Genomic DNA, 42,286 nt, shown 5'->3' with positions numbered 1-42,286 from the left:
TGCGCGGGGGAGCAGGCGGCCTATCTGGACGCCGCGCTGATGCCCTGGGTCGCGCACTGGCAGGCCCTGGTGGACGGCGTGGACACCCTGGCGTTCCGCTTCTATCCGGCGGTCGCGGGGCTGCTGGTCGCGTTTCTTCACCTGGATCGGGACTACCTGCGGTCTTTCGAGGCAGGGGGGTAAGAAAGGTCTTAAATAAACCCGTCCCCTATTGATCGGCATCAACTCTCTATATAACCAAAAGCGATAAGTTAATGGCACAACGACATAATTCGCGGAGAAGTCTGTGCCTCACCCCCCACCCGAAGTCCCCCTTCCGGGCAAACGCGGTTTCCTGAAGAACCTGCTCGGCCTGAGCGCCGCGGCCACCATCATCCCCATCCGTGCCGAAGCCGGCACCGGCATCAACCAGCAACCTCCCCGTCGTCCCGGCATTCCCGGCAAGCGCTACGGCATGTTGGTCGACCTGCGCAAATGCATCGGCTGCCAGTCCTGTACGGTCAGCTGTTCGCTGGAAAACCTGCCGCCCGTCGGCCAGTTCCGCACCACCGTCCTGCAATACGAAGTCCAGCCCGACAACGGCAGCCCCTGCGCCATGGTGATGCTGCCGCGCCTGTGCAACCACTGCGACAACCCGCCCTGTGTGCCCGTCTGCCCGGTGCAGGCCACCTTCCAGCGCGAGGACGGCATCGTGCTGGTCGACAACGAGCGCTGCGTCGGCTGCGGCTATTGCGTGCAGGCCTGTCCGTACGACGCCCGTTTCATCAATCACGACACCCAGACCGCCGACAAGTGCACCTTCTGCGAGCACCGGCTCGAAGCCGGCCTGCTGCCGGCCTGTGTCGAAAGCTGCGTGGGCGGCGCGCGCATCATCGGCGACCTGAACGACCCCGACAGCGCGATCTCGCGGCTGATGGCCGAGCATCGCGCCGACATCAAGGTGCTCAAGCCCGAGATGAAGACCGATCCCCACGTCTATTACATCGGCCTGCCCGATGCCTTCGTGCACCACATCGACGGCCAGGCCGGCGTGCGCCTGGCCGGCGGCCATTGAGAAGGGGAGCCTCATGCAGATCACCGAATTGTTGACCCCGGTCTACGACGCCGCCTGGCTGCCCTGGGCGGTGCAGTATTTCTTTCTTATCGGCATCGCCGCCACCGCCGCGCTGACGGCCGCCGGCGCCGCCTTTGGCGAGGCGGGATCGCCGGCCCGCCGGTTGCTGCCGGCCGCCGTGACCGTGCTGCTGGTGTGCGCCATTGCCGCGCCGGTCTCGCTGCTGGCCGACCTGCACCAGCCGGGCCGCTTCTGGCACTTCTATACCCGGCTCACGCCGTGGTCGTGGATGTGGCTGGGGGCGCTGCTGCTGCCGGTCTTCACCGGGCTGGCCGTGCTGTTCTGCGCCGCCTGGTGGTGGGGGCGCATGGTCTGGGTGCGCCTGCTGGCGCTGGCGTTGGCGCTGTCGGCCGTGTCGATCCTGGTCTACACCGGGGCCGAGGTCATGGTGCTGCGCGCCCGTCCGCTGTGGCACACGCCGTTCCTGCCGCTGAACTTCGCGCTGACCGCCTGGCTGGGCGCGCTGGGGGCGATGTTCCTGGTGGGGCGCTGGCTGCCCGGCGGCATGGCGGCCTTGCCCGTCGAGCTGCTGCGCCGCCTCGGCGTGACGTCGGTGGTGATGATGGCCATCGGCGCGGGCGCCTGGATCCTGCTGGGACTGCTGGGCGTGGATGCCTCGTTCGACGCGGCGTTGCGGCTGTTCGGCGAGTTCCCCGTGTGGCGCGCCAGCCTGGCCGGCGCCGTGGCCACCGCGTTCTGCATGATCGCGCTGCTGCAGCGCGCGCCGCGCACCCTGGCGGCGCCGTTGCCGTCGGCCGCGCTGGCGCTGACCATGCTGGCGGCTGCGTGGATCTTCCGCTGGGTCGTGTTCATGAGCGTGCAGGGCGTGCCCAAGTACGGCGCCGGCCTGTACCTGTACGACATGCCCTGGGGCAGCGACGGTCTGCTCGGCATGATCGGCGTGCTGGGCCTGTGCGTCGCGCTGGTGGCCGCCGTGACCTATGCGCTGGAACTGTTCCCGGCCCGCACCCGCGGCCTGGCGGCCTGATGCCGCCGGCCCGACAAGAATTCGCATCGAGATGACCATGGACAAGCCTCACCAAGACGATATCCCCGCCCATGCCGACGGGCCCGATCAACCCGACAACGCCGCGCGCCGCAAGCTGATCGCGCGCGGCGGCGTGGTCGCCGGCGGCATGGCCGCCTTCGCGGCCGGCTACGGCGAGACCGTCGCCAAGGCCGTCAAGGGCCTGGCGCAGGGCACCGCCGGCGTGCCCACCGCGCATGCGGTGCGCGGCAATTCGCTGACGCCCGAATTCCGCATCGACCCGGTCACGGGCCTGCTGTCGACCCAGCCGGGCCAGACCGTCAGCCCCTCCAGCTGCCTGGGCTGCTGGACGCAGTGCGGCGTGCGGCTGCGCGTCGATACCAAGGCCAACCGCATCCTGCGGGTGGCCGGCAACCCGTATCACCCGCTGGCCACCACGCGCCCGGCCGCGATGGACGCGCCGGTGCGCGAGACCTACGCGCAACTGGGCGGCGACAACGGCCTGGAAGGCCGCGCCACGTCCTGTGCGCGCGGTTCGGCCATGCTGGAGCAGATGCACAGCCCGTACCGCGTGCTCCAGCCGCTCAAGCGCGTCGGCGGCCGCGGCGAAGGCAAGTGGCAGACGATTTCCTTCGAGCAGTTGGTGCAGGAGGTGTGCGAAGGCGGCGACCTGTTCGGCGAGGGCCACGTCGATGGCCTGCGCGCCATCTTCGACCGCGACACGCCGCTGGATCCGGCCAATCCGGAGTACGGCGCCAAGGTCAACCAGTTCCTGTTCACCGATGCCTCCAACGAAGGCCGCACGCCGCTCATCCAGCGCTTTGCCGGCCAGTCGTTCGGCACCGTCAATTTCAGCAACCATGGTTCCTATTGCGGGCAGAGCTTCCGCGTCGGCGCGGGCGCGGCGCTGGGCGACCTGAAGGGCATGCCGCACGGCAAGCCGGATTGGGACAACGCCCGCTTCGGCCTGTTCATCGGCGCGGCGCCGGCGCAGGCCGGCAACCCGTTCCAGCGCCAGGCGCGCCAGCTGGCCGAGGCCCGCACCCGGCCCGAGGAGGCCGGCTTCACCTATGTGGTGGTGTCGCCGATGCTGCCCGCGTCCTCCAGCCTGTCGGCCGGCTCGGGCAATGAATGGGTGCCGGTCAATCCGGCCAGCGACCTGGCGCTGGCGATGGGCCTGATCCGCTGGATCCTGGACCACGAGCGCTTCGACGCGCGCGCGCTGGCGCAGCCCGGCCCGGCGGCCATGAAGGCGGCGGGCGAGGCGGCATGGACCAACGCCACGCACCTGGTGATCGCCGAGCCCGGCCATCCGCGCCAGGGCAGTTTCCTGCGCGGCGCCGACCTGGGCTGGGCCAAGCCGGCCGATGCCGGTGAAAAGTGGGAAGACGTGTACGTGGTGCGCCTGGAGGACGGCACGCTGGCGCCGCATACCGGCGCCATGCCTGCCACGCTGTTCGTGGACGAGGCGGTGGCGGCGCCGGGCCTGGGGGTCGCGCCGGCCGCGCTGCGCGTGTGCAGCGCGCTGTCGCTGCTGCGCCAGGAGGCGCATCGCAAGTCGCTGGACGAATACGCCGCCCTGTGCGGCGTGCCGGCGGCCAAGATCGCCGAACTGGCCGAGCGCTTCACCAGCCACGGCAAGCGCGCGGTGGCGGATGCGCATGGCGGCACCATGAGCGGCGCGGGCTTCTACACCGCCTACGCCATCGCCATGCTCAACACGCTGGTGGGCAACCTCAACGTCGAGGGCGGCCTGGTGCTGGACGCCGGCCCGTTCCCGCCCTACGGCGCCGGGCCGCGCTACAACATCGCGGGCTTCGTCAACCGCGCCACGCCCAAGGGCGTGGCCCTGTCGCGCAACCGCTTTCCGTACGAGAAGTCGAGCGAGTTCAAGCGCAAGCAGGCCGCCGGCCAGCCGGTCTATCCGGCCGCCGCACCCTGGTATCCGGCCACGGGCGGCCTGAGCTCCGAGATGCTGGCGTCGGCGCTGGCGGGCTATCCGTATCGCGCCAAGGTCTGGTTCAACCACATGAGCAACCCGATCTACGGCATTGCCGGGTTCAGGAACGTGCTGCTGGACAAGCTGAAGGACCCGAAGATCCTGCCGCTGGCGGTGTCGATCAATCCGTTCATCAACGAGACCAACGCGCTGGCCGACTACATCGTTCCCGACACCGTCACCTACGAAAGCTGGGGCGTGTCGGCGCCGTGGGCCGACGTGGTGGCCAAGGCGTCGACGGTGCGCTGGCCGGCGGTCGAACCCCGCGTGGCGCGCACCGCCGACGGCGCCCCGGTGTGCCTGGAGTCGTTCCTGATCGCCTGCGCCAAGCGCATCGGCATGCCGGGCTTCGGCGCCAACGCCATCGCCGATGCGGACGGCAACCGCTATCCGCTGGACACGGCCGAGGATTTCTTCCTGCGCGGCATCGCCAACATCGCCTTCGGCGCCGGGCGGCCGGTGCCCGAGGCCAGCGACGACGATCTTGAGCTGACCGGCGTGGCGCGCTACCGCGATGCGCTGCAAGGCAAGCTCAAGCCCGAGGAGTGGCGCCGCGTGGCCATGGTGATGAGCCGCGGCGGACGTTTCGATCGCGTGCGCGACGCCTGGACCGATGCCGGCCAGACCCGCCAGGCCTGGGCCAAGCCCTTGCAGGTGTGGAGCGAGGAATTGGCCGGGTTCCGCCATGCCATGACGGGCGAGCGCTACAGCGGCTGCCCCACCTGGTATCCGGCGCGGCTGGCCGACGGACGCGACGTGCGCCAGCAGTATCCGCGGGCGGACTGGCCGTTCCTGTTGAGTTCGTTCAAGTCCAACCTGATGAGTTCGATGTCGATCGGCGTGGACCGGCTGCGCCAGGTGCATCCGCACAATCCGGTGTCGATCAATCGGCAGGACGGCGAGCGGCTGGGCCTGCGCAACGGCGATCGGGTGCGCATCGTCACGCCGGGCGGCGCGGTGACCGGCCTGGCGCTGCTGCGCGACGGCATCCAGCCGGGCGCGGTCGGCATCGAGCACGGCTATGGCCACACCGAACTGGGCGCGCGCGCCCACCTGGTCGATGGCAAGCCGATGCCGCACGATCCGGCGCTGGCGGCGGGCGTGAACCTGAACGACCTGGGCTTCGGCGACGCGACGCGCGGCGATCATGCCAACGTCTGGATCGACTGGGTCTCGGGCGCGGCGGTGCGGCAAGGGTTGCCGGCGCGCATCGAGCGGGCCTGAGGCCGCGCGGTGATGCCGGGACGACGCCGCCGCTGGCGGCGGCGAGCGGCCCCGGCGCGCTAGCGCAGCACGGTGTCGGCCACCAGTTCCAGCCCGCCGGCCGGCACGTCGGTTGCCACCGGCGTGCCGCCCAGGTCGCCGGGCTGCGGCATCGCCGTGCCCGAGCGGCTGACGCGGATCTCGACGCGCACGCGGCCGGCGCTGGACAGCAGCGCCTGCGGCGACATGGCATTGCTGTCGTCGAGCGTGAAGGCGCGCGGCAGATCGGCGGCGCGCAGCCGCAACACGGCCAGTGGCATGCGCGACCCCGAGGCGGGGCGCGCCAGGATGAAGACGGTGTCGGTCGCTTGCACCTGGGCCATCAAGGCGGGCGCGATGCGCGCCTGGCCGCTGACGCTGCCCGGGGCGGCGGCCAGGCTCGCGGGCGGCTTGACGGCGGACGTTTGAGGAGGCGAGGACTGCGCGGCTGCCATTGCCGCTGCCTGGGTTTGGGCTGGCATCTGGCCGGGCATCCGGCCTGGCGTCGCAGGCGGCGCGCCGCTTGCCGATGCGACCGCGCGCGCCTGCGCGATATTGGATTCGATCTGGCGCGCGGCTTCGGAGTCCGGCGGCAGCAGCGCCTGCAGGCGTTGCCAGTATTCCAGCGCCTGGGCGGCGTCGCCACGGCGCAGGGCCATCATGCCGGCCAGCGCCAGGGCCTTGGGCTGGTCCGGATTGGCGGCCAGCGCCTGCGCCACCGCCGCGATCGAGGCGGCGTCCGGCGCGCCCTGGTTGGCCGATAGCAGCGCGTCCGCCAGGTCGGCCAGCACCTGCGGCTGCGCCGGGACCAGCCGCAGCACTTCGCGATAGGCGGCGGCCGCGTCGCCGTAGCGGCCCAGCGTTTCGTAGGAGCGCGCCAGCGTGTACCAGCCGTCGGCGTCGTCGGGCGTGGCGCGCAGGCGCTGGGCCAGCGCGTTGATGGCCAGCGCCATGGTGTCGCCGTCGTCGCCGGCATGGGGTTCGGCGGTGACGGCCGTGGCGGCGCTGGCGGCGGCGCGCGGGTTGCCCAGGTGGTTGTAGAGCAGGGCCGCCGCCAGCGGCAGCGCCAGGCTCAGCAGGCAGGCGGCGGCGATGCCGGCGCGTTGGCCGCCGACCGCCGCGCGGCCGGGGTGGCGTTGGGCCAGGTCCTGCAGCAGGTCGCGTTGCAGTTCCTCGTCGGCGCGCATGGCCGCCTCGGCGCTCAGGGCGCCGTCGCGCTGGTCGCGCCGCAATTGTTCGCGCTGCGCCAGATAGAAGGCGCGCAGGCCGCTGTCGGCCGCGTCGTCGCGCGTCGGTGGCGGGCGCCGCAACAGCGGCGGCACCAGGCACAGCAGGGTGGCCAGCAGCAAGCCCAGCACGGCAAGCCAGAGCGGCGTCATGATCCGGTATCCAGGTAGCGGGCCGCGCGGGCGCGTTCATCGGCGGTCAGCGGCGCGCGGCTGCGGGGCCGTCGCGCCACGGTGCGCCACAGCACCGCGAAGCCCAGCGCCAGCAGCGCGAACGGGCCGAGCCACAGCAGCCAGGTGATCGGCTTGAAGGGCGGCTCGTAGCGCACGAAATCGCCGTAGCGGTCTTCGAAGAAACGCATGATCTGGGCGTCGCTGCGGCCTTCGGCCAGCTGGCTGCGGATCAGGTTGCGCATGTCGTGCGCCAGCGGCGCGTTGGATTCGGCCAGCGACTGGTTCTGGCACACCAGGCAGCGCAGGCCGTGCGCCAGTCGTTCGGCGCGTTGCTCCAGCGCGGGTGGCAGCGGGGGAAACGGCGACTGGGCCTGGACCGGCGCGGCCAGCCACGCCGCCAGCCACAGCGCCAGCAAGGGCGCGGCCAACCAGCGCAACGGGCGGCGGCCAGGGCGTCCCGCGGCCCGGCCGCCGGTCTTGCCGGGAGATCGAGGCGGGCGCCAGGCGCCAGCGCGAGGGGTTGGCCGCTGCCTCATTGCAGCGCCTCGATCATCGGTTGCAACCGCGTGCGCCAGATCTCCGGCGTGATCAGGCCCAGTTGCCGGTAGCGGATACGGCCGGCGCCATCGATGACGAAGGTCTCGGGCACGCCGTACACACCGTATTCGATGCCGACGCGGCCGTCGACGTCGCTGGCGGAGGCCTGGTACGGATTGCCATGGCGTGCCAGCCAGGCACGCGCGTCTTCCGGCTTGTCCTTGTAGTTCAGGCCGTACAGCGGCACGCCGTGGCGCTGCGCAACTTCCCGCAGCACCGGCAATTCCTCGCGGCACGGCGCGCACCACGAGGCCCACACGTTCAGCAGCCAGACCTTGCCGCGCATCGATTGCACCTCCAGCCGCTCGCCCGGCGCCTGCAGCAGCGGCAGGCCGATGGCGGGAGCGGGCTTGTCGATCATGGCCGAGGGCACGGCGCGCGGATCGCGCGACAGGCCCATGGCCAGGAAGACGGCCATGGCCAGGAAGACGGCGAGCGGCACCAGGTAGCGCAGCATGTCAGTAGCCCTCGCGCGAGGCGGCCGGCATGGCGCCGGCGCGGGGATGGGGCGCGCGCACCGTTTCCTGGCGGTAGCGCCTGTCGCCCGCCGCCAGCAGGCCGCCGAGCGCCATCAGCAGGCAGCCCGACCAGATCCACGCCATGAACGGCTTGACCTGGATGCGCACCGTCCAGGCCGTGGCGCCGGCCGGTTCGCCCAGCGCCACGAACAGGTCGCGGGAGAAACCGCTGTCGATCGCGGCCTGGCTCAGCGGCATGTCCTGCACCGTGTAGTGGCGCTTTTCCGGGTACAGCGTGGTCACGGGCTGGCCGTCGGCGCGGGTGACGCGGAACTCGGCGCGCTGCGCGCTGTAGTTGGGGCCGCTGGCGGGCGCCAGCGCGGTGAAGGTGAAGCGGTAGCCGCCAGCCTCCTGCTCGGCGCCCAGCTCCAGCCGCAGTTCCTGCTTGACCTCGTAGCCGTTGGCCAGGGTGGCGCCGGCGATGAAGACGCCGATGCCGGCGTGGGCCAGCAGCATGCCGTACCAGGCGCGCGGCTGGCGCGCCAGCCGCCGCGGCCAGTGGCCGTCGCCGTCGGTCAGGCGCTGCCAGGCGTGCGCCGCCGCGCTGGCGACCGACCAGGCCGCCAGCCACAGGCCCAGGACCACCAGCGGCGAGCCCAGCCGCGCCGGGCCGGGCATGGCCAGCGGCAGCAGCACCGCCGTGGCCACGCTGACCGCGAACGCGATGCCCAGGCGCCGGCCCAGCTCGGGCACCTTGGCCTGCTTCCAGCGCGCCACCGGGCCGACGCCCATCAGGAAGATGGCCGGCGTCATCAGCGGCACGAACACGGCCTCGAAGTAGGGCGGGCCGATCGAGATCTTGCCCCAGTCCAGCACGTCCAGCACCACTGGATACAGCGTGCCCAGCAGCACCGAGGCGGCCGCCACGGTCAGCACCACGTTGTTGGCCAGCAGCAGCGATTCGCGCGACAGCAGGGCGAAACCGCCGCCCAGGCCGACCTTGGGCGCGCGCCAGGCGTACAGCGCGAGCGAGCCGCCGACCACCAGGGTCATGAAACCCAGGATGTACAGGCCGCGGCCCGGATCGACCGCGAAGGCGTGCACCGAGGTCAGCACGCCGGAGCGCACCAGGAAGGTACCCAGCAGGCTGAGCGAGAACGCGCAGATGGCCAGCAGCACCGTCCAGCTGCGGAAGGCGCCGCGCCGCTCGGTGACGATGAGCGAATGGATCAGCGCGGTGCCCGCCAGCCACGGCATGAAGGAGGCGTTCTCGACCGGGTCCCAGAACCACCAGCCGCCCCAGCCCAGCACGTAGTAGGCCCAGGCGCTGCCGAGCAGGATGCCGATGGTCAGGAAGGTCCAGGCCGCCAGCGTCCACGGCCGCACCCAGCGCGCCCACAGGGCGTCCAGCTCGCCCGACAGCAGCGCCGCGATGGCGAAGGCGAACGCCACCGAGAAGCCGACATAGCCCATGTACAGCATGGGCGGGTGCACGATCATGCCCGGGTCCTGCAGCAGCGGGTTGAGATCACGGCCGGCCATGGCCGGCGGCATCAGGCGTTCGAAGGGATTGGACAGGAACAGCAGGAACAGCAGGAAGCCGGCGCTGATCCAGCCCATCACCGCCAGCACCCGGGCGACGAAGGCCGGCGGCAGGCGCGCGCTGCGCAGCGCCACCGCCAGGGTCCAGGCGCTGAGCAGGTACAGCCACAGCAGCAGCGAGCCTTCGTGGCCGCCCCAGACAGCAGCGAAGCGGTAGGCGGCGGGCAGGTCGGCGTGCGAGTTGGCCGCCACGTACAGCACCGAATAGTCGTTTTGCAGGAACGACCAGGCCAGGCAGCCCATGGCCACGGTGGCCAGGCCGAACTGCGCCACGGCCGCCGGCCGCGCCACCGCCATGCCCGGCCGCCAGGCCGTGGCGGCGCCGACCAGCGGCAGCGTGCCTTGCACCAGCGCCGCCAGCAGCGCCAGGATCAGGCTGAAAAGGCCGATCTCCGGGATCATCGCGCGTCCGCCCGCGCCGTGTTGCTGGTGGCGCCAGCGGCGGCCCGCTTGAGCGCGTCGGCGGCCTCGGGCGGCATGTAGTTCTCGTCGTGTTTGGCCAGCACCTCCGATGCATGGAGCACGCCGTCGGCGTCGAGCTTGCCGGCGGCCACCACGCCCTTGCCCTCGCGGAACAGGTCGGGCAGCAGGCCCTGGTAGGTGACGGGAACCGCGTGCGCGGTGTCGGTGACGATGAAGCGCAGCCGCAGGCCATCGCGTTGAACCGAGCCTTCCTGCACCAGTCCGCCGACGCGGAAACTGCCGCTGGCGGGCGCCTCGCGCGCCGCCACCTGGGTTGGCGTGAAGAAGAACACCAGGTTCGATTGCAGCGCATTGAGCACCAGCGCGACGGCCGCGGCCAGCAGGCCCAGGCCGCCCAGCAGCGCCAGCACGCGGCGCCGGCGCGGGCTCATCGGCCGTCCCCGGCGCGCAGGCGGGCGGCGCGGCGGCGCGCCCGCGCCCGGCGCCACAGCGTGCCGGCTTCCCAGGCAATCAGGGCGAGTGTGACGCCGTAGGCGCCCAGCAGGTAGGGGCCATGGCCCTGCAACGAGAACAGCGCGTCCCAGCTCATCGGCGCTCCCGGGGCGGTTCGGCCGAGGCCGGCTCGCGTTCGGCGATGATGCCGCGCACCCGCGCCAGCGACGCGGCCGCGCTGTACAGCCAGAACGCCGCCACCATCAGCAGCATGGCCGCCAGCATGACGCGGGCCATGCTGGGGGCGGTGGTCAGGTTGATCGAGGCGCCCTGGTGCAGCGTGCTCCACCAGCGCACCGAGAAATAGATGATGGGCACGTTGACCACGCCGGCCAGCAGCAGGATGGCGCCGCCGCGGTCGCCGCGGCGCGGATCGTCGCTGGCCGCCTGCAGCGCCATGAAGCCCAGGTACAGGAACAGCAGGATCAGTTCCGAGGTCAGGCGCGCGTCCCACACCCACCAGGCGCCCCAGGTCGGCTTGCCCCACAGCGCGCCGGTCCACAGCGTCAGGAACGTGAACAGGGCACCGGTGGGCGCCAGCGCCCGCATCATCATGAACGACAGCCGCGTCTGCAGGATCAGGCCGAGCGCGGCGTACAGCGCCATCACCAGGTACAGGAACATCGACATCCAGGCCGCCGCCACGTGGATGAAGAGGATGCGGTAGACCTCGCCCTGCTGGCTGTCGACCGGGGCCTTGACCAGGCCCACGTAGAGGCCGGCGGCGGCGAACAGCGCCGCGGCCAGCCCCAGCCACGGGATCAGCCTGCCGGCCAGAGGATAGAAGCGCTGCGGCGCGGCGTAGCGCAGCCAGCCGGGACGCGCGGGCGGGGTCGGCAGCAGGGTGAGATGCGGGGGCGAATGCATGATGGCCGGTCCTCAGTCCAACGCCACGCGCAGCGCGGCCGAGGCGCTCCACGGGCACAGCAGCAGCGCCAGGCACAGGCCGGCGCCCAGCAACGACAATTGCGGACCGGCGCCCAGGCCGGCGTGGACGGCCGCCACCGCGCCGCTGCCGAAAATCAGCACCGGCACGTACAGCGGCAGCACCAGCAGCGGCAGCAGCGCGCCGCCGCGCAGGCCCAGCGTCAGCGCCGCGCCCAGCCCGCCGACCAGCGCCAGCGTCGGCGTGCCCAGCAGCAGCGACAACGCCAGCACGCCGATGGCGCCCGGCGTCAGGCCGAACTGCAGCGCCAGCACCGGGCTGGCCAGGATCAGCGGCAGGCAGCTGCTGAACCAGTGCGCGGCCAGCTTGGTGGCCACCAGCACGGGCAGGGGGTGCGGCGACACCAGCAGCTGCTCCAGCGCGCCGTTGTCGTAGTCCTGGGCGAAGGGGCGTTGCAGCGTCAGCAGGATGCCGAGCAGGGCGCAGACCCACAGCACGCCCGGGCCGATGGCCGCCAGCAGCGCCGGGTCGGGGCCGATGGCCAGCGGGAACAGCGAACCCGCCACCACGAAGAACAGCGTCGCGCCCAGCGTTTCCGCCGGCCGCCTCCAGGCCAGCCGCAGTTCACGGCGCGCCAACTGCCACAGCGTTGCCAGCATCGGCGTAGTCGTCCATGTCCAGGGTTTGCGTGTCGGCCAAGGCCAGGTCCGGGGGGCGGTGCGAGGCCACCACGGCCAGGCCGCCGCCGGCCAGGTGCGCGGCCAGCGCCTGGTCCAGCAGCGCGAGGCTGGCGGCGTCCAGCCCCGCGTCGGGCTCGTCCAGCAGCCACAGCGGCTTGCGCGCCAGCACCGTGGCGGCCAGCGCCAGCCGTCGGCCCTGGCCTTGCGACAGGCGCGCCGCCGGCTGGTCGGCGCAGGCCTGCAGGCGCCAGGCGCGCAGCGCCGGGCCGGCGTCGACCGCGGGCGCGCCGGCGATCGCCAGCGCATAGCGCAGGTTGTCGGCCGCGCTCAGTTCGCCGCACAGCCCGTTGCCGTGCGACAGGAACGCCATCTGCGCATAGTAGGCGGCCGGATCGCGGCGGATGTCGCGGCCGCGCCATTGCACGCCGCCCGCCAGCGGCCGCAGCAGGCCGGCCAGCATGCGCAACAGGCTGGTCTTGCCGCTGCCGTTGGCGCCGCGCACCCGCAGCAGCTGGCCGGGAGCCAGCGCCAGGTCGATGGGGGCCGCCGCGCCGCGCCGGCCGACCAGGCCGAACGCGCGCAGGCCGGCGTCCGCCGCGGCGTTGGCGCTGTCCGTCCCGGCGCCGGCCAGGGCGGCGAAGGGTGGATCAGCGGGCCGCATGCGGGCTTTCCGTTCCGTTCAGGCCGGGCACCGACGACAGTTCGCCGGGCGGAATGTTGGGCAACTTGTGGGCGATGCCCTTGTGGCAGTCGATGCAGGTCTTGCTCTTGTCGGCCAGGTAGGTCGAATGCATGTTCTGGGCGCGCACGCTCTGGCGCGTGAAATCCATGTAGTCGTAGTTGTGGCAGTTGCGGCATTCCAGCGAATCGTTGGCCTTGAAGCGGGCCCATTCGTGCCTGGCCAGCTCCAGCCGCTTGTCGACGAATTTCTCGCGCGTGTCGATGGTGCCGAAGATCTTGCCCCAGACCTCCTTGGACGCTTGCATCTTGCGGGCGATCTTGTCGGTCCAGTTGTGCGGCACGTGGCAGTCGGAACACAGGGCGCGCACGCCCGAGCGGTTGGTGAAGTGGATGGTGCCCTTGAGTTCGGCGTAGACGTTGTCGCGCATCTCGTGGCAGCCGGTGCAGAACTTCTCGGTGTTGGTGAATTCCATGGCGGTGTTGAAGGCGCCCCAGAACAGGATGCCGCCGATGAAGCCGCCCACCGTCAGGAAACCCAGGCTGAAGTGCACGCTGGGCCGGCGGATGATGTTCCAGTAGCGCTTGATGAGTTTGACCATGGCGGTTCCCCGTGCCTTACTTCTTGTCGGACGCCGGGGCGGTCAGGCGCTTGAGGATCACGTCGATGTCCTGGTAGGTGTTGGACACCAGCGGTTTGGCCTCGGCCTGCGGCACGTGGCACTGCACGCAGAAGTAGCGCCGCGGCGACACCTCGGCCAGCACGTTGCTGTCGCGATCCATGTAGTGGGTCACGCTCAGCGGCGGCGCCTGGGTCTCCTCGGTGTTGACGCGGGCGTGGCAGGCCAGGCAGCGGTTGAAGTTCTTGTCGATCTGGTAGCCGTCGATGCTGTGCGGGATGGTGGGCGGTTGCATCGAATAGGTGCGCATCCGCTTGATGTCCTTGTTCTCGATCGGGCTGATCAGCGGCGGGTCGGTCTCGTCGGCGATGGGCGTGGGGCCGCGCATCGGGTCCTGTACCTCGAACGGCGGCGCGGCCCAGGCCGCGATGCTACAGGCTGCGCACAATACGAAAGCGAGGGCGCGTCGATTCATGGCTGTCTCCGGTGCGTCAGACCTTGACGATCTTGACCGCGCACTTCTTGAAGTCGGTCTGGAACGAGATCGGGTCGGTGGCGTCCAGCGTGACCTTGTTGATCAGCTGGCCGGCATCGAACCACGGCACGAACACCAGGCCGCGCGGCGGCTTGTCGCGCCCGCGCGTTTCCAGCCGGGTGCGCATCTTGCCGCGCCGCGAGATGATCTCGACCTCGACCCCGCGCCGCAGGCCCATGGCCTGCGCGTCGTCCGGGTGCATGAAACAGACCGCGTTGGGAAAGGCCCGGTACAGCTCGGGCACCCGCCGCGTCATCGAGCCGGAGTGCCAGTGTTCCAGCACCCGTCCGGTCGACAGCCAGAACGGATATTCCTTGTCCGGCGATTCGGGGGGCGGCTCGTAGGGCAGGGCATAGATGATGGCGCGGCCGTCCGGGTTGCCGTAGAACTCGAAGCCGGCGCCCGGCTTGACGTACGGATCGCTGCCCTCGCGGTAGCGCCACAGCGTTTCCTTGCCCTTGACCACCGGCCAGCGCAATCCGCGCACCTCGTGGTAGGTGTCGAAGGGCGCCAGGTCGTGGCCGTGGCCGCGGCCGAATTCGGCATATTCCTCGAACAGCCCCTTCTGCGCATAGAAGCCGAAGGCATCGGCCTCCTGGTTGGCGTAGTCCTTGTCGCGCTCGGTGTTGGGATAGCGGTTGACCTTGCCGTTGGCGAACAGCACGTCGAACAGGGTCTTGTCGCGGTATTCGGGTTTCTTGGCCAGCAGGTCGGCCGGCCAGACTTCCTCGACCTTGAAGCGCTTGGAAAACTCCATCAGCTGCCACAGGTCGGAACGCGCCTGGCCCGGCGCGTTGACCAACTGGTGCCAGAACTGCGTGCGGCGCTCGGCGTTGCCGTAGGCGCCTTCCTTCTCCACCCACATGGCGGCCGGCAGGATCAGGTCGGCCGAGATGGTGGTGACGGTCGGGTAGGCGTCGGACACGACAATGAAGTTGTCCGGATTGCGGTAGCCCGGCAGCCCCTCGTTCATCAGGTTGGCGGCCGCCTGCATGTTGTTGTTGACCATCACCCAGTAGGCGTTGATCTTGCCGTCTTTCAGCATGCGGTTCTGCAGCACCGCGTGCGCCCCGACCTTCTCCGGGATGGTGCCGGCCGGCAACTGCCAGATTTCCTCGGCGTGGGCGCGGTGCTTGGGATTGGTCACCACCAGGTCGGCCGGCAGCCGATGCGAGAACGTGCCAACCTCGCGCGCCGTGCCACAGGCCGAGGGCTGGCCGGTCAGCGAGAACGGGCTGTTGCCCGGCGTCGAGATCTTGCCGGTCAGCAGGTGGATGTTGTAGACCATGTTGTTGGCCCACACCCCGCGCGTGTGCTGGTTAAAGCCCATGGTCCAGAACGACGTCACCCGCAGCTTGGGGTCGGCGTACATTTCGGCCAGGTCCTGCAGCGACTTCTTCGGCACGCCCGTCAGCTTGGCGGTGTAGTCCAGGTCGTAGCGCGACACGAACTTGGCGAACTCGTCGAACGTCATCGGCTTGGAGCCGCCCGCGTCGTTGGCGTTCTTGGCCGCCTTCTGCAGCGGATGGTCGGGCCGCAGCCCGTAGCCGATATCGGTATTGCCCTCGCGGAACACCGTGTGCTTGTCGACGAACTCGCGGTTCACGCGCTTGGTCTGGATGATGTGGTTGGCGATGTAGTTCAGGATCGCCAGGTCGGTCTGCGGCGTGAAGGTCAGCGTCAGGTCGGCCAGCTCGTAGGAGCGGTGCTCGAAGGTCGACAGCACCGCCACCTTGGTCTTGGGCGCCGACAGCCGCCGGTCGGTGACGCGGGTCCACAGGATCGGATGCATCTCCGCCATGTTCGAGCCCCACAGGACGAACACGTCGGCGTTCTCGATATCGTCATAACAGCCCATCGGCTCGTCGGCGCCGAAGGTCCGCATGAACCCCACCGCCGCCGACGCCATGCAGTGGCGCGCGTTCGGGTCCAGGTTGTTGGAGCGGAACCCCGCCTTCATCAGCTTGAGCGCGGCATAGCCTTCCCACACCGTCCACTGGCCCGAGCCGAACATGCCGACGCCCTCCGGCCCCTTGTCCTTGAGCACGCGCTTGAACTGCTCGGCCATCACGTCGAAGGCCTGGTCCCACGACACCGGCGCGAACTCGCCATCCTTGGCGTACTTGCCGTCCTTCATGCGCAGCAGCGGCTGCGTCAGCCGGTCGTTGCCGTACATGATCTTGGACAGGAAATAGCCCTTGACGCAGTTCAGCCCCTTGTTGACCTCGGCATTGAAGTCGCCATGCGTGGCCACCACCTGGTTGTCCTTGACCGCGACGTTCACGCCGCAACCGGTCCCGCAGAACCTACAGGGCGCCTTGGACCACTTGAGCTTGGCCGCCTCCGACTCGGTCACGATGTTCTGCGTGTAGCCCACCACCGGAATCCCCGCCACCGTGGCGGCCGCGGCGGCGGCGGACTGCTTGATGAAATCCCTACGGGCCATTGCCATCGTCGATCTCCTCGTTCATCGCGGCCAGCGTGTCGGCGTGCTGGTACACCAGCGCCGACGCCAGCACGCCATCCAGTCGCTGGATCTGCGAGATCCGCGCCATCATGTCGTCAGTGGAGGGGGCTTCCAGCGTCACCACCAGCTTGCCCGTCTCGGACGCGCCATGGATCTCGGCGCCCGCGATCGCGAGCACCGCAAGGCGCACCTCGTCCAGCCGCCGCGGCGTGGCATGCACGACCAGGCTGGCGATATGCAATTCGGGGGAAGCCGGCGCGGCGGCCGGGGAAGGATGCGCGGACATGGGGTCGGTTCCGTCGGTACGCATCAGCTGCCCGGCGGACCGGCAAACAACTGATAGAACCAAACCATGAAACCGTAGCCCGCGACGATGATCACCGTAAGAACGGGGGCCATGACCGCCGTCAGGAACAGAAAACTTCGCAGTTCCTGCGGCTTAGTGTAGCCATCAGACTCGTTTGACACACACCACCTCACCAGACAGTCGGGGTATTGCGTTTAACGTGCGGATGTCGAAGTTTTTAGCAGATGCGTTTCAGACGCGTCAATGTTGCACCACAGCGCAATAATTCGCGGTGGCATTATGTGCTGATATATATAACGAGAGGAACAGCGCACTCCCCACTCATCCCCACTCAATAAGCGACTGAACGCGAACCCAGCCCCCGGGACCCGCGACCGCGAACGGATCGCGTATGTCCATGCAGGCCGCGCAGGGCGGCCCAAGCAAGATGTCCATGGCCAGCAATCAAATACAGGCCGTATCAATCAACCGCTAACCAATCGCCCCATAGATCCGCCGCGCCTCGGCGGCATCCGCCACCGGCCGCCCCAAAGCAATCGCCCCTTCCACCGCCTGCCGCACCAACTCGCCATTTCCCGAAGCCACCGAACCATCCCGCAGCTTCAGATTATTCTCGAACCCCACTCGCATATGCCCCCCGAACGCCGCTGCCGTCGTCACGCAGGCATTCTCCTGCGCCCCGAACGCGCACACCGCCCACGGCAGCGAATGATCGTAGGCCGCCAGGAACGGCAGCAGGTCATAGGCCGACGACGTCTGTCCCACGCTGTAGCGCCCCAGCACGAACAGCACCGACCACGCGCCCGGCGGCACCAGCCCCCGCGCGCGCAGCGACAGCCAGCGCCGCACATCGCCCTCGTCGTACAGAATGATCTGCGTCATGATGCGCCGCTCTGCCACCCAGGCCAGGAACGCCGCCAGCTCGTCTTCCGGAATCTCCGGCACGGCGATCTCGCGCAGGCCGATCGACACCGCTTCCGGCTGCAGCTCGCGCACCAGGGCCATCTGCTCGGCCGCCTTGTACACGCCGGCCGCCTCGCTCGTCACCTGCACCAGCAGCTCGTCGCCGACCGCGCGGCGCACCGCCGCCAGCGCATCGCGGTAGGCCTGCGCGTCCAGCAGATGGCTGCCGTCCGGCTTGCGCACGTGCATGTGCATCATTGCCGCGCCCGCGTCCAGGCAGGCGCGGGCTTCCTGGGCCAGGGCCTCGGCCGTCAGCGGCACCGCCGGATGGTCGGCGGCCTTCTTGTAGGCGCCGTTGGGCGCCACCGTCACGATGACGGGCGACTCGGCCAGGGCGGGGCGGGGGAACTGGACGGCGCTCACGGCTGGATCTCCGGCAGTTCCGGCGCGATCAGGTCCAGGCCCGCGCGCAGCAGCCGGTCATAGCGCGCGCGCTCGGCGGCGATGGTCTCCGGCGTCCAGGCATAGAAACCTTCGCCCGCCTTCATGCCGTGGCGGCCGTCGGCGGCGCGCTCGGTCAGGCAGCGCGCCGGATGGTCGTCATTGCAGAACGTCGGGTACATGGTCGCGCCCGCCGCCGCGTGCACGTCGATGCCGGCGTGGTCGCGCTGCATCACCGGCCCGGCCGCCAGGAAGCGGAAACCGAAACCGAAGCGCACCGCCGCGTCCACGTCCTCGGGCGAGGCGATGCCGCGGTCGATCAGGTTGAAGGCCTCGCGCGACAGCGCGTGCTGCAGGCGGTTGGCCAGGAAACCCGGCAGGTCCTGCCGCACCTTCACCGGCACGCTGCCGCAGCGGCGCATGAAGGCGATCAGCGCGTCGGCGCGGGCCTCGTCGCTGGTCTCGGCCATCACCACCTCGACCAGCGGCACCAGGTGCGCCGGCATGAAGAAGTGCAGGCCCAGCATGCGCTCGCGCGTGGCCAGCCCCTGGCCGATGGCGCTGATCGGGAAACTGGAACTGTTGCTCGCCAGGATGGCGTCGGGCCGCGCGCGGCGCACCAGCTCGGCGAACAGCGCCTGCTTGATGTCCAGCCGTTCCGGCACGCATTCGATCACCAGATCGACGCTGGCCCAGTCCACCTGGTCCAGGCTGGCGGCCGTGGCCAGTTGCGCCACCTGGGCCTCGCGGCCGATGGTCTTGAGATTGTCGGCCACCCGCGCCGGCAATGCGGCCGCGCGCGCCGCGTCCGGCTCGATCACCGTCGTGCGGCAGGCGGCGCGCGTCAGCACCACCGCCACGTCGGCGCCCATGGTGCCGCCGCCCACCACCACCGCATGCGCCGCGCCCGGATTGGGCAGGGCCTTCGCGTCCGTCTGCATGGTTTGCTCCTTGTTCTGAACCCGCTGTTGCATCTCTCGTCTGTGCCCGCGCTTGTGTCGGCGCGCATGACTGTATTGGGCGCCGAGTGTAGAGAAGCTTGTTTGATTGATGAATCAGATTTTTTGGATAGAATGATCGACAATTCGGATCAATGAGCCAGGCGCAGGACGGCATGCAAATCAATCTTTCGATGCGCGACATCGACACCACCCTGGTGCTGGGCCGCACCCTCAACTTCCGCCAGGCGGCGGCGCAGTTGCACCTGTCGCAGTCGGCCCTGTCCACGCAGATCCAGCGCATCGAGGAGGCGCTGGGCGTGCGGCTGTTCGACCGCACCACCCGCACCGTGCGGCTGACGGCGGCGGGCGAGGTCTTCATGCAGCAGGCCGCCGCCCTGCAGGTAGCCTTCCGCGACGCCATTGCCGCGGTCAGCGGCATCGCCAGCGCCGAGCACGGCCAGGTGTCGGTGGCGGCGCTGCCGTCGCTGGCCGCGCGCCTGTTGCCGCGGGTGTTGATGGCCTACCGCCAGGCGCATCCGCAGGTGGCGCTGAAGGTGCGCGACACGCTGTCGGGGCCGGCCTTCGACCTGGTGCGCGCCGGCGACGTGGACTTCGCGCTGACCGCCGCCGATCCGCAGCACGCCGACCTGCATTACCAGCCGCTGATGTCCGACAGCTTCCTGCTGCTGATCCCCGAGGCGCATCCGCTGGCGCGATCCACGGGGCCGCTGCGCTGGGCCGACACGGCCGGCGCGGCGCACGTGTCGATGGTGCATCCGAGCAGCGTGCGCCAGTACACCGAATGGGCCTTCCTGCAGAACCGCATCCGCTTCACGCCGGCCTTCGAGGCCGAACACCTGACCACCATCGTGGCGATGGTGGAGTGCGGTTTCGGGGTGGCGGCATTGCCGGAAATCGCGGCCGGCGCGGTGGCGCAGAACGGCATCGTGCAGCGGCCGCTGACCGGCCCCGTGGCCGAACGCTCGATCGGGTTGGTGACGGCGCGCAACCGCAGCCTGCCGCCGGCGGCCGCGGCGCTGGTGGCGATGCTGCGGCAGTATCTGGCTGAACAGGCGCGGTGAGGTCGCGGCGGGTATGGTGTCAGGCGCCGCGGCGCGCCTGTTCCGACGCCAGGTAGGCGTCGCGCGAGGGCAGCAGGTGCTCGCGGCACAGCGTCATCAGCGCGGCGCGGTCGCCGTCGCGCAGGGCGTGGATCATGGCCCAGTGTTCCTGGCGGGCGCGTTCGCGGTAATTGGCGGCCGCCAGCGAACCGAAGCGGATCGGATGGGTGCGGCGCGCGTATTCCTCGATGGCCTGGCCCAGCACCGCGTTGTCCAGCAGCCCGAACAACTCGCGGTGAAAGCGCTGGTTGCTGCGGAACACGCGGCGCGCGTCGCCATCGGCCACGGCGGCGTCGTGCTCGCGCTGCACCGCCGTCAACGCCGCCAGCCGCGCGGGCGGCACCGGCAGCGGCATCAGGCTGGCGGCGTGCACCTCCAGCACCTCACGCAGCGCGTACAGCTCCATCACCTCGCGCGCCGAGAAGGCCCGCACCACCGCGCCGACGTTGCGCTTGCGCTCAACCACGCCCAGCAGTTCCAACTCCACCAGCACCTGGCGCACCGCGTGGCGCTTCATGTCGAAGCGCGCCATCAACTCGTCCTCGGTCAGCCGCTCGCGCGGATGCAGCCGGCCGAAGACGATGTCTTCCTCGATCGCGGCGACCGCCGCCGCCAGGGCGTCGGGCGCTTGCGGTTCGAGGGCGGCGGGGGTGATGGCATTCATGGGCGTGGCGGGAAGGTTATTGCTTGGGCACGGTGTCGCGGGTGGCGCTGGCGCGCAGGAAGTCGAAGTCGACCCCCTGGTCGGCCTGCGTCACGGTCTGCAGGAACAGCTTGCGGTAGCCGCGCTCGGCGGCGGGGCGCTCGACCGGGCCGGCGGCCATGCGGCGCGCCAGCTCGGCATCCTCGACCAGCAGGGCGATTTCGCGCCGCGCCACCGACAGGCGGATCCGGTCGCCATTTTGCACGTAGGCGAGCGGGCCGCCAATCGCGGCCTCGGGCGTGACGTGCAGCACGATGGTGCCGGCCGCCGTGCCGCTCATGCGGCCGTCGGAAATGCGCACCATGTCCTTGACGCCGGCGCGCGCCAGCTTCTTGGGGATCGGCATGTAGCCGGCCTCGGGCATGCCGGGCGCGCCGGTGGGGCCGATGCGCTTGAGCACCAGCACGTCGTCGGCGGTCACGTCCAGCGCCTCGTCGTCGATGCGGCGGGCCATGTCCTCGGCGTCCTCGAACACCACCGCGCGGCCTTCGTGCTCCATCAGCTCGGGATTGGCGGCCGACTGCTTGATGATGGCGCCGCCGGGCGCCAGGTTGCCGCGCAGCACGGCCAGGCCGCCCACCGGATAGATGGGCGCGGCGACGCTGCGGATCACGTCCTGCTTGAACGGCGCGGGGGCGTCGTCCAGTTCCTCGCCCAGGGTGCGGCCCGAGACGGTCAGCGCGTCCAGGTGCAGCAGCGGGCGCAGTTCGCGCAGCAGCGCCAGCATGCCGCCGGCGTGGTGGAAGTCTTCCATGTAGTGCTGGCCGGAGGGCTTGAGGTCCACCAGCACGGGCGTCTCGCGGCTCATGCGGTCGAGCCCGGCCAGGTCGATATTGATGCCCAGGCGGCCGGCGATGGCGGTCAGGTGCACGATGCCGTTGGTCGAGCCGCCGATGGCCAGCAGCACGCGCAGCGCGTTCTCGATGGACTTGCCGGTGATGATGCGGTCGGGCGTCAGGCGCGCGGCCGCCATGGCGACGGCGGTGGCGCCGGTGCGCTCGGCCACGCGCACGCGGTCGGCGGTGACGGCCGGGGCGGACGCGCCGCCGGACACCATCATGCCCATCGCCTCGGTCAGGCAGGCCATGGTGCTGGCGGTGCCCATCACCGAACAGGTGCCGACGCTGGCGACCAGCTGGTTGTTGACGTCGGCGATCTCGGGCGCGTCGATCTCCTCGGCGCGGTAGCGGCCCCAGTAGCGGCGGCAGTCGGTGCAGGCGCCGACGCGTTCGCCGCGGTGCGAGCCGGTCAGCATCGAGCCGGTCACCAGCTGGATCGCGGGCACGCCGGCGGACGAGGCGCCCATCAACTGCGCCGGCACCGTCTTGTCGCAACCGCCGATCAGCACCACCGCGTCCATCGGCTGCGCGCGGATCATTTCCTCGGTGTCCATCGACATCAGGTTGCGCAGGTACATGCTGGTGGGCTGCGAGAAGCTCTCGTGCACCGAGATGGTGGGGAAGTCCATCGGCAGGCCGCCGGCCAGCATCACGCCGCGCTTGACCGCCTCGATCAGTTGCGGCGCGTTGCCGTGGCAGGGGTTGTAGCTGCTGCCGGTGTTGACGATGCCGATGATGGGACGCGCCAGCGCGTCGTCGGACAGGCCGGCGCCCTTGATGAAGGCCTTGCGCAGGAACAGCGAAAAGCCGGTGTCGCCGTAGTTGGTGAGCCCGCGCGCCACGCCGGTGCTGCGCGCGCCGTCGCTGTCGAAGGGGCCCTGGGCGGGCTTGCCGCCCTTGGTGTCGTCCGTCATTTTGCTTCCCGATAATATTATTGATAATCCAGGGCGAAGATCATATACAGCCTGGGAAATGCCCGGCAAGCGCTTTTGCGATAAATATTTATTGATCTCCAAATAAGATCAGTCGATAGAAAAATTCTGATTCATCAATCAAGATTGGCCTCCTACACTGGCGCGGTTGACGAGCCGGGCGTCCGTTCCATTCCTATACCCATCCCGGCAGGAGACCTACATGTCAGACCTGCGTCTGCGGCCCCGCCGCGCCTTGCTGCTTTCCCTGTTGGCCTTGTGTTCCGGCGTGGCGACGCCGGCCCTGGCCGCCGACGCCTATCCCGACAAGCCCATCCGCCTGATCGTGCCGTACCCGCCCGGGGGCGCCACCGACGTGATCGGCCGCGTGCTGGCGCAGGAACTGACCGGCGCGCTGGGCCAGTCGGTGATCGTCGAAAACCGCGCCGGCGCCGCCGGCAACATCGGCGCCGACCAGGTTGCCAAGGCCCAGCCCGACGGCTACACGCTGCTGATGGGCGCGCTCACCAGCCATTCGATCAACGCGGCGCTGTACCGCGGCCGCGTCACCTACGACGTGGAAAAGAGCTTCGCGCCGGTGTCCATCGTCGGCACCGTGCCGCTGGTGTTCGTGGTCAACCCCTCGGTGCAGGCCAATGACCTGAAGCAGTTGATCGCGCTGGCCAAGTCGCGCCCGGGCTACGTCACCATGGCGTCGGCCGGCAACGGTTCGCCGCAGCACCTGGCCGGCGAGATGTTCAAACGCACCGCGGGCGTGGACATCCTGCACGTGCCGTACAAGGGCAGCGGCCCGGCCATGACCGACCTGATGGGCGGCCAGGTGCTCAGCATGATCGAGACCGTGCCGGCCTCGCAGGCCAGCATCAAGGCCGGCAAGCTGCGCGCGCTGGCGGTGACTTCGGCGCAACGCGTCGAGGCGCTGCCGGACGTGCCGACCGCGGCCGAAGCCGGCCTGCCGGGCTTCGAGGTCAGCTCCATGTTCGGCATCGTCGCGCCGGCCGGCACGCCGGCGCCGGTGATCGACCGCCTGAACGGCGAGCTCAAGAAGATCCTGGCCAAGCCAGCGGTCAAGGCTTCGCTGCTGAACCAGGGCGCCATTGCCGAATGGACCAGCCCGGCCGACGCCGGCGCGCGCGTGTCGGCCGAGGTGGCGCGCTGGACCAAGGTGATCGACGAGGCCGGGGTCAAGCCCGAATAAGGCCTTGCGGGCGGGGGACGCGGCGGCACCGGCGCGTCCCTCGCGTTGCTTCATTTGCGCCACATGCGGGAAATGGTCACAAATTTCCGGCGTTATTGTTTGCATGGTGGATGCCGGGTTGCGCAACGGTCGTGAAGTTGGCTTTCCTCCCGTGAATCGTCCATAGCGCCAAGGGCGATGATGACGCTACAGTTGCCTGGGACGGTGAAATAATCCGCAATACAGCCCAAACGCTGTTCGCACGGGTGGTTGACCCCGAACTGGCTAGGCCGTATGTTTCTCGCAGGCCTTCCTAGGACGGCGGGGGACACCAATGACTGAGACTCAGGACGAAAAATCGATCCTGTACCTGCATTTCGGTACGCCGAGCCCCTATTGGAGGCTGGCGGCGGACAGCGACGCGATCGAACTATCCGCGGTCAAGGGCGCCACCAACATCGCGATGGCGCTCAAGCCCGAGCAGGCGCAGGCCATCCGCGCCCTGACCGGCATCACCGCCAGCCTGCGCATCGACATCGTCCTGTACGGCGATCCGATACAGCTGCGGCTGGTCGGCCGCAAGATCAATCCCAACGAATGGGCCGGCACGGCCTCGGCGCACAGCGACACCGACTCGGTGGCGCGCGACCTGGTCGAAGGCCTGTCGTTCGCCGAGACGGTGGTGTCCGAGGCCAACTCGGTCATCGTCATCGTCGACCAGCACGGGCGCGTGCAGCGCTTCAACAAGGTCAGCGAGGAATACACCGGCAAGCGCGAGCAGGACATCGTCGGGCGCAGCGTGTTCGACATGTTCATGACGCGCGAGGAGGCCGCCGCCTCGCGCCGCAACATCGCCGAGTTCTACAAGCGCGGGCAGTCCTATGAGGTCGAGCGCCTGATCAACACGGTCAAGGGCCCGCGCCTGTTCCTGTTCCGCAACAAGTTCGTCACCAGCGGCAGCGGCGAAAAGCGCGTCTACCTGATCTGCTCGGGCACCGACATCACCGAGGAACGCCAGGCGCAGGAGCGCTTGCGGGTGCTGGCCAACACCGACGTGCTGACCAACCTGCCCAACCGACACGCCATCACCACGCGCCTGAAGACGGCGCTGGCCGAAGGCGAGGGCGCGCGCGGCGGCGTGCTGTTCCTGGACCTGGACAACTTCAAGCGCATCAACGACCACTACGGCCACGGCTTCGGCGACCGCCTGCTCAAGTCGGTGTCGGTGGCCATTTCCAGCTGCCTGGCGCCCGGCCAGACGCTGGCGCGGCTGGGCGGCGACGAATTCCTGGTGCTGCAGGAACACGCCGAGGCGTGGCAGCTGGAGGCCACCGCCGGCCGCATCATCGAACGCCTGCGCGAGCCGTTCCGCCAGGAATTGATCGAGGTCTACACCAGCTGCTCCATCGGCATCGCCATGTATCCCGAGCATGGCGACGACCTGGACAGCGTGGTGCGCAGCGCCGATATCGCCATGTACGTGGCCAAGGAGGCCGGGCGCCACACCTATCGGGTTTTCCAGCCCGAAATGGACCGCCGCAACGCCGACTACGTCTGGCTCGACACCAACCTGCGCAAGGCCCTGGCCGAAGGCCACCTGATGCTGTACTACCAGCCCAAGCTGGCCGGGCGCGGCGGCGAGGTCGACGGGGTCGAGGCGCTGCTGCGCTGGCGCTCGCCCGAACGCGGCATGATCTGCCCCAGCGTCTTCATTCCCTACGCGGAAGAGTCCGGCCTGATCTCGCAGCTGGGCGTGTGGGTGATGCGCGAGGCCGCGCGCCAGGCCGCGGCATGGAAGCGCGACGGGCTGGACCTGCGTGTCGCGATCAACATGTCGGCGCGGCAGCTGGACGACAAGGGCGTGGTCAGTGAATTCATGCGGGCGGTCGGCGACGCCGGCCTGGCCCCCTGCCTGCTGGACATCGAGCTGACCGAGAGCTGCCTGATCGAGGACGAAGTCGCGGCGATCGAGCTGATGAAGCAGTTCCGCCAGCTGGGCGCGCGCGTCCACCTGGACGACTTCGGCACCGGCTATTCGTCGCTGTCGCAGCTGGCCCGCATTCCGCTGGACGCGATCAAGCTGGACGCCAGCTTCGTGCGCGGCGTCAACGAGAACCCGGTGTCGCAGGCGCTGGCGCGGGCCATCGTGGCGGTGGCCCGCACGCTCGAACTCCAGGTGATCGCCGAGGGCGTCGAGACCCAGGAGGAAACCGCCTTCCTGGACACGCTGGGGGTGGACGCCAAGCAGGGCTACCTGTACGCCAAGCCCATGCCGGCGGCCGAGCTGACCACCTGGCTGGCGCAGCGGCGCCGGCTGCATCTGATCGCCTGACGCGGCCGGCGCGCGCCGGCCTCAATGCATGGTCGCGTCGATCAGGCCATCGGGACCCGCGGGCGAGCGCCGGTTCTGCGCCATCACCAGCCGTTCCATGTAGGCGCGGTCCTTCGGATCGATCGAGAAGGCGGCGTCGACCCAGTCCTCGGTGATATCCATCAGTTCCGAGCGCGTCAGCTGCAGCACCCGCTGGCGCGCCCGCAGCATGGCGCGCATGCCGTTCAGCTTGGGCCGCATCACGTCGATGAAGGTGCGGGTGGCCTTGTAGGCGTCGCCCGGCTCGAACAGCACGTCCACCAGGCCGCGCGCCTGGAACCATTCGGCGGTGTGCGATTCGCCGCTGCCGATCAATTCCTCGGCCAGCTTCATGCCCGAGCGCCGCGCCACCAGCGAATAGCCGCCCATGCCCGGGAACAGGTTGAAGGCCATTTCGGGAAAGCCCATGCGGGCGTTGTTCTGCGCCAGCACGAAGTGGTGCGCCAGCGCCGCCTCGAAGCCACCGCCCAGCGCCGTGCCTTCGATCATGGCCAGCGACACCGCGCCGGTGTCGAAGCCGCGGGTGGCCGCATGCACGCAATCGACGCAGGCGCGGGCGTAGGCGCGCAGCGCCTCGCGGCGGCCGGTGCGGATGGCTTCGGCGAAGAAGTTGAGGTCGCCGCCGACGTTGTAGATCTGCGGCACCAGCGAGCCCGTGACCCAGAAGTCGATGGGCAGGCCGGAGTCCTTGGCGGCGCGCGCCAGGGTCATGATTTCGTCGATCAGTTCATGGTTAAAGCAGGGGCGCGGCTGGGCGCGCAGCATCATCCACATGACACGTCGTCCTTCCTCATAGAACGCGGAGACTTGCTTCAAATTGCCTGCGGCGGTAAAGGGATGGCAGTCCGGATGAATGAGTTGATTCATTTGCTTTCGTCCAATCGATCAAGGTGAGTCGGAGTACTGCCGGGCCAGCCTAATACAGGTGTCGCCCCGTCCCTCTCATGCAAACCTCGTCCGGCCGGCTAGAGTTTTCCGTAGTGCAAACATCGGAGTGATTGTTTGGAAAACATTGCGTCCGGGGCCGCGATGTCATGCGGCTGGATGACCCGAGACTCGTCGGCATGGATGAGGACCGTCGCAGATTCGCGAGCGTTGCAAGGCGCGCGCACGACGCCGTCGGCTCATGCGAATGGAGGGCAGGGGATGGCGTGGCGCGACCGGCGAGGTGCTGGCGCGCGGGTGTCGTTGCGACACCGCAACAGCCAAAGCAAGGGTTTTGTAAATGATAAGATTCTCATTTACAAATAAGTTTCATTATCGATATTATCGCGGCTCGATGAATCTTACAGATAGCTTGCGATGCCCGTTTTTCCTGTACCGCGCCGCCTCACGCTTGGGGCCGCGCTGGCCTTGATGGTCCCCGTTGCCACGCTCCACGCCGAACCCGCGCAGCTTCCCGCCATCAGTGTCGAAGGCGCCAACGCCGACGATCCGCGGGTGCCCGAAGTCACCACCGCCACCCGCACCCAGACCGCCGCGCGCTACGTGCCGCAGGCCATCGACAGCGTCAAGGTCGAGAACCTGCGGAACTACGGCATCAATACGCTGGGCGAAGCCTTGTCCGGCATCCCCAACGTCAGCAACGCCTCCGACACCCGTTTCGATTCGCTGCGCATCCGCGGCTTCGACGCCAGCAACGATTTCTACCTGGACGGCATCCGCGACGACAGCCAGTACGTGCGCGACCTGCACAACATCGAGCGGATCGAGGTGCTCAAGGGCCCGGCGGCGGTGCTGTATGGCCGCGGCAGCCAGGGCGGCATCGTCAACCGCGTCAGCAAGGCGCCGCAGCCCGGGCGCGAATCGACGCTCGAGGCCGTGGCCGGCAGCTGGGACCTGCGCAGCTTCTACGGCGACCTGAGCGCCGACCCCGGCCAGGACGTCAGCGTGCGCCTGAACATCGGCCAGGAAGACAGCAACAGCTTCCGCCACAAGATCGGCGGCACCCGCCAACTGGTGGCGCCGTCGCTGAACTGGCGCATCACGCCCGACCTGGACTGGCTGGTGCAGTACGAGTACAGCCGCTACGACCGCACCCCGGACCGCGGCATCCCCAGCGTCAACGGCCGGCCGGCCGACGTCGGCCGCTCGACCGTCTACGGCGACCCCGACCGCGACTACATCGACGACCGCGCGCAATCGTTCCGCTCGCGGCTGGCCTACAGCGTGGCGCCGGGCTGGCAACTGCGCTACACGCTGGGCGTGTTCGCGCTGGACAGCAAGTTCGACAATACCTACCTGACCGGCTACAGCGCCGCCACCGGCAAGGTCAGCCGCACCCGCTGGCAACAGGACCTGACCACGCGCAGCATCAACAACAACCTTGAAGCCGAGGGCCTGTTCCACACGGGAAGCGTCGAGCATCGGGTTTTGTTCGGCGTGGACGTGGCGAACCAGGACCGCACGCCCGATCTCTACACCACGCTGGCGCGGGGACCGGGCGCGCAACCGGTGCCGGCGCTGGACCTGTACGACCCGGACCTGTCGCGGCAGCACGACGGCGCCATGACGCTCAGCAGTTCGGCCCGCCACAAGACCCGCAGCCAGGGCTACTACGTGCAGGACCAGATCAAGCTGGACGACGCCTGGCAGGTGTTGCTGGGCCTGCGCATGGACCGCTTCAGCGTCGATTCGACCAATCGCATGCTCGACCTCTCGGCCCGCCGCGACAGCCGTGGCGTGAGCCCGCGCGCCGGGGTGGTGTGGACGCCGCTGCGCGACCATTCCTTCTACGCCTCGTACAGCAAGACCTTCTCGCCCGTGGGCGGCAGCCTGATCGGCATCACGCCGAACGCGCGCGGCAACACCAACGACGTCGACCCCGAACACACGCGCCAATACGAAGTGGGCGTCAAGAGCGATTGGCTCGACGGGCAGTTGAGCACCACGCTGGCGCTGTACCAGTTGGAACTCTACAACCGTCGCACCACCGACCCGGTCGATCCGACCCTCGTGCTGCTGACCGGCAAGCAGCGCTCGCGCGGCATCGAGCTGACGGCCGCCGGACGGCTCGCGGGCAACTGGTACCTGCGCGGCGGCATCGGCCTGCAGAACGCCGCCATCGTTCAGGACAACAACGGCCTGGCCGGCAACCGCGTCAGCAACGTGGCGCGGCGCAACGGCAGCGTGTTCCTGACCTACAAGCCGGCCGAGGGCCTGTACGGCGAAACCGGCCTGACCTTCGTCGGCCAGCGCTACGCCGACAACGCCAACACCGCGGTATTGCCCGGCTACGCCACCTGGGACGCGCTGGTCGGCTACCGCGCCGGCCAGTGGGACTGGCGCCTGGCGGTGCGCAACATCACCGACAAGACCTACTACGCCTCGGCCACCAGCGCCGGCCAGATCCGCGTGGGCGAGCCGCGCACGGTGATCGCCACGGCGCAGTATCGGTTCTGACGGGTAGCCAACATCCCGGCAGGACGGACGGGCGCTTTGGCGCCCGTTTTTTGTTGCGAGAAGGCATGAGTGGGGGAGGAAAAGATCACGCACCGTCCAGCAGGAACCAGGGGAGTGTCCTATCTTGTTGGCGAACTGACTGCACTGACTTGACTGGAATTCGTCTATGGACGAATATCGTATGTACCGAATCGAACACTACCTCACTCCTGGAAAACTCAAGGATTCCTATGCCACCTGGCTACGCGGCCTGCGTGGCATGCGCGACAAGGTGGCGGTCATCCGCCGTGTGGCGCGTCTGGCATCGGGGAATTTCGGCGATCACCGGTTCTGCCGCGAGGGCGTGTGGGAATTGCGTATCGATACGGGGCCGGGCCTGCGCGTCTACTACGCGGTATCCGGTGAACGGCTGGTGTTGTTGCTGGCCGGAGGCAGCAAGCACACGCAGGATGCCGACATCCACCGCGCGGTGGAATATTGGCATGACTGGCAACGGAGAACGGATGATGAGAAGCAAGCCCCATGATGAAGCAATGGTCGAGGTCTATCGCAGCGACCCCGCCCTTGCGCTGGAGACGATCAACAGCATCCTGGCCGATGGCGACCAGGGCGAACTGCTGGTGGTGCTGCGCCAGATGACGCAGGCGTTCGGCGGCATGCAGGCCGTGGCGGAGCAGGCGCGGCTGAATCCGACGCAGCTCTACCGCACGCTGTCGCCCAAGGGCAACCCATCGCTGGCCAGCCTGCTGGCGATTCTCAAGGCGATGGGCTTGCGGCTGGCCGTGATGCCGCTGGCCAACGCGGCGGCCCCGGTCCGGATGGGCTGAGGCCGCGTCCGGCGCGTTTATTGCGGTTCGATCTTCGCGTCGATCGCGCGCTGGGTCCAGATCTGGCGTTGCGATTGCGCGAAGGCGCGGTGTTCGGCCAGCGTGTTGGGCGCGACCTGCATGCCCAGCGTCTCGAACTTGGCGATGCTGTCGGGCTCGCTCAGGATGCGCGTGATTTCGCGGTTCAGGCGCTCGACCACCGGAGCCGGCGTGTCCTTGGGCGCGGCCACGCCCACCCACACCACCAGGTCGAAATTCCGGTAGCCCAGTTCCGCCAGCGTCGGCACGTCGGGGAAGTCCTTGGAACGCGCCTGGCCGGTGAAGGCGATGCCCTTGAGCTTGCCGCTGTGCATGAACGAGGTCACCACCGACAGGTCGGCGAACAGGTAATCGACGTGGCCGCCCAATAGGTCGGTGACGGCGGGCGGCTGGCTCTTGTAGGGCACGGCGTTGGCGGCGGCGCCGGCGACGCTGTTGAAGGTGGCCCCGGCGATCTGGCTGGTGGGCGAGCCGTAGGCATAGTTCAGCGGCTTGGCGCGGGTGGCCTGCACCAGCTGCGACACCGAGCCGTAGGGGGAATCGGCGCGCACCACCAGCATCATGGGAATGGTGGCGATGCGGATGACGTGGATGAAGTCGCCGGTAGGGTCGTAGGGCAGCTTGCGGAACAGGGCGGGCGTGGCCGAGTGCGTCGAGCTGCTGGTCAGGATCAGGGTGTAGCCGTCGGGCGCGGCGCGCGCGGCGGTGGACGAACCGATGGTGCCGGACGCGCCGGGCTTGTTCTCGATCACGATCGGCACGCCCAGGCGCGGGCCGAGCTTTTCCGTGAGGATGCGGGCGCTGGTGTCGGTGGCGCTGCCGGGCGAGAACGGCACCACGATGGTGATGGGCTTGCCGGGATAGGCGTCGTCGGCCTGGACGGCGCTGGCTGCTGTGCCCAGGGCCAGGGCGCAGCAGGCGGCGAACCGGCGCATGCGGCTGCGTTGCGGGGATCGGGTCATGAGAGTCTCCTGTGTTCTTCTGCGGCCGCGATGGCGTGCAACGGCCGCGATTTCCGTCATGATGCGGCCGCGCGGCTTATCGCAACAAGGGACTAATTTTCATAGACCTATTCCGTATCCGGATAAGTGCCGCGCCGTGCGCATCGGCCCGGCGCCCGCCGCCTTACGCCCGGCGCCGCCTCACGGTTCGGCGGCGTCCTCGTCGTAGCGGGTCGGGTCGGGCGCGGCCTCGCGCGCGCGCAGCGTTTTTTCCAGGTCCGCCAGGAAGGCGTCCGCCGCCAATGACAGGCGCGCGCTGTGGCGCTGGATCAGCCACAGCGCATGGCCGCGCTGGCCGGCGCCGCCGATGGGCGCGGTGACCAGGCCCAGCTGGCGCGCGAAGGCGCAGACGTAGCCGGGCACCACCGTGATGCCCAGGCCGGCCCGCGCCAGGTTCAGCACCGAGGTCAGCATGCCGGCCTCGATGCCGGACTGGAATTGCAGGTCGAGTTCGCCGCTGATGCGGTCGACGGCGCGCCGCACGCTGTAGACGTTGCGCAGCGTGATGTGCTCGTGCGCGGCCAGGTCGGCCCAGCGCAGCTGTTTGCGGCGCGCCAGCGGATGGCCGGGCGCGTAGGCGGCATGCATGGTGTCGCGGTAGATTACGCGCGCGGCCAGCTCGTCGCCGTCGATGTCGGTGGAGACGATGCCGAAGTCGGCGCGCCCGTGGCGCACGTGCTCGATGGTCTCGTCGGTGTTCAGTTCGAAGAGGTCCAGCTTCACGCCCGGATGGCGGCGGTGGTAGCGCGCGATCACCCCGCCCAGCAGGCCGACCATCATCATCGGCGAGCAAGCCACGCCGACCACGCCGCGCTCCAGCGAGCGCAGGCCGGACATGCTGCGTTCGGCGGCGCGCACCGTGCCCAGGATTTCCTGGGCATAGGCGTAGAAGTCGGCCGCGCCCTCGCAGGGCGTGACGCTGCGGGTCGAGCGCTCGAACAGCGGCTGGCCGACTTCGGCCTCGAGTTCGGCGCACAGCTTGCTGACGGCCGATTGCGTGACGAAGGCGGCGCGGGCGGCGGCGGTGAAGCTGCGCAACTCGTAGAGCGCGCAGAACACGCGCAACTGCTTCAGGGTGATGTTCATGGTCGCGACGGAATGGGGGCGGGCGCCCCGGGTGGTCCCGGGACGCGCAAGCACGCGCCCGCCGCGTCCCGGGGAATCAATCCGGATCGAGCATATCGCGATCCGCGTCCTGGCGCGGCGCCAGGCGGCGGATCGACCCGGGCGTGCGCGAGAAGCGCACCGGGATCGCGGTGGCCGTGAGCGTGCCTTCGGTGGGATGCTCGACCCGCTGGAAAAAGCCGGTGGCGGCCAGGTGCGGGTCGTCGAACAGTGCCTCGGGCGGGTTGACGCGCGAGTGCGGGATGTCGGCGTCGGCCAGCAGCGCCAGCCAGTCTTCGGTGCTGCGCAACGCGACGATGTCCGCCAGGTCGCGGTAGAGCGCGTCGAAGTTGCCGGCGCGCGTCCGGGCGCTGGCGTAGCGTGGATCGGCGGCCAGGTCGGCGCGTTCGGCCAGGGTGAAGAAGCGCCGCCATTGGGCATCGGTATACGGCAGCAGCGCCAGGAAGCCGTCGCGGGTGCGGTAGGGCCGGCGCTCGGGTGACAGCACGCGGCTGTAGCCCATGCCGCCGCGCGGCGGTTCGAAGGTGCGCCCGCCCAGGTGCTCGATCAACGTGAAGGACACCAGCGTCTCGAACATGGGCACCTCGATCGCCTGGCCCAGGCCGGATTTCTCGCGCTCGTACAGCGCCATCGGGATGGCGTAGGCCAGCGTCAGCCCGGCCACCTTGTCGGCCATGATGGTGTTGATGTAGGCCGGCGCGCCGTTGTTGCGGCCCTGCAGGTCGGCCAGGCCGCTCATGGCCTGGATGATGTCGTCGAAGGCCGGCTGGGCGGCGTAGGGGCCGTCCTGGCCGAAGCCCACCGCCGAGCAATAGACCAGGCGCGGGTTGCGCGCGCGCAGGCTGGCGGCGTCCAGGCCGATCCGCGCCAGCGCGCGCGGGCGCACGTTGGAGATGAAGACGTCGGCATCGTCGACCAGCCGCAGCAGGCGGCGCAGGTCGTCCGGGTCCTTGGCGTTCAGGGTGACGCTGCGTTTGTTGCGGTTCAGGTTCAGGTAGACGGCGCCCATGCCGGGCGAGGCGGCCGGCGCCGAGGCGCGGAACACGTCGCCCTCGGGCGCTTCGATCTTGATGATCTCGGCGCCCATGTCGCCCAGGATCTGGGTGGCGTAGGGGCCCATGCCGACCGAGGTCATGTCGATCACGCGCACGCCGGCCAGTGGGCCGGCGGCCGGGACAGCCGCCGTCATTGCGCCTCCCGCGCGCGCTTGCGGGCCAGGAACGGCGCCATGTGCCGGCGCGGCTCGTCGGTGGCGAAGGCCGCGCCGAAGGCGTCGACGCTGCGGTCCAGGCCGGCCTCGACCGTGGACGTTTCCCAATAGCGCAGCAGCGCCTTCTGTGAGCGCACGGCCAGCGGTCCGCTGGCCGCGATGGGCGCGACGGTGCGCTCGACCAGCGCGTCCAGCTCGCCGGCCTCGCACAGGAATTGCAGGAAGCCCCAGCGCAGCGCCTGCTCGGCATCGACCGTGGCGCCGGTCAGCAGCAGCCAGTTGGTGGCCCCCGGGCCGATCAGGGACGGCAGCAGCACGGCGTGGATCACCGACGGAATGCCGACCTGCACCTCCGGCATGCCGAAGACGCCGTCGCGCGAACCCAGGCGGATGTCGCAGGCCGCCGCCAGTTCCATGCCGGCGCCCAGGCAGAAGCCGGGCAGGCGGGCGATGGTCGGCACCGGCACCGCGCGCACCGCTTCGCATAGGTCGCGCAGGCGGGTGATGAAGGCGCGGCCGCCGTCCGGATCGAGTTCGGCCATCTCATAGATGTTGGCGCCGCCGACGAAGGCCTTGTCGCCGCTGCCGCGCAGCACCAGCGCGCGGGCGTCGGCCTGCGCGGCGATCCAGCGCACGGCTTCGGTCAGGCCCAGCGTGACCGGCGAGGCCAGGATGTTCAGGCTCTTGGCGTCGTCGATCCGCAGCGTGTAGACGCCGCGCGCGTCGCGCTCGATGTGGCTGTGGGGGAAGGCGGGAATCGGGGCGCTCATGGCGGGCTTGTCTCCGTGAAGTCGGGGGATGCCACTCATGCTAGGCCCCGCGGTTGATCACGACAAACAAGTAATTTTCATGGAATGAGTCCCGGTTGGAATAAATCTGCCCATGAACGGGACGGCCCGCGCGAGCGCCACGACGTCGACGCCGGCCACGCGCCTAGCGGTCCGCGACCGTGGTCAAGAGCGGCGAGTCGTACATCGCGGCGGGCGAGATGATGGGCTCGTCCCAGGGAATGTCCTTGCCGTAGCGCTCGCGCATCTTGGCCTGGACGGCGGGCGGACTCAGGTCGAAGCTTTTCAAGGGTTGCAGCGCGCCGATCCGCACGCCCAGCGCGCGCTGGTAGATCTTCCAGACCAGTTCGGAGCAGTAGATCCGTTCGTCCGACCAGCCGAACACCAGGTCGTAGGGTTTGCCGACATAGTCCGTGCCCACGCGAGCCAGCTGTTCGCGCGCCTCGGGCGTGAGCCGCGCCGTGTCGCGCAGGCGCTTGACGACATAGGCGCCGCGTTCGCCTTGCGCCGCCCAGGCGGACAGCGGCGTGTAGCTGACCGTGGCGGCGGCTTCCAGCACGTAGGGCGCGCCCTGGCGCATCACGATCATGCCCATGTGGCTGTAGGGCGAGCGGGTGGCCTGCTGGATGGCCAGGCTCTGCGCGGAACGGGATTGCTGGAAGACCAGGTCGCCGGTCTGCACCGGCGGCGTGGCCCAGGCGGCGGGCGAGACCAGCGGGGCCAGGCATAGCGCCGCGGCCGCCACGGCGCTGGCCCGCAGGCCGGCCGCGCGGCGCCGGGCGCTTTCTGGATGAGGAGCGCGGATTGCGCGGGGCGTTGTCATCGGGTCCATTGCGTCGATTCCTGGCATGGGCGCAACAGTAGCATCCGCGCCGGATCGGCGCGTCACGCGATGCCGCCGTTGGCGCGCAACACCTGGCCGTTGATCCAGCCGCCGTCGGCGCCGGCCAGGAACGACACAATGCCGGCGATGTCCTCGGGTTCGCCCAGGCGTTCCAGCGGCGGCATCTTGGCGTAGTGCTCGATCAGTTCCGCGCTCTTGCCCTGCTTGAACAGGTCGGTGGCGACCGGGCCCGGCGCCACGGCGTTGACCGTGATGCGGCGGCCGCGCAGTTCCTTGGCGAACACGCGGGTAAAGCCTTCCACGGCCGCCTTGCTGGCGATATAGAGGCCGTAGGTGGGCAGGTTCAGCGCCAGCGTGGTGCTGGAGACGTTGACGATGCTGCCGCCGTCGGCCAGCCGTGTGCCGGCCTCGCGCAGGGTGTTGAAGGTGCCGCGGGTGTTGATGTCGAAGGTCTGGTCGTAGACCTCGTCGGTAGCCTCGGCCAGCGCCTGCAGCTTCAGCACGCCGGCGCTGTTGACCAGCACGTCGATGCGTCCCAGGCCGGCCTCGACCTGGTCGAACATGGCGCGCACCTCGGCGGCTTTGGACACGTCGGCGCGCACCGCCAGCGCCCGGCCGCCCGCGGCGCGGATCTCGCCGGCCAGGGCGTCGGCTTCGGCCGCGCTGGCGGCGTAGTTGATGGCGACGGCGAAACCGTCGGCGGCCAGGCGGCGCGCGATCGCGGCGCCGATGCCGCGCGAGGCGCCGGTGACCAGGGCAACGCGTTGGGAGGCTTGGGAATTCATGGTGACTCCTGGGTGGAATGTAGGACGAATCATGCGGTGGAACGAATCATGGACTATTCCAAACCAAAGATAATTACGCCAGTTTTGCTAACATAATTTCATCTGTATTAATAATAGAGCCCGCGCATGGACCGTTTCCAGGAAATGCAGGTGTTCGTCCGCATCGCCGAGCGGCGCAGTTTCTCCAAGGCGGCCGAGGATCTGCGGATTCCGCGGGCCACCGTCACCAATCTGATCAAGCGCATGGAAAAGCGCCTGGGCGCGCGCCTGCTGGAACGCACCACGCGCCAGGTGCGGCTGACCCATGACGGCGAGGCCTATTACCGGCGCTGCGTGCGCCTGCTGGCCGACCTGGAGGAAGCGGACGGTGCCTTCCTGAACACCGCGCCCAAGGGCCTGTTGCGGGTCAACATGCAGGGCACCCTGGCGCGGGTGTTCGTGATGCCGGCGTTGCCGGGCTTCCTGGAGCGTTATCCCGACCTGGTGCTGCACCTGGGCGAAGACGACCGTCTGGTGGACCTGGTGCGCGAGGGCGTGGACTGCGTGCTGCGCGCCGGCACGCTGCAGGACTCATCGCTGGTGGGGCGCCAGATCGCCCTGATGCCGCAGGTCACCGTCGCCAGTCCGGCCTACCTGGCGCGCTACGGCGAACCGGCCACGCTGGATGATCTGGAAGGGCACCGGGCGGTGGACTATGTGTCCTCGTCCAGCGGCCGCAGCCTGCCGCTGGATTTCACGGTGGACGGGCGCAACGTGCTGGTGCGGCCGGGCTCGGTCATCAGCGTCAGCGGCGCCGAGCTCTACGCCAGCGCGGCGCTGGCCGGGCTGGGGTTGGTCCAGGTGCCTCGCTACCGCGTGGCCGAGGACCTGGCCGCCGGCCGGCTCAAGCTGGTGCTGCCCGGCGCGCCGCCGGCGCCGATGCCGGTGTCGGTGCTGTATCCGCAGAACCGCCAGGTGTCGGCGCGGGTACGGGTGTTCAGCCAGTGGCTGGCCGGCATCTTTGGCCGCGCCTTCGGCCAGGACGATCAGACGATGCCGGTCAGGTAGTACACCGCGATCACCAGGAACACCGACAGCGTCGAGATCAGGGTGATGGCGAAGATGTCGCCGTAGGACTGGCGGTGCGTCAGGCCGGTGACGGCCAGCAGCGTGATGACGGCGCCGTTGTGCGGCAGCGTGTCCATGCCGCCCGAGGCCATGGCGGCGATGCGGTGCAGCACCTCCATGGGGATGCCGGCCGCCTGGGCGCTGTCGATGAAGGTCTGCGCCATGGCCGCCAGGGCGATGCTCATGCCGCCCGAGGCCGAACCGGTGATGCCGGCCAGCGAGGTCACCGCCACCGCCTCGCCCACCAGCGGGTCGGGAATCGCCTTGAGCGCGCTGGCCACCATCAGGAAGCCGGGCAGCGCCGCGATCACGCCGCCAAAGCCATATTCCGCCGCCGTATTCATCGACGCCAGCAGCGCGCCCGAGACCGCGCTCTTGCTGCCTTCGGCGAAATGCGCCTTGATGTGCGAGAACGAGAACAGCAGGATGGTGGCGATGCCGGCGATCAGCGCGCCCATCACCGCCCACAGCGCCACCTGGTCATGCGCGTTGACCGGCAGGGGCTGCGGCAGGCCGGGCAGTTCGACCTGCGAGCCGGCCGGGTACCAGCCGGGAATCCAGCGCGTCAGCAGGAAGTTGGCCACGCCCACCACCACCAGCGGCAGCAGCGCGACCAGCGGGTGATGCTCGCGTCCGCCGGCGGGCGTGTCCGGTTCGTTGCGCAGTTCGGTGCCGTAGCCTTCGCCCGCCAGCGCGGCGCGCTTGCGGCGCCATTCCAGGTAGGCCACCCCGACGGTCAGCGTGAAGGCCGCGCCGATCAGCCCCAGCCAGGGCGCGGCCCAGGTGGTGGTCTCGAAGAAGGTGGTGGGGATGATGTTCTGGATCTGCGGCGTGCCGGGCAGCGCCGTCATGGTGAAGGTGAACGCGCCCAGCGCGATCGCGCCCGGCATCAGCCGCTTGGGAATGCCGCCCTGGCGGAACATCTCGGCCGCGAACGGGTAGACCGCGAATACCACCACGAACAGCGACACGCCGCCGTAGGTCAGCACCGCGCACACCAGCACGATCGCGATGATGGCGCGCTCGGCGCCGATCAGCCGCAGCACCGCCTGCACGATGGCGCGCGAGAAGCCGGACAGCTCGATCAGCTTGCCGAACACCGCGCCCAGCAGGAACACCGGGAAATAGAGCTTGGCGAAGCCCGCCATGCGCTCCATGAAAATGCCCGAGAACACCGGCGCCAGCGCCGACGGGTCGGTCAGCAGCACCGCGCCCATGGCCGCGATGGGCGCGCAAAGGATGACGCTGTAGCCTCGATACGCCGCCAGCATCAGGAATGCCAGCGCCGCCACCACGATAAACAATCCGGTCATTCGTTACTCCAGGAATGAAGGGTCAAGGGGTGTGGGGCTACACCTTAACCGATCGTTCCCGGCGGCTGTTTGACAGGGCGGGATGCCGGCCCGTTGTCGGACCGGACCCCATGCGCGCGTCAGTAGGTGGCGCGCAGCGTCAGCATCACGTTGCGCGGTTCGCCGTAGATGCCGTAGAAGTTGGACGGCACGCGGGCGTAGTAGTGGCGATCGAAGACGTTGTTCAGCGTCAGCGAGGCGTCCAGGTTGCGGTTCACCTTGTAGCCGACCTGCGCGTCGACCACCGCGTAGCCGCCTTGCCACGAAACGTTGTTGCGGCTGGTGCGGCTCTGCGCGCGCACGCCGCCGCCCACGCGCCAGCCCGGCAGCACATCGGGCGTGAAGCGATAGGTAGTCCAGACCTTGAACAGGTGCTTGGGCGTTTCCGGGTTGACGATCTGGCCTTCCTGCGTCGGGTCGGACAGGTAGCGGGTCTGCAGGTAGGTGTAGCCGGCGTACAGGTCCCAGTTGGGCAGCAGGCGGCCGCTGATCTCGGCCTCGACGCCCTGGCTCTGGGCCTCGCCCTGCGCCAGGTAGCGGCCCGGGTTGGCGTCGTCGGCCACCGCGCGGTCCTTGTCGCGGATGCGGAACAGCGCCAGCGAGGCATTGGCCGCGCCGTCCAGGAACTGGCCCTTCAGGCCGATCTCGTACTGCTTGCCGGTGCGCGGCTTGAGCGGCTTGCCGTCGGCCGTCATCTGCCAGGCTTCCGAGAAGGCGTAGATGTCCGAATAGCTGGCGTAGGCCGACAGCCACGAATTCAACTGCGCTACCGCGCCGTAGTAGGGCACGAACTTGCGCACCTCGGGATCGCGCTGGGTGTCGCCCGCCACCGGCAGGATGGCCTGGGTAGCGTTGCGGTACCAGCTCTGGCGTCCGCCCACGATCAGCGTCAGCGGGTCGGCCACGTTCAAGCTCAGCTGGCCGTAGATGCCCATCTGGCTGGACTTGGAGTCGTCGCCCGAGGTGTAGGGCAGGTCCGGATCGGGCACGTCGATGTCGTGGATCGACACGTTGCTGATGTTCATGCCGCCGGAGCGGCTGTCCTGGCGCCGTTCGGCGTAGTTGGCGCCGATCATGGCCTGGTGGGTGCGGCCCAGCAGGCGGAAGGGGCCCGAGGCATGGGTATCGAAGCCGATCCAGCGGATCTGGTCCTTCTGCGTCTGCAGGCGGTAGCCGGCGCGGTCGTTGGCGGGATTGACCGGGCCGTTGACGTAGCCGTAGCGGCTGTCCATGTCGGTCGAGCGGTAGTTCATCGACACCTGGCCGGTCCAGCCATTGGCGAAGCGGTGGCTCAGTTCCGAATAGATTTCCGACAGGGTGGTGTCGCCGCGCGACCAGTCGGTGCCGTAGAAGCCTTTGCGCGGCGAGTCGATGATGTGGCCGTTCGAGTAGATCGACAGGCCGTAGTCGAACGGCGCCTCGCGCTGGCGTTGGTAGGCCGCCGACAGCGTCAGGGTGGTGTTGGCGGTCAGATCGAATTCGAGCGAGCCGTAGGCCAGGCCCTGGCGATTGTGGGCCTTGTCGAAGAAGAAGTCGCGGTCCTGCGCGGCCAGGCCGGCGCGGGCGCGCACCCGGCCGTCGGCCGTGATCGGGCCGGTCGCGTCCAGTTCGGTGCGGTAGTTGTTCCACGAGCCGGCCATCACCGCGCCGGTCAGGCTGAAGGCGTCCTGTGGCCGCTTGCGCACCAGGTTGACGGTGCCGGCGGGGCTGCCGAAGCCCTGCAGCAGGCCGGCCGGGCCGCGCAGCACCTCGACGCGGTCGTACAGCGCCAGGTCGAACTGGGGCAGGTACTGCAGCGCGCCGTTGGCCGGCACGCCGTCGAACTGCACGTCGGTCTCGTAGCCGCGCGCGGTGAAGTAGGCGGTGCCGTCGCCGTAGGTCATGGCGCTGACGCCGGTGGTCTGGCGCAGCGCGTCCTCCACTGTGACCATGTTCTGGTCGTCCATGCGCTGGCGCGTCACCACCGACACCGAGTTGGGGATGTCGCGCACGTTGGCGCCGGTCTTGCCGATGGTGACGGTATTGGCGGTGTAGGACTGCGAACCCTCGGTCTGGCCGGGGTCCGACAGCTTTTCGGCGGCACCGGTGACTCGCACGGGACTCAGTTGCGGCACCTCGTCGGCGGCGCGGGCCAGGACGGGCAGGCCGGCCTGGGCCAGCAGGGCGGCGGCGAGGGTCAGGCGGAAGGCGGGGAGGCGGCGTGGGACAAATGCGACAGGGGGAAGTGCGACGGGCGTCATTTTCTTTTGAAAACAATGGGAATCATTTGCATTAATGATAAAAAGCAAGTTCCCTGTTTGCTGGACAGAAAATGTCGAAAAACAGACATAACTGGCTGGATTGGGGGCCGATCAACCCTTGCTATCGAAATCCCGCCAATGCGTGAGTTTCCCGTCGATGCGCCGCCCGTGGTGGCGCGCTCGTTCCACTACGAAGATGGCCAGCGGCAAGAGCCGCATTCGCACGAGCGCATCCAGCTGATGTATTCGCCCACCGGCATCATGCGCGTCATGACCGAGGACGGCGCCTGGCTGCTGGCGCCGATGCGCGCGCTGTGGATTCCGCCCGGCGTGGCGCACGAGGTGCGCATGGTCGGCCAGGTGACGATGCGCTCGGCCTTCATCGCGCCGGACGCCGCGCCCTGGCTGTGGAAAGATACCTGCGCGCTGGACGTGGCGCCGCTGATGCGCGAACTGATCCTGGCGCTGAACCAGCCGGCGGCGCGCCACGGGCCCGTGCAGCGCCTGAGCGCCGAGCTGTTGCTGAACCTGCTGGCCGGCACCGAGCGGCAGCATCGCCAGTTGCCGCTGCCGTTCGACCGGCGCCTGCGCAAGGTCTGCGCCGCCGTGCTGCAATCGCCCGGCAACGACGACACGCTGGAGCAGTGGGGCGAACGGATGGGCGCCAGCGCGCGCACGCTGGCGCGGCGCATGAAGGACGAGACCGGCATGAGCTTTCACAACTGGCGGCTGCAGGTACGCATCGACGAGGGCATCTGCCGGTTGTTGCAGGGGCAGTCGGTGGTGAACGTGGCGCGGGCGCTGGGGTATGCCAGCGCGAGCGCCTTCGTCTATATGTTCCGCAATGTGATGGGGGTGTCGCCGACGCGGTATCTGGAGCAGATCGCCGGCGGTTGAGGCGGGGACGCCGGTTCTAGCGGTCCAGTAACGCCAGCGCCTGCCTGGCGATCTCCAGGTCGATCGCCGCATCGTCTCCATCGCCCATGAACCAGGCCGCCGACAGCCCGCACCAGGCCACCACCCATTGCAGCAGCCGGCGGCGCTCCAGTCCGGATTCCTCCAGCACGATGCCGAGGCGGCGCTCGAAGCGGCCCGGCGCGATGGCCACCGGGGGCTCCGGATCGGACAGGTCGGGGTTGCAGAAGATATTGGCGTAATCGAAGGCCCGTTCGCCGTACAGGCGCTTGGGGTCGATCACCAGCCAGCCGCGTTCGCCGAAGTCCAGGACATTGTCGTGGTGCGCGTCGCCGTGCAGCACCACCTGGTCGCGCGGGTCGTCCAGCAGCGCGCGGGCGAAGCGGGCGCTGTGCGCCAGGATGCCGCCGCGCGCCCGCGCCATCGGCCACAGCTCGACGAACCATTCTTCCAGCGACCGCAGCGGCGGCAGCGGCCTGGCGCGCGGCGCGTGCAGCTCGCGCAGCACGCCGCACAGGATGCGGGTGGCTTCGTCGTCGCGGCCGTTGCGGGCATAGCCGGCCAGCGAGCGCGTGCCGGTGGCGCGTTCGAGCAGGATGGCGTCGCCGTCGTGCGCCAGGACCCGCGCGGCGCCGTGGCCGTCCCACCAGGTCATCAGCACGCCGCCTTGCCGTTCGTCTTCCTCGACCGCGACCTTCAGCATCGCCGGCACGCCGGCCTGGCGCACCGGCAGCA

The 42,286-nt window shown here is 69.3% G+C and carries 39 protein-coding genes and 1 pseudogene; 12 read left to right on the top strand and 28 right to left on the bottom strand.

Annotated features, from left to right (window positions below; translation table 11 throughout):
* From DK459_RS30940 to DK459_RS07200, 4 genes and pseudogenes are all read left to right on the top strand, one after another.
* A pseudogene (locus tag DK459_RS30940) lies at nt 1-183 on the top strand (molecular chaperone TorD); the annotation flags it as partial.
* Nucleotides 184-286: 103 nt separating this feature from the next.
* On the top strand, nt 287-1,054 hold the full coding sequence (gene dsrO, locus DK459_RS07210) for a sulfate reduction electron transfer complex DsrMKJOP subunit DsrO (RefSeq protein ID WP_006384797.1): 768 nt from the start codon (nt 287-289) through the stop codon (nt 1,052-1,054).
* Between the two features lie 13 nt (nt 1,055-1,067).
* Nucleotides 1,068-2,102, top strand: coding sequence for an NrfD/PsrC family molybdoenzyme membrane anchor subunit (gene nrfD / locus DK459_RS07205; protein ID WP_024068518.1), 1,035 nt, complete (start codon nt 1,068-1,070; stop codon nt 2,100-2,102).
* A gap of 37 nt (nt 2,103-2,139) precedes the next feature.
* A complete protein-coding gene (locus DK459_RS07200) occupies nt 2,140-5,325 on the top strand; it encodes a tetrathionate reductase subunit A (protein WP_110134582.1) in 3,186 nt (1,061 codons plus the stop codon).
* A 59-nt stretch (nt 5,326-5,384) separates the two neighbouring features.
* Here the strand turns inward: DK459_RS07200 and ccmI are convergent, their stop codons facing one another.
* The 16 genes from ccmI to DK459_RS07120 form a co-directional block, all read right to left on the bottom strand.
* Nucleotides 5,385-6,722: a c-type cytochrome biogenesis protein CcmI gene (gene ccmI, locus DK459_RS07195; RefSeq protein ID WP_110134581.1), complete on the bottom strand. Its 1,338-nt coding sequence runs from the start codon at nt 6,720-6,722 to the stop codon at nt 5,385-5,387.
* Nucleotides 6,719-7,180, bottom strand: a complete 462-nt coding sequence (locus DK459_RS07190) for a cytochrome c-type biogenesis protein (RefSeq protein WP_162270069.1) — start codon at nt 7,178-7,180, stop codon at nt 6,719-6,721. Before DK459_RS07190 ends, ccmI begins: the two co-directional genes overlap by 4 nt.
* Before the next feature lie 95 nt (nt 7,181-7,275).
* On the bottom strand, nt 7,276-7,797 hold the full coding sequence (locus DK459_RS07185) for a DsbE family thiol:disulfide interchange protein (protein ID WP_024068522.1): 522 nt from the start codon (nt 7,795-7,797) through the stop codon (nt 7,276-7,278).
* Between the two features lies 1 nt (nt 7,798).
* Nucleotides 7,799-9,802 (bottom strand): heme lyase CcmF/NrfE family subunit, encoded by a 2,004-nt coding sequence (locus tag DK459_RS07180; protein WP_024068523.1) that lies wholly within the window; start codon nt 9,800-9,802, stop codon nt 7,799-7,801.
* On the bottom strand, nt 9,799-10,254 hold the full coding sequence (ccmE, locus tag DK459_RS07175; RefSeq protein WP_024068524.1) for a cytochrome c maturation protein CcmE: 456 nt from the start codon (nt 10,252-10,254) through the stop codon (nt 9,799-9,801). Before ccmE ends, DK459_RS07180 begins: the two co-directional genes overlap by 4 nt.
* On the bottom strand, nt 10,251-10,412 hold the full coding sequence (ccmD, locus tag DK459_RS07170; protein WP_020927183.1) for a heme exporter protein CcmD: 162 nt from the start codon (nt 10,410-10,412) through the stop codon (nt 10,251-10,253). The genes ccmE and ccmD overlap by 4 nt, the downstream gene beginning before the upstream one ends.
* Entirely contained in the window at nt 10,409-11,182 is a 774-nt protein-coding gene (gene ccmC, locus DK459_RS07165; protein ID WP_024068525.1) for a heme ABC transporter permease CcmC, read from the bottom strand. Before ccmC ends, ccmD begins: the two co-directional genes overlap by 4 nt.
* Nucleotides 11,183-11,194: 12 nt before the next feature.
* Entirely contained in the window at nt 11,195-11,860 is a 666-nt protein-coding gene (ccmB, locus tag DK459_RS07160; RefSeq protein ID WP_006394227.1) for a heme exporter protein CcmB, read from the bottom strand.
* Entirely contained in the window at nt 11,826-12,542 is a 717-nt protein-coding gene (gene ccmA / locus DK459_RS07155; RefSeq protein ID WP_020927184.1) for a heme ABC exporter ATP-binding protein CcmA, read from the bottom strand. The genes ccmB and ccmA overlap by 35 nt, the downstream gene beginning before the upstream one ends.
* Nucleotides 12,529-13,161, bottom strand: a complete 633-nt coding sequence (locus DK459_RS07150) for a cytochrome c3 family protein (RefSeq protein WP_006384989.1) — start codon at nt 13,159-13,161, stop codon at nt 12,529-12,531. Before DK459_RS07150 ends, ccmA begins: the two co-directional genes overlap by 14 nt.
* A 16-nt stretch (nt 13,162-13,177) precedes the next feature.
* Nucleotides 13,178-13,654, bottom strand: coding sequence for a nitrate reductase cytochrome c-type subunit (locus DK459_RS07145; protein WP_006384990.1), 477 nt, complete (start codon nt 13,652-13,654; stop codon nt 13,178-13,180).
* A gap of 16 nt (nt 13,655-13,670) precedes the next feature.
* Nucleotides 13,671-16,166 (bottom strand): periplasmic nitrate reductase subunit alpha, encoded by a 2,496-nt coding sequence (gene napA, locus DK459_RS07140; protein ID WP_024068527.1) that lies wholly within the window; start codon nt 16,164-16,166, stop codon nt 13,671-13,673.
* Nucleotides 16,150-16,467: a chaperone NapD gene (locus DK459_RS07135; RefSeq protein WP_006384992.1), complete on the bottom strand. Its 318-nt coding sequence runs from the start codon at nt 16,465-16,467 to the stop codon at nt 16,150-16,152. Before DK459_RS07135 ends, napA begins: the two co-directional genes overlap by 17 nt.
* A 23-nt stretch (nt 16,468-16,490) precedes the next feature.
* Nucleotides 16,491-16,649: a periplasmic nitrate reductase, NapE protein gene (gene napE / locus DK459_RS07130; protein WP_006384993.1), complete on the bottom strand. Its 159-nt coding sequence runs from the start codon at nt 16,647-16,649 to the stop codon at nt 16,491-16,493.
* A gap of 310 nt (nt 16,650-16,959) precedes the next feature.
* Nucleotides 16,960-17,814 (bottom strand): 3-keto-5-aminohexanoate cleavage protein, encoded by an 855-nt coding sequence (locus DK459_RS07125; protein WP_006384994.1) that lies wholly within the window; start codon nt 17,812-17,814, stop codon nt 16,960-16,962.
* A complete protein-coding gene (locus tag DK459_RS07120) occupies nt 17,811-18,773 on the bottom strand; it encodes a 3-hydroxyacyl-CoA dehydrogenase family protein (RefSeq protein ID WP_006384995.1) in 963 nt (320 codons plus the stop codon). The genes DK459_RS07125 and DK459_RS07120 overlap by 4 nt, the downstream gene beginning before the upstream one ends.
* A 173-nt stretch (nt 18,774-18,946) precedes the next feature.
* Between DK459_RS07120 and DK459_RS07115 the strand changes: the two genes are divergently transcribed.
* The gene (locus tag DK459_RS07115) at nt 18,947-19,855 is read left to right on the top strand and encodes a LysR family transcriptional regulator (protein ID WP_110134615.1); all 909 of its coding nucleotides are present in this window, start codon (nt 18,947-18,949) and stop codon (nt 19,853-19,855) included.
* 19 nt (nt 19,856-19,874) lie between these two features.
* Here the strand turns inward: DK459_RS07115 and DK459_RS07110 are convergent, their stop codons facing one another.
* The gene (locus DK459_RS07110; RefSeq protein WP_053514658.1) at nt 19,875-20,558 is read right to left on the bottom strand and encodes a GntR family transcriptional regulator; all 684 of its coding nucleotides are present in this window, start codon (nt 20,556-20,558) and stop codon (nt 19,875-19,877) included.
* Nucleotides 20,559-20,574: 16 nt separating this feature from the next.
* On the bottom strand, nt 20,575-22,350 hold the full coding sequence (locus tag DK459_RS07105) for an IlvD/Edd family dehydratase (protein ID WP_199234256.1): 1,776 nt from the start codon (nt 22,348-22,350) through the stop codon (nt 20,575-20,577).
* A 220-nt stretch (nt 22,351-22,570) separates the two neighbouring features.
* Between DK459_RS07105 and DK459_RS07100 the strand changes: the two genes are divergently transcribed.
* Together DK459_RS07100 and pdeR are read left to right on the top strand one after the other, a co-directional pair.
* Nucleotides 22,571-23,566 (top strand): tripartite tricarboxylate transporter substrate binding protein, encoded by a 996-nt coding sequence (locus tag DK459_RS07100; protein WP_049055056.1) that lies wholly within the window; start codon nt 22,571-22,573, stop codon nt 23,564-23,566.
* Nucleotides 23,567-23,879: 313 nt separating this feature from the next.
* On the top strand, nt 23,880-25,877 hold the full coding sequence (gene pdeR, locus DK459_RS07095; protein ID WP_020927192.1) for a cyclic di-GMP phosphodiesterase: 1,998 nt from the start codon (nt 23,880-23,882) through the stop codon (nt 25,875-25,877).
* 21 nt (nt 25,878-25,898) lie between these two features.
* Here pdeR and DK459_RS07090 read toward each other — a convergent pair whose 3' ends face one another.
* Nucleotides 25,899-26,783 (bottom strand): crotonase/enoyl-CoA hydratase family protein, encoded by an 885-nt coding sequence (locus DK459_RS07090; RefSeq protein ID WP_006384377.1) that lies wholly within the window; start codon nt 26,781-26,783, stop codon nt 25,899-25,901.
* A gap of 435 nt (nt 26,784-27,218) precedes the next feature.
* On the opposite strand from DK459_RS07090, the gene DK459_RS07085 reads away from it, so the two are divergent.
* The 3 genes from DK459_RS07085 (at nt 27,219) to DK459_RS07075 (ending at nt 30,145) form a co-directional block, all read left to right on the top strand.
* Complete coding sequence (locus DK459_RS07085) at nt 27,219-29,318, top strand: TonB-dependent siderophore receptor (RefSeq protein WP_110134580.1); 2,100 nt, start codon at nt 27,219-27,221, stop codon at nt 29,316-29,318.
* 166 nt (nt 29,319-29,484) lie between these two features.
* Nucleotides 29,485-29,844, top strand: coding sequence for a type II toxin-antitoxin system RelE/ParE family toxin (locus DK459_RS07080; RefSeq protein WP_233256771.1), 360 nt, complete (start codon nt 29,485-29,487; stop codon nt 29,842-29,844).
* Entirely contained in the window at nt 29,825-30,145 is a 321-nt protein-coding gene (locus tag DK459_RS07075; RefSeq protein ID WP_024068535.1) for a DNA-binding protein, read from the top strand. The genes DK459_RS07080 and DK459_RS07075 overlap by 20 nt, the downstream gene beginning before the upstream one ends.
* Nucleotides 30,146-30,162: 17 nt before the next feature.
* On the opposite strand, the gene DK459_RS07070 is transcribed toward DK459_RS07075, so the two are convergent.
* From DK459_RS07070 to DK459_RS07045, 6 genes are all read right to left on the bottom strand, one after another.
* Nucleotides 30,163-31,146 carry a tripartite tricarboxylate transporter substrate binding protein gene (locus DK459_RS07070; protein WP_024068536.1) on the bottom strand — a complete coding sequence of 328 codons (984 nt, stop codon included), beginning with the start codon at nt 31,144-31,146 and terminating at the stop codon, nt 30,163-30,165.
* Between the two features lie 180 nt (nt 31,147-31,326).
* On the bottom strand, nt 31,327-32,271 hold the full coding sequence (locus DK459_RS07065) for a LysR family transcriptional regulator (protein WP_054444567.1): 945 nt from the start codon (nt 32,269-32,271) through the stop codon (nt 31,327-31,329).
* A gap of 76 nt (nt 32,272-32,347) precedes the next feature.
* Nucleotides 32,348-33,499, bottom strand: a complete 1,152-nt coding sequence (locus tag DK459_RS07060) for a CaiB/BaiF CoA-transferase family protein (RefSeq protein ID WP_054499885.1) — start codon at nt 33,497-33,499, stop codon at nt 32,348-32,350.
* A complete protein-coding gene (locus tag DK459_RS07055) occupies nt 33,496-34,290 on the bottom strand; it encodes an enoyl-CoA hydratase (RefSeq protein WP_024068539.1) in 795 nt (264 codons plus the stop codon). Before DK459_RS07055 ends, DK459_RS07060 begins: the two co-directional genes overlap by 4 nt.
* 163 nt (nt 34,291-34,453) lie before the next feature.
* Nucleotides 34,454-35,140: a YiiX family permuted papain-like enzyme gene (locus DK459_RS07050; RefSeq protein WP_233256770.1), complete on the bottom strand. Its 687-nt coding sequence runs from the start codon at nt 35,138-35,140 to the stop codon at nt 34,454-34,456.
* A gap of 53 nt (nt 35,141-35,193) precedes the next feature.
* A complete protein-coding gene (locus tag DK459_RS07045; protein ID WP_038503275.1) occupies nt 35,194-35,937 on the bottom strand; it encodes an SDR family oxidoreductase in 744 nt (247 codons plus the stop codon).
* Between the two features lie 126 nt (nt 35,938-36,063).
* Here DK459_RS07045 and DK459_RS07040 point away from each other — a divergent pair, with 126 nt between their 5' ends.
* Nucleotides 36,064-36,984, top strand: coding sequence for a LysR family transcriptional regulator (locus tag DK459_RS07040; RefSeq protein WP_024068542.1), 921 nt, complete (start codon nt 36,064-36,066; stop codon nt 36,982-36,984).
* Here the strand turns inward: DK459_RS07040 and DK459_RS07035 are convergent.
* Both DK459_RS07035 and DK459_RS07030 read right to left on the bottom strand, forming a co-directional pair.
* Nucleotides 36,963-38,357 carry a GntP family permease gene (locus tag DK459_RS07035; protein ID WP_006387010.1) on the bottom strand — a complete coding sequence of 465 codons (1,395 nt, stop codon included), beginning with the start codon at nt 38,355-38,357 and terminating at the stop codon, nt 36,963-36,965. The two genes, DK459_RS07040 and DK459_RS07035, sit on opposite strands and share 22 nt — an antisense overlap.
* Before the next feature lie 119 nt (nt 38,358-38,476).
* On the bottom strand, nt 38,477-40,636 hold the full coding sequence (locus tag DK459_RS07030; RefSeq protein ID WP_110134579.1) for a TonB-dependent siderophore receptor: 2,160 nt from the start codon (nt 40,634-40,636) through the stop codon (nt 38,477-38,479).
* A gap of 138 nt (nt 40,637-40,774) precedes the next feature.
* Here DK459_RS07030 and DK459_RS07025 point away from each other — a divergent pair, with 138 nt between their 5' ends.
* Nucleotides 40,775-41,533, top strand: a complete 759-nt coding sequence (locus DK459_RS07025; RefSeq protein ID WP_006387012.1) for a helix-turn-helix domain-containing protein — start codon at nt 40,775-40,777, stop codon at nt 41,531-41,533.
* 16 nt (nt 41,534-41,549) lie between these two features.
* On the opposite strand, the gene DK459_RS07020 is transcribed toward DK459_RS07025, so the two are convergent.
* Nucleotides 41,550-42,286, bottom strand: a 737-nt coding sequence (locus DK459_RS07020; protein ID WP_110134613.1) for an aminoglycoside phosphotransferase family protein, incomplete at its 5' end; no start/stop codon positions are given.

The organism is Achromobacter sp. RW408, from assembly GCF_003184165.1.
GTDB classification, from domain to species: domain Bacteria; phylum Pseudomonadota; class Gammaproteobacteria; order Burkholderiales; family Burkholderiaceae_B; genus Achromobacter; species Achromobacter xylosoxidans.
Note: the sequence above shows the minus strand (reverse complement) of the source record. Positions and strands in the feature narration are given on the sequence as shown.

Bases quoted from the DNA above. Each gene is read 5' to 3' on its own strand.
- DK459_RS07040 (WP_024068542.1), top strand. From the start codon at position 36,064: ATGGACCGTTTCCAGGAAATGCAGGTGTTCGTCCGCATCGCCGAGCGG.
- DK459_RS07145 (WP_006384990.1), bottom strand. From the start codon at position 13,654: ATGAATCGACGCGCCCTCGCTTTCGTATTGTGCGCAGCCTGTAGCATC.
- DK459_RS07180 (WP_024068523.1), bottom strand. From the start codon at position 9,802: ATGATCCCGGAGATCGGCCTTTTCAGCCTGATCCTGGCGCTGCTGGCG.
- ccmI (WP_110134581.1), bottom strand. From the start codon at position 6,722: ATGACGCCGCTCTGGCTTGCCGTGCTGGGCTTGCTGCTGGCCACCCTG.
- DK459_RS07120 (WP_006384995.1), bottom strand. From the start codon at position 18,773: ATGCAGACGGACGCGAAGGCCCTGCCCAATCCGGGCGCGGCGCATGCG.
- DK459_RS07100 (WP_049055056.1), top strand. From the start codon at position 22,571: ATGTCAGACCTGCGTCTGCGGCCCCGCCGCGCCTTGCTGCTTTCCCTG.
- DK459_RS07080 (WP_233256771.1), top strand. From the start codon at position 29,485: ATGGACGAATATCGTATGTACCGAATCGAACACTACCTCACTCCTGGA.
- DK459_RS07050 (WP_233256770.1), bottom strand. From the start codon at position 35,140: ATGGACCCGATGACAACGCCCCGCGCAATCCGCGCTCCTCATCCAGAA.
- DK459_RS07075 (WP_024068535.1), top strand. From the start codon at position 29,825: ATGAGAAGCAAGCCCCATGATGAAGCAATGGTCGAGGTCTATCGCAGC.
- DK459_RS07025 (WP_006387012.1), top strand. From the start codon at position 40,775: ATGCGTGAGTTTCCCGTCGATGCGCCGCCCGTGGTGGCGCGCTCGTTC.
- ccmA (WP_020927184.1), bottom strand. From the start codon at position 12,542: ATGCGGCCCGCTGATCCACCCTTCGCCGCCCTGGCCGGCGCCGGGACG.
- DK459_RS07135 (WP_006384992.1), bottom strand. From the start codon at position 16,467: ATGTCCGCGCATCCTTCCCCGGCCGCCGCGCCGGCTTCCCCCGAATTG.
- DK459_RS07115 (WP_110134615.1), top strand. From the start codon at position 18,947: ATGCAAATCAATCTTTCGATGCGCGACATCGACACCACCCTGGTGCTG.
- nrfD (WP_024068518.1), top strand. From the start codon at position 1,068: ATGCAGATCACCGAATTGTTGACCCCGGTCTACGACGCCGCCTGGCTG.
- DK459_RS07085 (WP_110134580.1), top strand. From the start codon at position 27,219: ATGCCCGTTTTTCCTGTACCGCGCCGCCTCACGCTTGGGGCCGCGCTG.
- DK459_RS07030 (WP_110134579.1), bottom strand. From the start codon at position 40,636: ATGACGCCCGTCGCACTTCCCCCTGTCGCATTTGTCCCACGCCGCCTC.
- DK459_RS07150 (WP_006384989.1), bottom strand. From the start codon at position 13,161: ATGGTCAAACTCATCAAGCGCTACTGGAACATCATCCGCCGGCCCAGC.
- DK459_RS07055 (WP_024068539.1), bottom strand. From the start codon at position 34,290: ATGAGCGCCCCGATTCCCGCCTTCCCCCACAGCCACATCGAGCGCGAC.
- DK459_RS07035 (WP_006387010.1), bottom strand. From the start codon at position 38,357: ATGACCGGATTGTTTATCGTGGTGGCGGCGCTGGCATTCCTGATGCTG.
- DK459_RS07090 (WP_006384377.1), bottom strand. From the start codon at position 26,783: ATGAATCAACTCATTCATCCGGACTGCCATCCCTTTACCGCCGCAGGC.
- ccmC (WP_024068525.1), bottom strand. From the start codon at position 11,182: ATGCATTCGCCCCCGCATCTCACCCTGCTGCCGACCCCGCCCGCGCGT.
- DK459_RS07105 (WP_199234256.1), bottom strand. From the start codon at position 22,350: ATGACGGACGACACCAAGGGCGGCAAGCCCGCCCAGGGCCCCTTCGAC.
- ccmD (WP_020927183.1), bottom strand. From the start codon at position 10,412: ATGAGCTGGGACGCGCTGTTCTCGTTGCAGGGCCATGGCCCCTACCTG.
- DK459_RS07060 (WP_054499885.1), bottom strand. From the start codon at position 33,499: ATGACGGCGGCTGTCCCGGCCGCCGGCCCACTGGCCGGCGTGCGCGTG.
- ccmE (WP_024068524.1), bottom strand. From the start codon at position 10,254: ATGAGCCCGCGCCGGCGCCGCGTGCTGGCGCTGCTGGGCGGCCTGGGC.
- DK459_RS07045 (WP_038503275.1), bottom strand. From the start codon at position 35,937: ATGAATTCCCAAGCCTCCCAACGCGTTGCCCTGGTCACCGGCGCCTCG.
- DK459_RS07070 (WP_024068536.1), bottom strand. From the start codon at position 31,146: ATGACCCGATCCCCGCAACGCAGCCGCATGCGCCGGTTCGCCGCCTGC.
- pdeR (WP_020927192.1), top strand. From the start codon at position 23,880: ATGACTGAGACTCAGGACGAAAAATCGATCCTGTACCTGCATTTCGGT.
- napA (WP_024068527.1), bottom strand. From the start codon at position 16,166: ATGGCAATGGCCCGTAGGGATTTCATCAAGCAGTCCGCCGCCGCCGCG.
- DK459_RS07065 (WP_054444567.1), bottom strand. From the start codon at position 32,271: ATGAACATCACCCTGAAGCAGTTGCGCGTGTTCTGCGCGCTCTACGAG.
- DK459_RS07185 (WP_024068522.1), bottom strand. From the start codon at position 7,797: ATGCTGCGCTACCTGGTGCCGCTCGCCGTCTTCCTGGCCATGGCCGTC.
- ccmB (WP_006394227.1), bottom strand. From the start codon at position 11,860: ATGCTGGCAACGCTGTGGCAGTTGGCGCGCCGTGAACTGCGGCTGGCC.
- DK459_RS07200 (WP_110134582.1), top strand. From the start codon at position 2,140: ATGGACAAGCCTCACCAAGACGATATCCCCGCCCATGCCGACGGGCCC.
- DK459_RS07110 (WP_053514658.1), bottom strand. From the start codon at position 20,558: ATGAATGCCATCACCCCCGCCGCCCTCGAACCGCAAGCGCCCGACGCC.